Annotated in this window: 50 protein-coding genes and 2 tRNA genes (1 of these 52 running past the window's edge); 26 read left to right on the forward strand and 26 right to left on the reverse strand. The window is 45.0% G+C overall.

The annotated features are described in order from the left end of the window. Window positions 1-218 precede the first annotated feature (218 nt). Entirely contained in the window at window positions 219-638 is a 420-nt protein-coding gene (locus tag GXP69_RS11645) for a very short patch repair endonuclease (protein WP_163915255.1), read from the reverse strand. A gap of 139 nt (window positions 639-777) precedes the next feature. On the opposite strand from GXP69_RS11645, the gene dcm reads away from it, so the two are divergent. From dcm to GXP69_RS11660, 3 genes are read left to right on the forward strand one after another with little or no spacing between them, the layout of a single operon-like run. Beyond that, window positions 778-1827 carry a DNA (cytosine-5-)-methyltransferase gene (gene dcm, locus GXP69_RS11650; protein WP_163915256.1) on the forward strand — a complete coding sequence of 350 codons (1050 nt, stop codon included), beginning with the start codon at window positions 778-780 and terminating at the stop codon, window positions 1825-1827. Window positions 1828-1831: 4 nt separating this feature from the next. After that, window positions 1832-2899, forward strand: a complete 1068-nt coding sequence (locus tag GXP69_RS11655) for a DNA cytosine methyltransferase (RefSeq protein ID WP_163915257.1) — start codon at window positions 1832-1834, stop codon at window positions 2897-2899. A 1-nt stretch (window position 2900) separates the two neighbouring features. Beyond that, the gene (locus GXP69_RS11660) at window positions 2901-4418 is read left to right on the forward strand and encodes a hypothetical protein (RefSeq protein WP_204282006.1); all 1518 of its coding nucleotides are present in this window, start codon (window positions 2901-2903) and stop codon (window positions 4416-4418) included. 550 nt (window positions 4419-4968) lie between these two features. On the opposite strand, the gene GXP69_RS11665 is transcribed toward GXP69_RS11660, so the two are convergent. The 3 genes from GXP69_RS11665 to GXP69_RS11675 all read right to left on the reverse strand — a co-directional run bounded on the left by GXP69_RS11665 (window position 4969) and on the right by GXP69_RS11675 (window position 8772). Beyond that, window positions 4969-7617 (reverse strand): carboxypeptidase-like regulatory domain-containing protein, encoded by a 2649-nt coding sequence (locus GXP69_RS11665; protein WP_163915258.1) that lies wholly within the window; start codon window positions 7615-7617, stop codon window positions 4969-4971. 47 nt (window positions 7618-7664) lie between these two features. Beyond that, the gene (locus tag GXP69_RS11670) at window positions 7665-8501 is read right to left on the reverse strand and encodes a GLPGLI family protein (protein ID WP_163915259.1); all 837 of its coding nucleotides are present in this window, start codon (window positions 8499-8501) and stop codon (window positions 7665-7667) included. A gap of 61 nt (window positions 8502-8562) precedes the next feature. After that, window positions 8563-8772: a hypothetical protein gene (locus GXP69_RS11675; protein WP_163915260.1), complete on the reverse strand. Its 210-nt coding sequence runs from the start codon at window positions 8770-8772 to the stop codon at window positions 8563-8565. A gap of 511 nt (window positions 8773-9283) precedes the next feature. Here GXP69_RS11675 and GXP69_RS19365 point away from each other — a divergent pair. The 4 genes from GXP69_RS19365 (at window position 9284) to GXP69_RS11695 (ending at window position 11278) form a co-directional block, all read left to right on the forward strand. Beyond that, a complete protein-coding gene (locus tag GXP69_RS19365) occupies window positions 9284-9514 on the forward strand; it encodes a helix-turn-helix domain-containing protein (protein WP_163915261.1) in 231 nt (76 codons plus the stop codon). A gap of 194 nt (window positions 9515-9708) precedes the next feature. After that, window positions 9709-10134, forward strand: a complete 426-nt coding sequence (locus tag GXP69_RS11685) for a DoxX family protein (RefSeq protein WP_163915262.1) — start codon at window positions 9709-9711, stop codon at window positions 10132-10134. An 82-nt stretch (window positions 10135-10216) separates the two neighbouring features. Then, a tRNA-Pro gene (locus tag GXP69_RS11690) sits at window positions 10217-10290 on the forward strand. Between the two features lie 217 nt (window positions 10291-10507). Beyond that, complete coding sequence (locus GXP69_RS11695; protein ID WP_204282007.1) at window positions 10508-11278, forward strand: BRCT domain-containing protein; 771 nt, start codon at window positions 10508-10510, stop codon at window positions 11276-11278. Window positions 11279-11566: 288 nt separating this feature from the next. Here the strand turns inward: GXP69_RS11695 and GXP69_RS11700 are convergent, their stop codons facing one another. Both GXP69_RS11700 and GXP69_RS11705 read right to left on the reverse strand, forming a co-directional pair. Beyond that, a complete protein-coding gene (locus GXP69_RS11700; RefSeq protein WP_163915263.1) occupies window positions 11567-12697 on the reverse strand; it encodes a PepSY-associated TM helix domain-containing protein in 1131 nt (376 codons plus the stop codon). 73 nt (window positions 12698-12770) lie between these two features. Beyond that, window positions 12771-15059 (reverse strand): TonB-dependent receptor, encoded by a 2289-nt coding sequence (locus GXP69_RS11705; RefSeq protein ID WP_317164590.1) that lies wholly within the window; start codon window positions 15057-15059, stop codon window positions 12771-12773. A 253-nt stretch (window positions 15060-15312) separates the two neighbouring features. Between GXP69_RS11705 and GXP69_RS11710 the strand changes: the two genes are divergently transcribed. Continuing rightward, a complete protein-coding gene (locus GXP69_RS11710) occupies window positions 15313-15609 on the forward strand; it encodes a sll1863 family stress response protein (protein WP_163915265.1) in 297 nt (98 codons plus the stop codon). An 88-nt stretch (window positions 15610-15697) separates the two neighbouring features. Here the strand turns inward: GXP69_RS11710 and paaN are convergent, their stop codons facing one another. Next, the gene (gene paaN, locus GXP69_RS11715) at window positions 15698-17371 is read right to left on the reverse strand and encodes a phenylacetic acid degradation protein PaaN (RefSeq protein ID WP_163915266.1); all 1674 of its coding nucleotides are present in this window, start codon (window positions 17369-17371) and stop codon (window positions 15698-15700) included. A 183-nt stretch (window positions 17372-17554) separates the two neighbouring features. Between paaN and GXP69_RS11720 the strand changes: the two genes are divergently transcribed. Continuing rightward, on the forward strand, window positions 17555-21346 hold the full coding sequence (locus tag GXP69_RS11720; RefSeq protein WP_163915267.1) for a S8 family serine peptidase: 3792 nt from the start codon (window positions 17555-17557) through the stop codon (window positions 21344-21346). Between the two features lie 83 nt (window positions 21347-21429). Here GXP69_RS11720 and GXP69_RS11725 read toward each other — a convergent pair whose 3' ends face one another. Continuing rightward, window positions 21430-23709 carry an aconitate hydratase gene (locus tag GXP69_RS11725; protein ID WP_163915268.1) on the reverse strand — a complete coding sequence of 760 codons (2280 nt, stop codon included), beginning with the start codon at window positions 23707-23709 and terminating at the stop codon, window positions 21430-21432. Between the two features lie 171 nt (window positions 23710-23880). Between GXP69_RS11725 and GXP69_RS11730 the strand changes: the two genes are divergently transcribed. Beyond that, window positions 23881-25158, forward strand: coding sequence for a peroxiredoxin family protein (locus GXP69_RS11730; RefSeq protein WP_163915269.1), 1278 nt, complete (start codon window positions 23881-23883; stop codon window positions 25156-25158). A 274-nt stretch (window positions 25159-25432) separates the two neighbouring features. On the opposite strand, the gene GXP69_RS11735 is transcribed toward GXP69_RS11730, so the two are convergent. Together GXP69_RS11735 and GXP69_RS11740 are read right to left on the reverse strand one after the other, a co-directional pair. After that, window positions 25433-26059 (reverse strand): class I SAM-dependent methyltransferase, encoded by a 627-nt coding sequence (locus tag GXP69_RS11735; RefSeq protein ID WP_163915270.1) that lies wholly within the window; start codon window positions 26057-26059, stop codon window positions 25433-25435. Window positions 26060-26388: 329 nt separating this feature from the next. Continuing rightward, a complete protein-coding gene (locus tag GXP69_RS11740) occupies window positions 26389-27366 on the reverse strand; it encodes a polyprenyl synthetase family protein (RefSeq protein ID WP_163915271.1) in 978 nt (325 codons plus the stop codon). Between the two features lie 306 nt (window positions 27367-27672). Between GXP69_RS11740 and GXP69_RS11745 the strand changes: the two genes are divergently transcribed. Beyond that, window positions 27673-28530, forward strand: coding sequence for an alpha/beta hydrolase family protein (locus tag GXP69_RS11745; protein WP_163915272.1), 858 nt, complete (start codon window positions 27673-27675; stop codon window positions 28528-28530). Next, window positions 28523-29023 (forward strand): 2-amino-4-hydroxy-6-hydroxymethyldihydropteridine diphosphokinase, encoded by a 501-nt coding sequence (gene folK / locus GXP69_RS11750; RefSeq protein WP_163915273.1) that lies wholly within the window; start codon window positions 28523-28525, stop codon window positions 29021-29023. The genes GXP69_RS11745 and folK overlap by 8 nt, the downstream gene beginning before the upstream one ends. Before the next feature lie 5 nt (window positions 29024-29028). On the opposite strand, the gene GXP69_RS11755 is transcribed toward folK, so the two are convergent. The 4 genes from GXP69_RS11755 to arsC all read right to left on the reverse strand — a co-directional run bounded on the left by GXP69_RS11755 (window position 29029) and on the right by arsC (window position 32397). Continuing rightward, on the reverse strand, window positions 29029-29457 hold the full coding sequence (locus GXP69_RS11755) for a hypothetical protein (RefSeq protein ID WP_163915274.1): 429 nt from the start codon (window positions 29455-29457) through the stop codon (window positions 29029-29031). 49 nt (window positions 29458-29506) lie between these two features. Next, window positions 29507-30301 (reverse strand): alpha/beta fold hydrolase, encoded by a 795-nt coding sequence (locus GXP69_RS11760; RefSeq protein ID WP_163915275.1) that lies wholly within the window; start codon window positions 30299-30301, stop codon window positions 29507-29509. Window positions 30302-30490: 189 nt separating this feature from the next. Further along, window positions 30491-31267 carry a TIGR02757 family protein gene (locus GXP69_RS11765; protein ID WP_163915276.1) on the reverse strand — a complete coding sequence of 259 codons (777 nt, stop codon included), beginning with the start codon at window positions 31265-31267 and terminating at the stop codon, window positions 30491-30493. A 788-nt stretch (window positions 31268-32055) separates the two neighbouring features. After that, window positions 32056-32397 (reverse strand): arsenate reductase (glutaredoxin), encoded by a 342-nt coding sequence (gene arsC, locus GXP69_RS11770; protein WP_163915277.1) that lies wholly within the window; start codon window positions 32395-32397, stop codon window positions 32056-32058. A gap of 111 nt (window positions 32398-32508) precedes the next feature. On the opposite strand from arsC, the gene GXP69_RS11775 reads away from it, so the two are divergent. Both GXP69_RS11775 and GXP69_RS11780 read left to right on the forward strand, forming a co-directional pair. Continuing rightward, on the forward strand, window positions 32509-33330 hold the full coding sequence (locus GXP69_RS11775) for an FRG domain-containing protein (RefSeq protein ID WP_163915278.1): 822 nt from the start codon (window positions 32509-32511) through the stop codon (window positions 33328-33330). A 157-nt stretch (window positions 33331-33487) separates the two neighbouring features. Further along, a complete protein-coding gene (locus GXP69_RS11780; protein WP_163915279.1) occupies window positions 33488-34432 on the forward strand; it encodes a hypothetical protein in 945 nt (314 codons plus the stop codon). Window positions 34433-34630: 198 nt separating this feature from the next. Here the strand turns inward: GXP69_RS11780 and GXP69_RS11785 are convergent, their stop codons facing one another. After that, window positions 34631-36007, reverse strand: a complete 1377-nt coding sequence (locus GXP69_RS11785) for an alpha/beta hydrolase family protein (protein ID WP_163915280.1) — start codon at window positions 36005-36007, stop codon at window positions 34631-34633. Between the two features lie 254 nt (window positions 36008-36261). Between GXP69_RS11785 and GXP69_RS11790 the strand changes: the two genes are divergently transcribed. Beyond that, a complete protein-coding gene (locus GXP69_RS11790; protein WP_163915281.1) occupies window positions 36262-37155 on the forward strand; it encodes a transglutaminase domain-containing protein in 894 nt (297 codons plus the stop codon). 116 nt (window positions 37156-37271) lie between these two features. Beyond that, window positions 37272-38438 carry a sigma-54-dependent transcriptional regulator gene (locus GXP69_RS11795; RefSeq protein ID WP_163915282.1) on the forward strand — a complete coding sequence of 389 codons (1167 nt, stop codon included), beginning with the start codon at window positions 37272-37274 and terminating at the stop codon, window positions 38436-38438. 64 nt (window positions 38439-38502) lie between these two features. Here the strand turns inward: GXP69_RS11795 and GXP69_RS11800 are convergent, their stop codons facing one another. After that, a complete protein-coding gene (locus tag GXP69_RS11800; RefSeq protein ID WP_235925687.1) occupies window positions 38503-39441 on the reverse strand; it encodes a zinc-dependent peptidase in 939 nt (312 codons plus the stop codon). Continuing rightward, a complete protein-coding gene (locus GXP69_RS11805; protein ID WP_163915284.1) occupies window positions 39434-40426 on the reverse strand; it encodes an acyl-CoA synthetase family protein in 993 nt (330 codons plus the stop codon). The genes GXP69_RS11800 and GXP69_RS11805 overlap by 8 nt, the downstream gene beginning before the upstream one ends. Before the next feature lie 76 nt (window positions 40427-40502). Here GXP69_RS11805 and GXP69_RS11810 point away from each other — a divergent pair, with 76 nt between their 5' ends. After that, window positions 40503-41072 carry a hypothetical protein gene (locus GXP69_RS11810; protein ID WP_235925688.1) on the forward strand — a complete coding sequence of 190 codons (570 nt, stop codon included), beginning with the start codon at window positions 40503-40505 and terminating at the stop codon, window positions 41070-41072. 81 nt (window positions 41073-41153) lie between these two features. On the opposite strand, the gene GXP69_RS11815 is transcribed toward GXP69_RS11810, so the two are convergent. Continuing rightward, window positions 41154-43562, reverse strand: coding sequence for an alpha-ketoacid dehydrogenase subunit alpha/beta (locus GXP69_RS11815; RefSeq protein WP_163915285.1), 2409 nt, complete (start codon window positions 43560-43562; stop codon window positions 41154-41156). 149 nt (window positions 43563-43711) lie between these two features. Here GXP69_RS11815 and GXP69_RS11820 point away from each other — a divergent pair, with 149 nt between their 5' ends. Beyond that, on the forward strand, window positions 43712-44518 hold the full coding sequence (locus GXP69_RS11820) for a DUF1573 domain-containing protein (protein ID WP_235925689.1): 807 nt from the start codon (window positions 43712-43714) through the stop codon (window positions 44516-44518). A 239-nt stretch (window positions 44519-44757) separates the two neighbouring features. Beyond that, on the forward strand, window positions 44758-45870 hold the full coding sequence (gene ald, locus GXP69_RS11825) for an alanine dehydrogenase (protein WP_163915286.1): 1113 nt from the start codon (window positions 44758-44760) through the stop codon (window positions 45868-45870). Between the two features lie 841 nt (window positions 45871-46711). On the opposite strand, the gene GXP69_RS11830 is transcribed toward ald, so the two are convergent. Together GXP69_RS11830 and GXP69_RS11835 are read right to left on the reverse strand one after the other, a co-directional pair. After that, window positions 46712-47698: a DPBB and LysM peptidoglycan-binding domain-containing protein gene (locus GXP69_RS11830; protein ID WP_163915287.1), complete on the reverse strand. Its 987-nt coding sequence runs from the start codon at window positions 47696-47698 to the stop codon at window positions 46712-46714. 14 nt (window positions 47699-47712) lie between these two features. Beyond that, on the reverse strand, window positions 47713-48549 hold the full coding sequence (locus GXP69_RS11835) for a DUF4905 domain-containing protein (protein ID WP_163915288.1): 837 nt from the start codon (window positions 48547-48549) through the stop codon (window positions 47713-47715). 26 nt (window positions 48550-48575) lie between these two features. Here GXP69_RS11835 and GXP69_RS11840 point away from each other — a divergent pair, with 26 nt between their 5' ends. The 6 genes from GXP69_RS11840 (at window position 48576) to GXP69_RS11865 (ending at window position 52853) form a co-directional block, all read left to right on the forward strand. Further along, window positions 48576-49922, forward strand: a complete 1347-nt coding sequence (locus GXP69_RS11840) for an NfeD family protein (protein ID WP_163915289.1) — start codon at window positions 48576-48578, stop codon at window positions 49920-49922. 181 nt (window positions 49923-50103) lie between these two features. Next, complete coding sequence (locus GXP69_RS11845; RefSeq protein ID WP_163915290.1) at window positions 50104-50388, forward strand: hypothetical protein; 285 nt, start codon at window positions 50104-50106, stop codon at window positions 50386-50388. A 21-nt stretch (window positions 50389-50409) separates the two neighbouring features. Beyond that, the gene (locus tag GXP69_RS11850; protein ID WP_163915291.1) at window positions 50410-51117 is read left to right on the forward strand and encodes a DNA alkylation repair protein; all 708 of its coding nucleotides are present in this window, start codon (window positions 50410-50412) and stop codon (window positions 51115-51117) included. A gap of 56 nt (window positions 51118-51173) precedes the next feature. Next, window positions 51174-51908, forward strand: a complete 735-nt coding sequence (gene kdsB / locus GXP69_RS11855) for a 3-deoxy-manno-octulosonate cytidylyltransferase (RefSeq protein ID WP_163915292.1) — start codon at window positions 51174-51176, stop codon at window positions 51906-51908. 59 nt (window positions 51909-51967) lie between these two features. After that, window positions 51968-52384 (forward strand): hypothetical protein, encoded by a 417-nt coding sequence (locus GXP69_RS11860; protein WP_163915293.1) that lies wholly within the window; start codon window positions 51968-51970, stop codon window positions 52382-52384. A 10-nt stretch (window positions 52385-52394) separates the two neighbouring features. Continuing rightward, a complete protein-coding gene (locus GXP69_RS11865) occupies window positions 52395-52853 on the forward strand; it encodes a SecDF P1 head subdomain-containing protein (protein ID WP_163915294.1) in 459 nt (152 codons plus the stop codon). An 80-nt stretch (window positions 52854-52933) separates the two neighbouring features. Here GXP69_RS11865 and GXP69_RS11870 read toward each other — a convergent pair whose 3' ends face one another. From GXP69_RS11870 to gap, 4 genes are all read right to left on the reverse strand, one after another. Continuing rightward, window positions 52934-53281: a translation initiation factor gene (locus GXP69_RS11870; RefSeq protein ID WP_163915295.1), complete on the reverse strand. Its 348-nt coding sequence runs from the start codon at window positions 53279-53281 to the stop codon at window positions 52934-52936. A 77-nt stretch (window positions 53282-53358) separates the two neighbouring features. Next, entirely contained in the window at window positions 53359-54243 is an 885-nt protein-coding gene (locus GXP69_RS11875; RefSeq protein WP_163915296.1) for a diacylglycerol/lipid kinase family protein, read from the reverse strand. Window positions 54244-54345: 102 nt separating this feature from the next. Further along, on the reverse strand, window positions 54346-55188 hold the full coding sequence (locus GXP69_RS11880) for a universal stress protein (protein ID WP_163915297.1): 843 nt from the start codon (window positions 55186-55188) through the stop codon (window positions 54346-54348). 184 nt (window positions 55189-55372) lie between these two features. Further along, the gene (gene gap, locus GXP69_RS11885) at window positions 55373-56368 is read right to left on the reverse strand and encodes a type I glyceraldehyde-3-phosphate dehydrogenase (RefSeq protein ID WP_163915298.1); all 996 of its coding nucleotides are present in this window, start codon (window positions 56366-56368) and stop codon (window positions 55373-55375) included. A gap of 208 nt (window positions 56369-56576) precedes the next feature. Here gap and GXP69_RS11890 point away from each other — a divergent pair. Then, a tRNA-Glu gene (locus GXP69_RS11890) sits at window positions 56577-56648 on the forward strand. A gap of 194 nt (window positions 56649-56842) precedes the next feature. On the opposite strand, the gene GXP69_RS11895 is transcribed toward GXP69_RS11890, so the two are convergent. Together GXP69_RS11895 and GXP69_RS11900 are read right to left on the reverse strand one after the other, a co-directional pair. Then, window positions 56843-56995 (reverse strand): hypothetical protein, encoded by a 153-nt coding sequence (locus GXP69_RS11895; protein WP_163915299.1) that lies wholly within the window; start codon window positions 56993-56995, stop codon window positions 56843-56845. Window positions 56996-57609: 614 nt separating this feature from the next. Next, window positions 57610-57671: the 3' end of a formylglycine-generating enzyme family protein gene (locus tag GXP69_RS11900; RefSeq protein WP_204282008.1), read on the reverse strand. It continues 1060 nt past the right edge of the window; only the last 62 of its 1122 coding nucleotides appear in the window; its start codon lies beyond the right edge, outside the window; its stop codon occupies window positions 57610-57612.

Below are 57671 nucleotides of genomic sequence, written 5' to 3' on the forward strand. Positions count from 1 at the left end.
AAAGATTTCATCACTTCACCTTATGTTCAGAACTACCCGCATTATAGTAAGAGCGATATTTTCACCAGAGAAGAATATTATGATATTTGGAATAGAGCACTAAGCAAAGTGTAATGTTAGGTCTAACTGCTTATTTAAAGGTTTCTGTTCAGTCTGGTTGAAGTATATTTATATAGACCTATCAAATTAATTTCTATTAACATGCGAAGTTAAGCAGATTAGACTTCTATATTTTGCACTAACTCTTTTAGTGTTATCTCTAATTCCTTCTTCTTCAACTTACATTCCCACACAACAATTACTTTCCAACCTAAACTTGTTAAATCACTTATATTTCGCCTATCACGCTCTTTTGTACGGGTTATCTTTTTTATCCAGTAATCAGCATTTGACTTAGGGTATCTTATAGACCTACATCCAATGTTGTGGTCATGCCAAAAACATCCATTAACAAAAATGGCTATTTTATATTTTGGTAATATAACATCAGGTGTTCCTGGTAATTCCTTCTTATGCAATCTGAATCTATAGCCTTGACTAAATAAGTATTTACGAACTAGCAGTTCTGGCTTAGTATTCTTGCTCTTAACACGACTCATTATAAAGCTCCTGCTCTTCTCACTAATGTTGTCTGCCATAATATAAAAAACAGCTTAAACCTTCTATAAGTTCTCAATATTCAGGAAGCCGCCCCTTTCAAATTGCTGGACTTAGCCCGGTCTTTAGATACTTTTTTAACTATATTTGCTAATCAGAATTCATTTCTATTAATACATCATGAGAGGGGTTTCCTTATTTTCAAGCGCAGGAATAGCTGAGACATATTTAGATGAAGTTGGGATTGATATTAAAGTAGCAAATGAAATCATACCAAGTCGAGCTGCATTGTATCAGTCTATATATCCTTCCGCTACTATGATTACTGGTGATATACAGCGTGCTGATATTTTCACAAACATTATTCAAAGCTCAGAAGGAGCAATAGATTTCTTAATTGCTTCGCCTCCATGTCAAGGTCTAAGCGTTGCAGGTAAGAACAGGAACAATGAGAGCATGTTAAAAGATGAAAGAAACTACCTATTTTACAAAATTGTAGAGTTCATACATTTAAAAAAACCGGCTTACATTCTTATTGAAAACGTACCGTCTTTGCTAAAGCTTTTATTGCCCTATAAAGAAAAGCTAGTTCATATACAGGATATACTTCAAAATGAGTTTGGAGGGTTATATAATATCGAGGCTGAAATAGTGGATGCAGCAAACTATGATGTTCCTCAAAAGAGATTGCGGGCAATTATCAAAATGTACAAGAAGGGTACAACTTGGGCATGGCCTGCTAAAAAGAAAGCCATCACTGTGTTGGATGCAATAGGGCACTTACCAAGTATTGAATCTGGCGAGACCTCTAGCATTCCTTGGCACTTTGCTCGAAAGCATGTGGAAAAGCACATAACTTGGATGAAACATACACCTACTGGCAAATCTGCATTTTTTAATAAAGTTCATTACCCACAGAAAGAAGACGGTACAAGAATAAAGGGCTATGAATCAACTTATAGACGTATCAATTGGGATAAACCAGCACCTACCATTACTATAAGAAATGATGCGATTAGCTCACAAAGGAATGTACATCCTGGCAGATTAAAAGAAGACGGCACATATTCTGATGCAAGAGTCTTAACCCCGCTAGAGCTCATGATTTTATCTTCTCTACCCACAGATTGGAAAATTCCTCAGAACACCCCAGAGATTTTGATAAGGCAGTGTATAGGCGAGTCAATCCCGCCAAAAATGATTAACAATTTATTACAAGGTATTAATTAGTTTAATGAAAGCTATTTCACTTTTTTCAAGCGCAGGCATTGGAGAGTTGTTCTTAAAGAACATTGGTATTGATATTATTGCTTCGAATGAATTAATAAAAAAAAGAAGTGACTGCTATAAGTTCTTTTACCCAGAAACAGAAGTTATACAAGGAGATATTCGAGATGATAAGGTTAAAAGAGAAATTATAAAAAAAATAGACCCTTCTGTAAAGCTTTTAATTGCAACCCCCCCTTGCCAAGGGTTAAGTACGTTAGGAAAGAACAAATTGCAGAACCACTTAGTATTAGACCCAAGAAACTACTTAATCTATAATACTCTTGAAGTAATTGATGCAGGAAACTTTGACTATATCTTGATAGAAAATGTAGCTCGATTTTTAGATATGTACTTCCCTTATAAGAGCGATTTATTTGATGTTAACTTATTGACCTTAGAAGACATTTTGAATAAGAAATATGGCAATTCATATAACATTGAAGCAAAGGTACTTAATGCAAAAGACTATGGTATTAGTCAAACTCGTCCTAGGGCAATAATAAAACTTTTTAAAAAAGGCTTAAAGTGGGCCTGGCCTGAAATAGAGCCTGAAATTCCACTTAAGGACTCAATAGGTCATCTTCCCTCCTTAGAATCTGGAGAAAAAAGTGACATATTATGGCATGAAGCTAAGGAACATAATCCTAGAGCAGTATTAGCATTGAAACATACTCCTACCGGAAAGAGCGCATTAAAAAATGAGTTACATTATCCTAAAAAGGAAAATGGAGAAAGAATTAAGGGCTTTCACAATACATTCAAAAGGATGAGTTGGGATGAGCCTGCTCATGCGAGAACTACATATTGTGGCAGTATAAGTTCTCATAATAATGTTCATCCTGGTAGAAAACTTAATGACGGCACTTATTCAGATGCTAGGGTGCTTACATTATTAGAAACATTTATTGTTTCTTCAATTCCTGAAACTATAAAATTCCCAGATTGGGCAAACGAATCATTTATTAGAACAGTGATTGGTGAGTGTGTTCCCCCTCTGATGCTACAGAAAATACTATCTAAAATAGGGCAATAATATGACACATAGAGTAGAAGAGAAAAAGTGGATTTTGTATAGGCATACATCTAGCTTAAATATTATAACAGCTGTTGCCATTATTTTAAAGTCATACTCCAAAACTTTGATTTCAGAAGAAGAAAAGAAAAAGTTACTTCTGAGACTGAAAGATTTGAATTACTATAAAGAGAGAAATCCAGAACTTCCCTTAGACTCTATTAATCATAGAATTAATACTTTAGCATACTACATGTTTGGGTATAAGGCTAAGATAGATGGACAGAATAGGTTCCTTTTTAGCCCTTTGGGAAACCTATACCTTAAGCATATTGATGAGCCAGAAAAGCTTACTAAGATTTTCTTTGCAATGCTTTGGTCTTTGCAGTACCATCATCCACATGGAGGTACAGATAAAGAATTCAATCTATACCCATTCAGACTTTTATTTAAGCTCCTAAGAGATTCACGTCTTGACTTCAGGCTATATGCTTTTGAAGTTTCTGCATTAATAGTTTTTGTAAAGGATATAGATGATAATTCTTATGAATCGTTAGTTAAACAAATACTGCGATTTAGAAAGCTTTCAGATAATGAAATAACACAACACTTCAATGAAAGTAGTCATGTTTTAGTCAATTCATCTTATGAATGGGATTATTATGTAAGTACACTCTTTATAAGTGCGGGTATCATCAAAAGAACAATAGGAAATGTAATCTGTACTCTGCAGCATGGTAGGGCTAAAGAAAACACTCCACGAACTCTTAGAAAGGTTACAAGAAATTATGTAGAGTTAAGTGAAGATATTATTCCGCTTTGTGATAAATTTTTAAACACATATCCTTTTACTCAGGTCCCTCTACAATTAAATGACCCGGAAAGGTTAAGGATTGATGTTGTTAAAGAGATTTATAGTTTTTATCCAGAAGAACTTTTAGAAGAAATCGGATTATCTGATAACCTGCAAAAGTTAAGCCTTCTTAATCTACCTAAGCTCATTGAACAATACTCAAATAACAATGATGGTGCGGAAGCTTATTTATTTGAAGATGTTCTAGTAGATGGTTTTAACATGTTTTATAACATAGAAGCAAAAGGTGTGGGTGGTTCAGGTAAAACTGATATAGAATGCTTATTCACTGAAAAGAAAACCAAGTTTGCAGTGGATGCTAAGTCTACAAAAAATAAACTACATGGATTAAATGCTAGAAGATTAGATCTTCATAGGGAGCAGATAGGAGGGAAATATACTATAGTTGTAACTCCCCGTTATGCACCTGCAGTAAAGAGCGATATTGAATCCCAGCCCATTGTGATTATTAGAGCAAGTACATTTGCTGAATATCTATATAACTGTATTGAAAATGATGTAAGGGAAATTGATTATTCTGACTTCGACGAGATAATAAACAATAATTTAGGTACTGATATTAGCATACATATTTCTACCTTAACTACTAAAAAGTTTTCTTCTATTGGTCCATCAAAAACTACTTCTACATATAGTATTGTAGGAAAGCAAAGACGGTTACTTTAGTTATTTAATTAGTTATATTCATAATAAAATTCATAGATTTACTGGCCTGTAAGGATATTGCGTTAGTTCTGTTATATCCACTGATAGCATATTCTTTTAACAGAGTTTAAGTACATTTCCCAATAGGCTCAATAAAATCACTATTACAAACAAATTAGAATTATAAGTTAAAACTGGATTGCTATAGTAGTGAACTACTCAGTGAACAAAGCTTGGTTCTATTTATAAGGCATTAAGAACGAGCACCGTATGTTAGGGGTTCGAATCCTCTCGGGTGCACAAGTACAATTTCAGGCGCCAGCTACTTCAGAAGTGGCTGGCGTTTTTTATAGTCTTCATTTTTAATTCAGCGATACTCACCAAAATGCACCTGTGATCCCTAGTCAAGAGCCTTCAGGTATACTCATATTTTAACATATGCTATGAGGGTTAGATCAATGTAGCTTAATGCAGTTGTTATTACCCTTCGGTTCTGTGCGAGTACTCTAAACTTTCTGTTGCAGGCTATACGTATTGCCTATCTATTGAATATGGAATAGCAAAAGCCGGCTTATAATGCAAATTTGAGTGAAACCATTAACTGGGAAGGCCTGAGTCTGTAAAGATTCTCCACTCTTGCAAAACCGTCAGTGTATACATGAATGAACTCTGATGTATTAAATATATTGGTCCATCTGAGCTCAGTATCTATCTTTCTTTTACCAAAGGAGAATCGGTACACAGCATCGGTAAAGTAGTATTTGGGAGTACCATTATCAGCACCGCTGGTCACGTAGGCATCTGTTTTCAGACCAAAATAATGATTCTCCACAGGGTAGAAGCTCAAATCAAGGATATAATCCTGTTGGTACACCTCTCCCATATTTTTTTGCCCAACTACTCCGTCCAGCAAGGACAGGTTGGCAATGTAGTTAACGCTGAGCCATTCGAAAAGCTTTGCATTGACCTCTGTGCGCACGGAGTAATAGCGGTGCGCTACATCAACCAGACGGTCGTTCAGTAATTGCTTTCTGTTGCTGACATAAAAATTGGAGCCCAGTTTCAGCGTTGTTCTGAGCTCACTGAAATACTTACTCCCCTGCCAGGCGAGGCTGTGGTACTCCATCGGATTGCGCTGCTCGATGCCGCTAACGACAAGCGAGCCATCTTCATTCAGGGAATTCTGGTAGAGTAAGTTGCTCTCAGACGAACTATAGGTGTAGGTCAGGTTTGTAAAAAGTGATTTCAGGGCATTCCGATAAGCCAATCCAAGCATATAGTTTCGGGTTTGTCTTTCCTGCAGGGGTGCGTCGTATAGCTGCAGGGTTCTGTAATCCCTAAGCAGGTAAGCACTCGTGAACTGGTCAAGGGTTCCGTAATGATTCGTCATCCTGAAGGAAGCAGTAGCCTTCCACATGGGCGTAAGATTGAAACGTCCAGCTATCCCTGGTTCGGCTGTAACCCCGTTCAGGCGATTCCCGCTCAGATGCGGTATGTGCCCGAACTCAAAGACTCTGTAATTAACCGGCAACCTAGCATTTATACTCCAGCGTGCGGTTTTGTACTCAGCCTCGGACTCTATAAAGTACCTCATGCGCTGCCAACCCAGCTTATTCACAGCCAGGCTCTTCTGACGAGGCTCCTCCCCGTACAAAATGCTTAGCAAGTTTGATCCCAACTCCTGGTGCTCCAACTGTACACCTACCTTTTGGTTTAGTGTCCAGTTGTCTAAGGCCTTGGTCAGGCTCGCAGTATTGTATGTGTGAAAGGCCAATGACTGCAATTGCTGTTCCATCTCGTCCACCTGTTGTCTTTCTGCCATGAGTCCCCCAAACTGGCCTGGTTCTATGTTTAGTTGCTGACGCATGATGTCGAGACTCACTACAGATGAAAACTCGATTAACTGCTTCCCAAAAGGCTGGATGACACGCAATCTGTTAGCGGCAGAATAGCTTGGATTCACCAGGTCCTGCCGCAAGGAATTGCCGCTACTCAGAATACTGCCCCATTTGGAATCCCAACTCCCTTTTAGCCTTAACCGGTTCTCTAGAAATTTGTCTGCCGTGTTCCTGTACATCGTAACACCCGCTTCAGCAGCATTGGTATACAGCTTATTATTTTTGGTTTCCCTCAGTGTCACAGTGTCTCCCGGCGTAAAGAAAATGCTCCTCGTTTCACCCACCTGCCGCTGGTAGTCATTCAGGTACGACGCGCTGACCCGTACTTGCATATCCTTGCTGATTTTGCGAAGATAGTTTGCACTTACCAGGTGAGCGTTGTTTAAGAGGTAACGTTCTCCGGAAAACCGCGGCGGTGAAAGCTCCCTTAGGCGAAGCAGTTCCCCCTGGGACACACCCCACTCAGCCTGCTCCCTAAGATCTTCGGCTGTCAATGTTTTCAAGTCAGTGGAAACATCATGCCCTGCATTATTCGTCTGGTAGGATGCCAGCAGCTGATGCTTTCTAGTGAAAAGCATCGGTGTGAGATTCGCATCCCAAAGCGCAAACGGTACCCCTGTCCCAACTTTTGCAGTACCAGTAGTAGTAATGTTGTTCTTAAGTTTTATATTCAGGGAGGGGCTAAAAGAAGTAACCAGACTATCCAGTATCCTTATAGGCTGGTGATTTTCCAGTATTTGCACCGATGTCACGTCTGCAGCAGGTAGGTTGTTGCTTGCAAGATTGTAGCGCCCTTCCAGCAGATCCAGGCCCTCTATGTAGAACTTCTGAATAGGCTTCCCTTCATACAGGATCCTCCCGTTGCCTTCTACTTCGATGCCAGGCATTTTTCTCAAAACATCGGCTATTGATCTGTCCTTTATATCTGTGAAGGCAGTGACAAGGTAGCTGACCGTATCATTGCTGCTGGTTATGGGGCTTGCTTTTACTGTTACCTCCCTAAGCTCCAGCGACTGGTTAGCCAGAGTAAACCGTAACCTTTGACTCGTATTACCTATCACAAATTGTTGCCTGCCATAGCCAAGTGCCTGCGCCACTACTTTGAGCGAGTCAATAGCAACATCTACTTCAATAGAGAAAACCCCGTTCTGATCTGTCAGCCCAAAGGCTAGGGTCAGATTATCGTGTTGTGTCAGCACCACTACACTGACACCCTCAACGGCAATCCCGGCTGTATCAGACACATCTCCAGTTATTTTCACCTGCGCCTGGGCGGCACAGCTAAAAAACAAAGCGCTGAATAGAAGCAGTATTCTTATCATCCCTCATTGGACTTTGCCAGCACATTTCCTTTACTAAATTTGAATAGTTAATTTATGAGCTCTATTGGGTTGTTTTTCTTTTTTGCATTTTGCTCTGCTCTCTTCAGAGCGTCCGGATCATTTAGGGTAACCATATCGCCAAGCCTGGCTGCTATATTCTCGTTAAAATCCTTTGCGCCTTTGGCGAACTCTTTTTTGGATGTACCGATGAGCTGCTTATTTGGAAAAGCAATAGATTCGGTACTGGTTGCCTTCTTCAAGCTGCTCAATTCAAACACATAGTGGTTTCTGGTATCGTTGACCTTGACTATTAACCCGGGCAGACCGTTGAACTTGTAGGGTCCGTCACTGACAGGCACTTCGTTGGTAAACCAAGCCACGTACTGACGCCCTCCGAACACTGTTGTAGCCTTCTGGCAGGCATAGCCTGCGATAGTGGCTTTCTCGTTTGTGATTTGCCATCTGAACAGGTTCAGAGGCTCGCTATAAGCATAATCGCTTATCTCGATTTTGTCGATAACTGTAATGGAACCTTTAGGGTAGTTTTTGTAAATTTCATACTTAAAACCTGACTTAGGGAGCGTAGATGCGTTAAACCCAACCTTACTTAGATGCTTTATTCCCCCTTTACTCTCTACATCCGCAACCAATGAGTCGAACAGATAACGGTTCAGACTCTGGAACTTGGAGAAATCATCACCAATAAACAGCAACATATCCTCCTTCAAAATTTTATTACTGTCTGTTGAATCCGGTTGATAGCTTAATCTGTAGGTTAGTTTCAACTTCAGACTGCTGGTTTTTTTGGGAGTTACCTGTGTGCTTTGGGCATCAGCTACCTGGAAGATCAATAGCAGGAATAAAGAAAGGGTTACTTTAAACATGGATTATAAATTAAAGTGATGAGAAAAGCGGACACCTAATGCTTAGATGCCCGCTTTATAATTATGGGCAGGCTATCTCTTCTGTTAACAGAGTATACTCAAGCAAATCAGCTGCAGAATAAGCACATACAACACCTAGCTCGCCGCAGGAATACGTCACCGGTACGCATATAAGTTCTTCTTCAGCGGTTACTACTACAGCGTCACTGCTAAACGCAAATGAGAATGTAGTTACACACGCCAATGCAAATGACAATATAAGTTTTTTCATTCTTTTAGTTTAAAAGTTAAACAATAATTTAACCCTTGCTTGTGCAAAGAGAGTAATGTTGCCACTCAAGTAGCAGACTATTGAATGCGGCCTTAATTTAGATGTTAGCTAGCATTGCATCCATCTCAAGACCAAGTTGCTTAAGCATCTCAAACTTCTGCATTTAAAAAAGCTTACTCAAGTACTGAAAGTACTATTTTATACCCTTAGGTTCTTGAAAAAGGATCAGAGATATTTGGATGAATTTTGTGGATTCTTGTGTAATTGATATGCTTAACAGCATATCAATTACACCTTGTCGAATGCCAAATAACTGAAATCAGGATGCTCATTGTGAAAATTCACATCACCATATTTGCCCATCAATTTTTGTAAAAATGCATATTTACTAATATATTCATTCATGATTATATTACAATCTATACACTAATGACTCAATAAACATAAAAGGTTGGCAACATAAGGTAACTTATTTGCCCGAATTAGATTTTAAACTTTTATACTACTACCTATGATTACAAATGCCATTAGGCTGCATCGCCTTTCAAAAAATTATACACAAGAGTATATGGCCTTCAGGTTAGGCATCTCTCAAAAAGCTTACTCCAAGCTAGAAGCAGGCATCACTAAGCTCACTGTAGAGCGTTTGCTCGAGATAGCCTCAATACTCGAACTAAACACGGATGCAATTCTTAACTCCTCTGATCCTATCAAGTCTTATGATAGTGAACATGTTATATGATTCACCACCATCCAGTTATTCATTCTCAGATATATTAGCTATTTAAACTCTAATTCATCATAGCACATAAAACGCATCTTAAATATCTCAAAACTAATTATTTAACTAAATTATACCCCTAATTTGTATTGGTGAACGGCCAATATATAAAGCCTTGTAAGTATATGCTTGCAGATCTTTTTTAATGCATAACCATGCTATACAAACTTATCAAGACCGATAGCGCCCGCACTACTATACTTATTCGCCTGATGGTGGGTGCAGTATTTCTTTCAGAAGGTATTCAGAAGTTCCTTTTTCCGGATGTGCGCGGGGCAGGGCGCTTTGCAAAAATAGGGTTGCCGGCACCTGAGATTTTAGGGAGCTTTGTAGGCACTTTTGAGATTGCCTGTGGTACGCTTATACTGCTGGGGTTACTTACCAGGCTGGCCACTATACCGCTTATTATAATTATGCTGGTAGCCCTTGCCACAACTAAAACCGAATTATTCTCAAACGAAGGTTTTTGGGCTATGCTGCATGGCAGCCGCACCGATTGGTCGATGTTACTTGGGAGTATATTTTTACTGATTAAAGGAGCCGGTTATTATAGTGCAGATCATACACTGCAGCGCAAGTAGGTAAGCACTTGCCTTAGTCAGAATATTATAGAACAGAGTGCTTTTATAAAATCAGGCAAGTTATTATTTTACACACAAATTTCGGGGTGTAGCGTAGCCTGGTATCGCGCCAGCATGGGGTGCTGGAGGTCGTGGGTTCGAATCCCGCCACTCCGACAAAATAACGGCCTGTATATGTATTTATACAGGCCGTTATTTTTTTGTTTAAATACAATAACATATTACTATATTAGTAAATACTTAACTAGCAGGTATCACTATCTCACCTGTTCTAGTATTGCATACTTAAGTAAAGTATTTATTCTGATTGAGTTTATTCTTCTAGGTGATCGAATTACCAGGCATAAATAAAAAGACACTACAAAATTAATATATGGAACAAGCTTACGAAAATTTAGCCTTTAGACTATTTACCAGTCGTAGTGAGGCAGATAAAGCCATAAATTCTTTAAAAGGAATTCTGATAGGTATAAACTTAGATGGCACTATCAATAGTTCTGAAATTAAAGAGCTACAAAGTTGGTGCAAAAAACACAACGAACTTGTAAACAGAAATCCATTTAAGGAGCTGATGCAAGTAATCAACGAAGCACTTAGCAATGACCTTAGCGATGTTGAATGGGTAGTAGACCTATTATGGCTTTTAGAGAAGTATGAACATGATAGTATTTACTATGATGCTGCAACAGCTGATCTGCAAACTCTTCAAGGTATTTGCCACGGTATTCTATCCGACGGTGTTGTTAACGATGCTGAAGTAATGGCTCTAGATAGCTGGTTGGAGCAACATGAGCACCTGAACTCTTATTACCCTTATGATGAAATTTACAGTTTAATAACTTCTGTCTTGTCGGATGGTAAGGTTGATGAGCAGGAAAGGACAAGACTCTTAGCATACTTCAATGAATTTGTTAAACTCACAGATGAAGAACTTACAGAAAAGATCTCAACTGAGATTGCAGATGTTAAGATTAGTGGTATCTGCACTGCAAATCCTGACTTAAACTTCGATGGAAAAGTATTCTGCCTAACAGGTCTCTTTAGCAGAGGCTCTAGAAAAGAAGCAGAAGTTGCGGTCTCAAATCTTGGTGGAACTATCAGTTCAGGTATAACAAAAAAAAACAGACTACTTAATTGTTGGTGATAGTGGCAATCCGTGTTGGGCTTTTGCCTGCTACGGCAGAAAAGTCGAGAAAGCTATTACCCTGCGCAAAGAAGGTAGCACCGTTACATTAATCCACGAATTTGATTTTTGGGATGCCATTGAAGACAAAAGTATTTAACTATAATGTAAAAGCTGATATAGACCTGATCTGCGATATATTCAGACAGTGAAATGCTTAAGCTTTAGTTTAAATCCCGCCACTCCGACAATAAAAAGCCCTTTCGCTAACTATAGCGGAAGGGCTTTTCTATTTACATATCCTGATAACTATTTCAGCACACCTACCTGAGGCCTAAAGCTTGTTTTCATCTTTCCCTTTTTCCGGTTGCGCCAGATAATAATGCCACTTACCCAGAGTAAAAATGGCATTAGCCCGGCCAGGAACCAGAGGACGCGGGTAAACAGGCCACCTATCTCACCGAAATGGATCGGGACAAACCAGTTACGTGTAAGCTGCTTGCCTGCAGGAGCCTTATGTGGCTCATAGGCATAAAGTATTTTGCCTGTATACTGATCGATGTAAACTTGCGGGCGATATTCAGGACCGGCATTTATTTCAGAAGTGTTAACTACAGAAAAGTACACCCGGTCAGCGCTGTCTTTTGGCATGATTAGGTTCCGTTTATGGTAATCCGGGTACATGGTTTCCATCATCACCAATGCCTGATTTATAGTTAGCTGTGGCATATCAGCGCGATACTCCGACTTAAGCGTTGCCGGATCGGGTGTTGGTTCCTCTGCGCGGGTAACATAATCAGCCACGGTCTGTACTTCTTCCGGAAAAGCAAAGTAGACACCGGTAATACCAACCAGGAAAAGCGGCAGACTAAAGTAAAAACCGAATACTTTATGGATGTCGTAGTTGCGACGCTTAAAGCTGGCCTTTTGCTTCAGAATAAAACCATCTTTCAGCTGTTTCTTTTTGTTGGGTAACCACAGGTATAAACCCGTTGAGAGCAGAATCAGGCAAAGCAGCAAAGAACTAATTCCGGTTATAACAGAACCGATCTCCCCTACCGTTAGCTGACGGTGTATTTCCAGCACATCATCCAAAACACCTCTTCTTTTAGCTAATTCTCCCAGGTAATTGCCTGTACCGCCCTCATAGAAGATAAACTCTTTCTTACCCTCTACTTTAACAATGTAGTTCTCGAGCTCGCGCAACGGGAAGTAAAGTGTTGTAACATTGCCTCCAAACTGCTCCTGTGCCCTGGCAACTATAGTTTCGGCAGCTATAGTTTGTGTACCGGGGCTTGTGCGCTGGTATAGTTCGGAGTAAATGCTGCTGGTAAGCTCAGGCTGAAATACGTAAATCGAACCCGAAACACCTACCACGGAAAGTATAGCTCCGGCTATAAGGCCTACCCAAAGGTGCAGTTGCAGGATCAGTTTTCTCATGTGTGTTTAAGCAAAGTAGCGGCACAACCAAAGCTGTGCCGCTGTAACAATATCAAACTATAGCAACAGGTACCTAGAATCTAAAACCTATAGTTCCCTGCACGTTAATTGGTGCGCCCGGCATTATGGCTGTGGCAGATTGCGAACCGTCGTAATATTTCACATCCGTCAGGTTCTTTATATTAATAGCAGCATGGTACTTATAGTTGTCGTAGAAAATGCTGGCATCGAAGCGGGTGTAGCCCGGTAATCTGAAACTATCGGCAGCATCTACAGGTCTGTCACCGAAGCTGGTGAAGCCGCCACCGATACCCAGGCCACGCAGCGTGCCATTCTGTAGTTCGTAGGTTGCCCAAAGGCTTCCGCTATGCTTGCTCACCCCTCTGAAACGGACATCCTCCTTTTTAGCATCGGTGTCATCAATGCTGCGGGCATCTGTGTAACTATAGGTGGCAATTACATTCAGTCCACGCAGAACTTCGCCGGTTACATCAGCCTCAAAGCCTTCGCTGCGCACTTTACCAAGCTGTACACTAAAGGCGTTATCCAGCGGGTCGGTTACCAGCACGTTGCGGCGGGTAATGTTAAAGTAGGCTGCCTTAATGTTGACCTTGTCGTTTAGTAAACCAGATTTGATACCTGCTTCATACAGGTCTGAAGTTGTTGGCTCAAACGCCTCTCCTTCTCTGGTTCGGCCAGGTTCTGGCTGGAACCCTTTCGACCAGTTACCATATACCGACAGCGGACCAAAAGCTTCTACAAGCAGGCCCACACGCGGGTTAAAGGCAGTGTTGCGTTGCGTAGTAGTTACTTCCGAAAATGTATTTGTTGTTTTATTCAACACCTGGCTTACTTTTTCAAAGTTCCAGATATCGTAACGGGCTCCCAGTAACAGTTTTACACGTTGCGTTACCGATAGAAAATCCTGCACATAAAAGCCGTATAGTTTCGTATTGTCGCGGTAGTCGTCGCCGAAGTTTAATTTAGTTGGCTTAGGCAGGCGGCTGTACTGTGGGTTGTAAATATTCAGTGTATCGTAGTTGGCGCGGTTAAACCAGATGTCGAACATAGAATAGGCAACTTCAACGCCGGCCACAGTGCGATGCTCCAGGAAATTACCAGTCTTAAAAGTGGCGTATAGTTCGTTCTGAGTAGCAAAATTGCGCTCAAAGTTATATTGGTCCTGTAGTCTTCGGGTTACTTTCGATTTGGTGTCGTCGTTCTTTGGCAGGCCCAGAAACTCAACCACTTTCCTTTTTTCTGATGAGTAGGTAAAGTTTGAAGCATGACGCAAACTGAAGATCTCGTTAAAACGGTGCTGCAGGTTATATTGCACCAACCTGTTCTGGTGTTTGCCTACGTTATCAGGCTCCCCTATCGAGCGACTAGCAGGCACATCTGCAATCACTCCATTAAAGGCAACTATTCCTCTGTCAGATGCCTGATCGTGGTCCAGGTATTCGGCTTCTAGTGTTAAGGATGTACGCTCAGAGAAGTCGTAGGTGAAGGCTGGCGCCAGAAACAGGCGTTCGGTACTTACAAAGTCGCGGTAGGTATCGCCATTCTCATATACCGCATTAAACCTGTATTTCAAAGATTTATCATCATTCAGGGCACCTCCGAAATCTATAGCCGGACGGAACTGGCCGAAACTGTTTGCTGTAAGCTGAACATCGTGGAAGGTGTACGCTGTAGGCTTTTTGGTTGTAATGTTTATCATACCGCCCGGGTCGCTTACACCATACAAAACAGAAGCAGGACCTTTCATCACTTCTATCTGCTGAATGTTGGCCGTTTCGCGGAAGGTACGTACGCTGTTACGAAATCCGTTCTTAAAGATACTCTCTGTGCTGGTTCTGAAACCACGTACCTGGAAAATATCGGTGCGGCCTCCAAAGCCTGTTTCCATCGTTACACCACTTACATTGCGCATTGCATCATCGAGGCGTACTACCTGCATCTGGTCCATGGCGCGGCGCGAAATGATCTGTACCGACTGTGGCACTGATTTTAAAGGAGCATCCATTTTAGTAGCTGTAGTACCAATGGGCTGCACAAACTCCCCGTTCTTGCTGGTTGTTACCTGCACTTCGCTTAAGGCAAGCGCTGACGATGGCAGCAAAAAATAAATAGTTTTGGTTGAACCTGGCTCGACTGTTACCTCCTGCTTTATAGTTGTATAACCAATGCCAGATGCCACTAAGGTATAGTCTCCTGAAGCAACACTCTTCAGCACATACTTTCCTTCTTCGTCGGTAGTGGTTCCTATCGTTGTGCCTTGCAAAGCCACACTGATACCCAACAAAGGTTCATTTCTTTCAGATACAATTCGTCCCTCAATACGGCCTGCATTCTGCGCCACAGCCACTTGAAGGACAAATAAAGTGAGAAATATAATTAGTAGAGATCGGTACATATAATGCCTGTTATTTAGATTTATTCTAAGTAGCGGCAAATGTAGTAAGGGAAATCATAAGCACAAATTTTTATTTAGATTATTTCTAAATAAACTATAAAAAATAAGGCAAGCATAGCAATTAGCGGATAAACACATCTTTTTGGGCAATAAGCGAGTATGTAGTGGTAAATCTGATTCAGAATTAAACCTTCTAATTATGGATACATATCACCTGAAACCGGAGCACATGCGGGCACCTAACAATCTCTCGCGTGAAGAGATCCGAAAGAGCCTGGATGAACTGGATAGCAAAATAAAAACCCTGCGGGCCAAAGTAAATGCTACTACTGCTGATTCTAACCATACCTACCACGAACACATTGCGGCACTGGAGAAAAAGCGGGAACTGATAGCAGAAAAACTGAACGACAAGGAGGACACCCAGGATAAGTGGCAGAACCTGCGTACCGGCCTAGACAACCTGAAAAACGACATCGAAAATCTGTTTAAGTAAACTATAGCTATAGTTACTATAGTTCTGAAAACAAAAAGCCCGGCTACGTTGCAGCAGCCGGGCTTTTATAGTTTATAGTTTCGCTTAATTAGCCAACTACAGGCTCTCTGAAACCAACCCATGTAAACCGCTTGATCACAAACTCAGGGTTTGTAAAAGAGGCGTTACCAGCCGGGTTACCGCCCGATACGTGGAAATCTGAGAAGCTCGCATTCTGGTTCACAAAAATACCGCCTGTCAGGTTAAAGCTTACCGGAGTGCCGGCCAAAGCCATTTCATCCATTATCTTTTCCTTCACTTCCGGGTCGGTGGTATAAGCGCCGCACGAAATAGCACCATGCTCGCGTGCCATGCTGCTCGCCAGTTCAATGCTCTGGTCTGTATCTTTCGTTTTAATGATCAGCATGATCGGACCGAACAGCTCGCGGCTGTAGGCTTCTTTGTTAGCAGCATCTACTTCGTAGATCACCGGTGAGCAGGTACGGGCATTTGCAAACATCGGGTTACTGAAATCGCAGGTAGTAAGTACTGGTTTACCACCTATAGTGTCAGCCTCCTTCACTCTTGCTGATGTAGCAGGGTTCTGGATCGCACCCAGAATATGCGGGCCGGCTTTCGGGTTATTTACCAGGCCGGTTATAGCATCAGCCAGTTTTTTCACTACATCCTCGTATGGCAGGGTTTCGCCACCAGCCTTAATTCCATTCTCAGGGATGAAGAAGTTTTGCGGCGCCGTGCACATCTGGCCGGAGTATAAGCTTACCGAAAATGCCAGGTTCTGCGCCACTTTGTCCAGATCATCTACAGAATCAAGGATAATAGAGTTTACACCAGCTTTCTCAGTAAACACCGTTTTGCCCTGCAGGCTTTCGATATAGTTACCAAACTCGGTGCCACCGGTATAGTCTATCAGTTTCACTTTCGGGTTTTCAGCCAGTTCTTTCGCGATCAGGCGTTCTTCGGAGTCTACAGCCAGCTGGCAGATGTTTGGGTTCAGGCCGTTTTCCTGCAACACTTTCTGTACTTCGGCTACAACTATAGCAATTGGCAGTATGGCTTTAGGATGCGGTTTAATGATAACCGGGTTACCTGTAACCAGGCTGGCATACATGCCCGGTACTGAGTTCCAGGTCGGGAAAGTGGAGCAACCAATAACCAACGCAACACCTTTCGGTACGGCTTTCCAGGTTTTGTTCAGTTTCAGGTTATACTTGCCCATCGGCTTTTCCCAGTCAGTGCTCTCCGGGAAACGGGTCTGCTCTTCGTAACCGGCTGCAATGGCTTCCAGTGCACGGTCGGCAGCATGCGGGCCCGAGGCCTGGAACGACATCATGTAGGCCTGGCCTGTGGTGTGCATAGTGGCATAGGCGATCTCGAAAAAGCGGGTGCGCATGCGCTCCAGTGTTTCCATCAGCAGGGCTGCACGGTTAGCCGGCGACACTTTACGCCACTGGTGAAACGCTTCCTCAGCACGCGAAACCAATGTCTCTGGTGAGAAGAATGGGTAGCTGATACCTAATGCTTTTTGTTCGTAAGGCGACTCCTCCTGCCCTGTCCAGCTTTCCGGGTTTTCCTGCAGCAGTTCTTCGAACTTATTATTCAGATGTTTTGTGTAGCTTTCGCGACCTTCCTTATCTGCATTTTCTCCATAAACTTCAGGAGATGGGTTCTCCGGGAAGTGCGTGAAGAAAGTACGCTCATGTAGCGCACGTACTGCAGTATCGAGGGTTGGTTTGTGTTTGTCTGCTAAATGAGTAGCCATAGTTTTTTAGTTATACTTATTTAATGGTTTGTACAATCGGGGTGTGGTAAGTTACGTAAAAAAAAGTAAACGATTGGTTGTAATACGGTAAATCAGCTTATATTTAACAAGCATTTTATTACATTTCCTTGCGCTGGTTTATATGCCGGCTGTTGTCCCTTTAATAATTAAAATTTGATATAAATGTTTACTCTTCTGATGGCAGCTTACCGGTTTTGCTGGTGCCTGCTGGCTTTATCCACACTAGCTGTGTTGCCTGCACTCGCGCAACAGACTGGCTTTGGCGCGCAAACTCAGCCTCATACTATAGTTTACAAACTTAAAACCGGTCAGCTTAACAATGCCCGTACTGCCGCCGTACCTGGTTTGCAACAGGCTCTTAAACAGATCGGTGCGAAAGATGTTCATCAGAAGTTCCCCCAAATGCAGGCTGCAGCTAATGCACGCCGCGCCCTCCACACTGATATTTCCCGCATTTACCAGGCAAACTATAGTTCAGAGCTCAGTTTTGAACAGGTAAAACGTGCTTTGCTCTCTACCGGCCAGGTAGCATATGTAGAGCCTGTTTACCTGCGCGAGCCTTTCCATGCTGTTTCCGACCCGCACGCCGACTCCACTAAAACAACGGCATATTACCTGAAATTGATACAGGCTTACGAAGCATGGAACGTAACACACGGCGATACCAACGTCGTGATCGGTATCATTGACACGGGTTTCAGGATAGATCACCTGGACCTTAAAAATAACATCAAATACAATTATAACGACCCGATAGATGGCATTGACAACGACGGCGACGGTTATATAGACAACTTTGCCGGCTGGGATTTTGCTGATAAAGATAACAATGTACAACCTGCTCCTCGCTGGGGGGGCCATGGTATGGGCGTAGCTGGCGTAGCCGGAGCAACCCCTAATAATGGCATAGGTGTAGCCGGCGTTGGATATAAAACGAAGATCCTGCCTATAAAAGTATTTTCGTCGAGTGCAGATGGTACCTTTGGCGGTGGCTACGAAGCTATCATTTATGCCATAGATAAAGGCTGCAAGATCATTAACCTATCGTGGGGCGGCGAGGTTTACTCGCAATACGAGCAGGACATTATCAACTATGCCGTGCTGGACAGGGATGCCGTGATTGTATCGGCAGCAGGAAATTCAAAAAAACAGGCTAACCTTTACCCGGCCTCTTATGCCAATGTGCTCTCAGTGGGCGGTTCAGACAAGAACGATAACAAGTACAAAGACTATACCTGGGGTTACCACATCGACCTGCTCGCGCCAAGCTTCGATATTTACTCTACGTCCATTGCCAACACCAACTCTTACGGATACAACTGGGGAAGCTCTTTTGCATCGCCAATGGTGGCAGCTGCTGCTGCATTGGTAAGAGCACAATACCCGCACCTGAATGCCCAGCAGGTTATGGAGCGCGTCCGGGTTACAACCGACAAGGTAAGTCACATACCAGCTAACCAGCCATTCGAGGGAATGATCGGAAGCGGCAGACTGAACATAAAAAAAGCACTGAAGCAAACTAAACTGAAAGCAGCCCGCTGTACGTCTTTCGCAGTTACCGGCAACCGTTCGGCCCAATCCGGCAGTACGGTCAGTTTCCAGGCCAGTTTTCTGAACGTGCTCGATCCGGTAACTAATCTGCAGGTAAAGCTTAGCACTACTTCACCGCATATCAGTATTGAAAATCCGGCTCTGGTGCTGGGCAGCATGGGAACGATGGCCACTGCCAACAATCACCAGTCTCCTTTCCAGGTAACTATAGCTCCGGACATGCCATTTAACACCACGATAGCTTTCCGGCTTGATTTTACAGATGGCACTTACGCTGATTACCAGTATTTTGAGCTTGTAGTAAATCCGGACTTTCATACCCTGGATGCGAATAACCTACGCCTGACAGTAAACAGCAAAGGTAACCTGGGATATAACGGGCTAAACCTGTCTCAGGGTGTGGGCATGCAGTATAAAGGCAGTAGCTCTATGCTGTTTGAGGGCGGTTTAATGATCGGGGTATCTCCGGAGCGGGTATCAGATAACCTGCGTAATGCCAACTGGAAGAATGACGGTGATTTCACTCCTGTTGTTCCGGCACGTATCCATTACAACAGTACAGCTGCCACTCAGGAAATACGCGGCCTGATGCAAGATACCTACCCTTCCACCAATACCGTTGGCGTTGAGGTAAAACACCGTTCGCTGGCCTGGAATACAGAGACCCATCAGGATTACATCATCCAGGAATTCACGGTAAAGAACCTGACTGCTGATACACTAAAAAATGTTGCAACCGGCCTGTTTGCCGACTGGGACATTGGGGTATACTACCAGAACGCAGCCGACTGGGATGCTACCCGCAATTTAGGTTATGTGTACAACACAGTTGGCGCTTACCCTTTGGCAGGTATTAAACTCCTTACCCCTCAGGAGCCGACCTATTATGCCATTGATAACATGGGTGAAGCCGGAAGTATAGCTGTGGATGATGGCTTTACCAATGCCGAAAAGTATAACCTAATGGCGAATGGGGTGTCCCGTACCAAAGCAAACGGTTTCGGAAACGGCAACAACGTATCGCATGTGGTTGGTGGCAAGTTAGCCAAACTTGCCCCCGGCGAATCCAGAGTGGTATCGTTTGCTATAGTTGCCGGCGATAACCTGGAAGCACTACAACAACATGCCGACGCCGCGCAGCAGAAGTATATGCAGATAAAAAGCGGCCCTGCTCCTGTTGCGGTAGAAGAGATCGTATGCAAGGGCAGCAACTATACCTGGGAGCCAGAGGGAGGAAAGAACTATAGGTTTTATGCGGATGAGGAGAAAAAGAAGTTTTTAGGCAGTGGCGCATCCTACACACTGGAGAACATTACAGCAGACGCAACCATTTACGCGACCAACGCCGACTCAGTGTTTGAGAGCCGTGTAGTTTCCGCCCGTTTGGTGTTGCCAGCTGCTCCAACCTTAGATTTCTCGTATGACCAGCAGAAAATATATGCTGGCTTCCCGGTAACATTTACAAACCAGAGCACAGGCGGGCATAACTTAGTCTGGTCCGCTTTGGATACAGAAATTAGAAACGAAGAATTCATTACGCTTACTTTCCCGAGCCCTGGCACCTACTCTGTAAGCATAACTGCATCTGATAACTATAGCTGCACCACTTATACCTTTACCAAGCAGATCAAGGTTCTGGAGGCATTAGCAGGTCCGGCGCCGGTACCTTTTGCTCAAACAATATGCCCCGGCAGAAGTATCACCTGGGCTCCTGAAGGAGGTAGTAGGTTCCATTTTTATGCAGACAGCCAAAAGGAAAAGCTTATAGGTTCAGGCAACTCCTATACCTTTACTTCTGTAACTGAGTCAACCACTATTTACGCTGCTAATGCTGACTCTGTGATCGAGAGCAGCCTTTCTTCTGCTACCATCACCCTATTCCCGGTGCCAACTATAGATTTCGTTTTTGAGGCAGATAAAATCTACCCTGGTACTCCGGTTACTTTTGTTAGTGTATCGAAGGATGCCCTGAACCTTGCCTGGACCTTTGAGAATGCGTCGTTGAATGAATATCACGGTGAGCGATCAACAGTTAGCTTCCCTGCTCCGGGTGTTTACAGAGTAACCTTATCTGCAGATGGTCTTAACGGTTGTACTGATATTTCCATAACTAAACAGGTGAATGTGCTTGCGCTTACCCCAGATGTAATAGAGAAAGGGATAACCTTGTACCCTAACCCTGCTGATGATGTGATCAATTTAGACCTGCTGCCCGATGGCACCGAAGGCAAGTTCCCTGAAATATTTATGACGGATATGACAGGAAGAAAAATAAAACCAATCGTCCGGTTTACGAGCAATATAAGCGCTGTTATTAATTTAGAGCAAATCCCGGCCGGTATTTATCAGGCACATATAAAATACAGCAACGCTTACGTTTTAAGGCGTATTGTTGTGCTATAGTTTATAGTTTGCCTCAGAAATGCTGCAAAAGAAAAAGGCCTCACCATTTGGTGAGGCCTTTTGTTTATAGCAAGCAGCTTTACTTACGCGTTAGCGTTCTGCTTCTGCTGCAAACGGATCAGGTTAAGCGCTGAGCCAGCTTTAAACCACTCGATCTGACCTTCGTTGTAGGTATGGTTAACCATGAAAGTATCTTTAGTGCCATCGCTGTGGTTCAACACTACTTTCAGTGGCTGACCTGGCGTAAAGTTCTCCAGACCCAGGATATCAATCATATCGTTCTCTTCGATCAGGTCGTAATCTGCCTTGTCGGCAAATGTAAGTGCCAGCATGCCCTGCTTTTTCAGGTTGGTTTCGTGGATACGCGCGAAAGATTTCACGATAACCGCACGAACACCCAGGTGACGTGGCTCCATGGCAGCGTGCTCACGAGATGAACCTTCGCCATAGTTCTCGTCACCAACAACTACAGTACCGATACCAGCAGCTTTGTACGTACGGGCAGTAGCTGGAACCGCATCGTAACCACGGGTCATGTCGTTGTATACTTTGTTGGCTTCACCGTTAAATGCGTTGATCGCACCAATCAGCATGTTGTTCGAGATGTTATCCAGGTGACCACGGTACTTCAACCACGGACCTGCCATTGATATGTGGTCAGTTGTACACTTACCTTGTGCTTTGATCAGCAGCTTCAGACCTTTCAGGTCGGTGCCTTCCCAAGGCTTAAAGCCTTCCAGTAACTGTAGACGATCAGACTGTGGATTAACGGCTACATCAACCTGGCTGCCATCTTCAGCTGGCGCAACATAGCCTGCATCTTCAACAGCAAAACCATTCACCGGAAGCTCAATACCTTTTGGCTCGTCCAGTTTTACCTGCTGCCCATCTTTGGTAGTTAAAGTATCGGTAAGCGGGTTAAATGTCAGGTCACCGGCAATAGCAAACGCTGTTACAATCTCTGGCGAAGCCACGAACGCGTGTGTGTTCGGGTTACCATCGTTACGCTTGGCAAAGTTACGGTTGAATGACGTGATGATAGAGTTCTTACGGGTTGGATCGTCGGTGTGACGAGCCCACTGGCCGATGCACGGGCCGCAGGCGTTAGCAAGAACAACACCACCCATTTGTGCGAATGTATCTAACAAACCATCACGGGCAGTTGTGTAACGTACCATTTCAGAGCCCGGCGTAATAGTAAACTCAGCCTGTGCAACCAGGTTTTTCTCTACCGCCTGTGCAGCAACGGAAGCGGCACGTGTAAGGTCTTCGTAAGATGAGTTGGTGCACGATCCGATCAGACCTACTTCCAGTTTAGCTGGCCAGCCGTGCTCTTTTACTACAGCACCAAACTGAGAAATTGGCCAGGCTGCATCCGGCGTGAACGGGCCGTTTACGTGTGGTTCCAATGTGTTCAGGTCGATCTCGATCAGTTGATCATAGAAAGCACCCGGGTTAGCGTATACTTCATCATCAGCGCGCAGGTGCTCAGCAACTGCATCAGCCATCTCTACAATCTCTTCGCGGTTTGTAGCGTTCAGGTACGCACGCATGCTGTTATCGTAAGCAAATACCGAAGTAGTTGCACCAATCTCAGCACCCATGTTACAGATAGTACCTTTACCAGTACAAGACATAGACTCAGCACCTTCGCCGAAATACTCAACAATAGCACCGGTACCGCCCTTTACTGTAAGAATGCCAGCCACTTTCAGGATAACATCTTTTGGCGATGTCCAGCCGCTCATTTTGCCGGTCAGTTTCACACCGATCACTTTCGGGAACTTCAGCTCCCAGGCCATACCGGCCATTACGTCTACGGCATCAGCACCACCAACACCAATCGCGATCATACCCAGACCACCGGCATTAGGCGTATGCGAGTCAGTACCGATCATCATACCACCCGGGAATGCATAGTTTTCAAGCACTACCTGGTGAATGATACCTGCGCCCGGCTTCCAGAAACCGATACCATATTTGTTTGATACCGAGGCCAGGAAATCGTATACTTCTTTGTTTTCAGAATATGCGTCTTTCAGATCTGCGTCTGCGCCAACGCGGGCCTGGATCAGGTGGTCGCAGTGCACTGTAGACGGAACTGCCACAGTTGGTTTACCAGCCTGCATGAACTGAAGCAAGGCCATCTGCGCGGTAGCATCCTGCATTGCAACTCTGTCCGGGGCGAAATCAACGTAAGATTTTCCGCGCTCATATGCCTGCGATGCGTTCCCATTGTATAGGTGTGCGTACAGGATTTTCTCCGTCAGCGTCAGCGGTCTGCCAACTGTATTGCGGGCAGCGTTAATGCGCTCACCCATACCGGCATAAACTGCCTTGATCATTCCTAAATCAAATGCCATAGTTTTGCTATTGTTAATGTATAAAATGCTTCTTTTCCGAAGTACACAAATGTACGAAATCTGAAGGCTATTCAGCAACATTAGCCCGAATGAATATAACCTTTAGTTAATAAACAAGTTGCGGAAACTTCTTGTTTGGCATTTACAGATTCCATCACGTATTTTTACCCCATGAAACGTACCTATTCTAATACTTCTGCAAGGCTGATTTTGTTATTTGCCCTGCTGCTAACATTCGGGGTTAGCTCCTGCCAGCAAGATAAAACAGACGCTGCTACACAAACTATAAAACCAGGCACCTGGCGCGTTAGCTTAAAGCACGCCGGCAATGTAGAAATTCCCTTTATAATGGAAGCAGAAGAGCGCAACGACAGCACCCTGCTTTACCTTGTGAACGGAGAAGAACGCATTCTGGTAGACGAAATTTCGACTGTTGGCGATTCTGTAAAAATAAGACTCCACATTTTTGACGCCGACCTGATCGCTAAAGTGGACGATGGTAAAATGGCAGGCCGCTTTGTTCGAAACGACCTTTCCTATCCTTATTCAGTGCCTTTTACAGCTGAGCACGGCAACACTAACCGTTTTAAAGCCAGCCCTGCTGCTGCAAACTATAATTACGATGGCAAATGGGAAGTAGTGTTTACCGACACAACCGGCAACAGCTATAAAGCTATGGGTGTGTTTGAGCAGGATGGCAACAACCTGACAGGTACTTTCCTGACCGAGACCGGAGACTACCGTTACCTTGATGGACAAGTAGATGGCGACAAGCTGAACCTGTCGACGTTTGATGGCAACCATGCTTACCTGTTTACTGCCTCACCAACCGACGAGAATAACCTGAAAGGCGACTTTTACTCGGGCATGAACTATACCGAAACCTGGACTGCTAAACGTAACGCCAACGCCCAGCTGGCCGATGCCAACAAGCTCACTTTCCTGAAGCCGGGTTACGAAAAGCTAGAGTTCTCTTTCCCTAATATAGATGGCAATGGCAACATCTCGCTTAATGACGATAAGTATAAAGGTAAAGTGGTGATCGTGCAGCTGGTTGGCTCGTGGTGCCCTAACTGCATGGACGAAACCAAATTCCTGGCCCCATATTATGACAATAACAAAGACCGCGGCCTGGAGATTATTGGTTTAGGTTTTGAGCGCAGCCCTGAGTTTGAGAAAGCAGCCCCACGCCTGCAGAAAATGAAAGAGCGCCTGAACGTAAACTATGACCTGGTAGTAGCCGGCACATCTGATAAAGAAGCGGCTGCCAAAGCACTCCCGGCTCTTAACCATGTACTCTCCTTCCCTACTACCATTTACATCGGTCGCGATGGAAAAGTACGCAAAATACACACCGGCTTCTCAGGCCCTGGCACCGGAAAGTATTACGAAGACTGGCTGGCTGATTTTAACAAGACCATGGACGAGTTGCTGGCGGAAAAGATCTAATTGCTGGTTGTTGATTGCTGATTGTTAAATCAGTATAAAGTATAAATGGAAAGGCCGTTACTGTTATAGTAACGGCCTTTCTTGTTTTACCTCCTCTGCCCTCTCCTAAAAACAGTAGCGTCTTTTATTTGTTGTTTCTGCAGCACTTTTCGCTGGCGCGGATCTGTGATCCGTGACTTGTCTATAGTGTTGGATTTGTAATCCAACGGGTCCAGAGGCCCAGACTATAGTTCGACACGAGCGTGGACGCTCGCGCCATAGTTTCTTATTAAAACTATAGTTCTGGCTTCCTCAATCTGACTAACCTGAACGTACCATTTAATGTTGCTGGCTCATTCAGTTCTATAGTTAGTGACGTATGGCTAACTATAGCTCCGATGCTGCGGTTTATGTCGGAGAACAGCGTACCAGCAATCTGGTTAAAGAATCTGCGAACTATAGTTGGCTGTTGTCCGTCGGGCAGAAATTTATCAAACACCATGACCGTTCCGCCTGGCTTTAGCACACGTTCTACTTCTTTAATGCAGGCAACCGGGTCAGGGATTACGGCAAGTATCAAATGCGCAACTATAGCATCGAAACTGTTATCTGCAAAATCCAACTGCTGGCCATTCATAACACGGGCATTAACCGGAATGTGTAACTTCTCAGCCCGTTCCTGCAATTTAGCAATCATGCCGGGTGTAATGTCGATGGCCGTCAGATTGGTGTAGCCTTTCAGGTAAGGCAGGTCCAGGCCGGTGCCGGCGCCAAGTAACAGAATAGCATCGCCGGGTTTTGCATTCAGCAGTTCTACAGAGCGTTTCCTGTATTTCCGGAAGATGCGGTCTGCAATCAGGTCGTAGACGGGCAAATACAAGGTGTACCGCAGGCGGTTCCAGGTATTGGTATTCAAACTCATTTTTTCATAGGTTTATTTTGCACACACAAAACTACCTACTTCGCTCCTGCGCAACCTTATAGTTTTACAGCTATAGTTTACAGATTTCCAGGACCAGTGATTAATGGGGATTAGACTGATTTTATAAGATTTTTCTTTGTGAGTTTTGATTGATTATCTGATGGCTTGATTCACAACATAAAATCCTGTCAATCCATTAGTCCTCTAAATCTTGATTCAGACGAAAAATACGCAATAAAAAAGACACAACGTATTGCGCCTCTACATTCGGCAAATCCTAAAATCTCTATTATTCCGGGTTCAGACAATTAACAACCAGCAATCAACAATTACTTCTCCCGCTCTATGGTATAGGCAATGAGCTGCTCAAGTGAGCGACGGGATGGGTTGTCCGGGAAAGTGTTCAGAATTGCGAGCGCTTCAGCGTGGTAGCGGTTCATTACTTCAATGGTGTACTCTATGCCGCCGGATTGCTTAACAAAGTCTATTACCTGCTGCACGCGCTTGTTGTCGCCATTGTTGTTTTTAACGTTATAAATCACACGGCGTTTGGTCAGCCAGTCTGCGTTGCGCAGGGCATGAATCAGCGGCAGGGTCATCTTCTTCTCTTTGATGTCGATGCCTACCGGCTTACCTATCTCAGCAGTTCCATAATCAAACAGGTCGTCCTTTATCTGGAACGCAATACCAACTTTCTCACCAAACAAACGGGCTTTTTCAATATCCTCTTTAGAGGCGCCAGCCGAAGCAGCACCAACTGCACAACAAGAGGCAATCAGCGAAGCAGTTTTCTGACGGATGATCTCAAAGTAAACTGTTTCATCTATGTCGAGGCGGCGGGCTTTTTCAATCTGCAGCAGCTCCCCTTCGCTCATCTCGCGCACCGCGTTTGATACGATCTTGAGCAGTTCGAAGTCGTCGTTGTGCAGGCTCAGGAGCAGGCCTTTCGAGAGCAGGTAGTCGCCAACCAGTACGGCAATTTTGTTCTTCCAGAGCGCATTAACAGAGAAAAAGCCGCGTCTATAGTTGGCATCATCCACCACATCGTCGTGCACCAGCGTGGCCGTGTGCAGCAGCTCAATTAAGGCGGCTCCGCGGTAAGTAGAATCAGCTATAGTTTCGTGGAAGAGTTTGGCAGTGAAGAATACGAACATCGGGCGCATCTGCTTGCCTTTGCGCTTCACGATGTAGCTCATGATGCGGTCCAGCAAAAGCACTTTCGACTTCATGGAAGCTCTGAACTTTTTCTCGAAAAGCTCCATTTCGGCCGCAATCGGCGCTTGTATTTGGTTCAGGCTACTGCTCATAATAATGGGTTTGCAATATTACTGCCTCCTGATATGGTTTCCAAACGTGCTTTGGTTAATTGTTGAATTGTTGAATCGTAAAATTGCCCGCTTACTAAACTATTGGCCCAAAACCGAAATGCATTAGTTCGTTTTCATTACAATAAATGATAGTTTGCATAAAATTAACGATGGTCGTAGTTGCTTTTTGCCGGTAATGGTCAGGCAGATTAGTACAGAGTCAGTGAGTCATTACACAAACAGGCAATCAACAATCCTGAATTAATTACGTTTAACCATCCATTAATACAACCTGAATTTTCCCTTATGTCTGATACGCTTAAAGTAGATTTTATAGTTTACCCGGAACACGGGCGCCCTTTTACCGCTGATGCCGTTTATGTTCCATCCGGCGAGCCAAAACCTGTCGTAATATTTACACACGGCTTTAAAGGATTTAAAGACTGGGGCCATTTTAACCTGCTGGCTAAGTATTTTGCTGAGCAAGGTTTTATGTTCATCAAATTTAACTTTGCCTACAACGGCACAACTATAGAAGACTACTCCGACGTGCACGACCTGGAAGCGTTCGGTAACAACAATTTCTGTTTAGAGTTGGATGACCTGAAAGCGCTGATCGACCTGGTACATAATGTGGAAGAACCTCTGCCCTATAAAGAAATGAACGCGAAGCAGCTTTACCTGATTGGGCATAGCAGAGGGGGCGGCTCTGTTATCTTAAAAGCAGCAGAAGATACCCGCGTAAAGGCTGTAGCAACCTGGGCTGCCGTGAATAAATTTGATCAGCGCTGGGACGAACTTGAAGTTGACAAATGGAAGAATGAAGGCGTGCAGTGGATTACCAATGCTCGTACCGGCCAGAAAATGCCGATGTATTACCAGATCATGGAAAACTACCTGGCTAATAAACAGCGCCTGGAAATTCCGAAAGTGATCAAAGACATGAAGCAGCCTCTGCTTATTCTGCACGGCGAAGAAGACGAAACGTTGCCTGTACTGATGGCCCACGACCTGAAAAGCTGGAAGCCCGATGCCGAAATGCACCTGCTGCCCGGCGCCGACCATTCCTTTGGCGGAAAGCACCCATACGAAGCAAATGAATTACCCGAAGCAGCACGTAGAGCCGCCGATTTGAGCATAGAATTTTTCAGGAAGCATGCCTAAACTATACCTGTTGCTGGGCGGCAATCTCGGCAACCGTACCTTATATTTACAGCAGGCCCGCGAAACTATAGCTACGCAGGTCGGACCTATCGTTCAGGCTTCCGGTATTTACGAGACCGCAGCCTGGGGCAAAACCGACCAGCCCAGTTTCCTGAATCAGGTGCTGGAAGTTGAAACACAGCTTGGCCCTGAACAGGTCCTGCAAACTATAAACCTGATAGAGCATGAGCTGGGTCGCGAGCGCCTTGAGCACTGGGGATCCCGTGTGATAGATATCGACATCCTGTTTTATGATGACTTGGTGCAGCAAACCCAGCGCCTGACTATACCGCACCCGCAATTGCACCTGCGCCGTTTTACATTGCAACCGTTACAGGAAATAGCGCCCAACCTGGTGCACCCTATGCTGCAGCAAACTATAAGCGAGCTGCTAATTCGTTGCCCTGACGATCTGGAAGTAAATCCCTATAGTTATAGTTCGGGTGAACTATAGCATCCCTATAATTGTGCCTGCCCCCTTAGCTTTTCGTAGATCCAGTTCCGGGCAAGGCCTTCATCCTCAAAAACTTCAACTTCAAATAATTGCTCGAGTTGGGGCTGGAGCGTGCTAAACGAATTTTGCCCATAAATGCCATACGACATGATATGGGCAAAATACTTAACACCTAAGGCCTTTGCCTGGGGTGCCCATCGGTGCGCTATCCAATCGGCTCCTGTATCCCAGGGCCCGACAATCTCGTGATTGTTGTTCAGAATAGCATAGCAGGCTTCTTTACGGAGCATGTGCAACAGGTGATTACCGCCCATGATGATGCTCTCCAAAGACTGCCTTCCAATCCAGTTTACATAAATATAGGAGTTATCAGCAAGGCGCCTAGCTTCGAAAAAGATATCACCGTTTGCTTTTCTTAACTCCGTTCTACTCATTTATGTAAGGCCTTTCCTTCTGTAAGTATGCAGCCTTTACAGGCCTTGTTTATACTTTTAAAAATTCTTTGATCGCGGTTATGGTCTCATCAGGGGCGCTCAGGTTCGGGCAATGTCCGACTGCTTCCATTTTAACAAGCCGGCTTCCCGGAATCTGCTGATGTACGTACTGACCCACTACCTCAGGCGCAATTACGTCTTCCGAGCACTGAAGGATTAGTGTGTCGGTTGTTACTTTCTGCAGGTCTGCCCTGTTATCTGAAAGGAATGTGATACGTGCAAAATCCTTGGCGATGTCGATGTTGCTGCTGCAGAAGCTCTTTGCCAGTTCCTGCCCCAGTTCCGGCTTTTCAGGGTTGCCCATAATAACCGGTGCCATTGTGTTCGACCAGTTCAGGTAATCACTTTCCAGCGAGTCGATCAGTCCTTTAATATTCTCTTCGGTAAAGCCACCGGTATAGTTGCCATCATTAACATAACACGGAGAAGGGCCAATCAGAACCAGTTTTGAGAAGCGTTCTGGTTGTTTATTCGCTGCCAGCACACCGATCATAGCGCTCACAGAATGTCCTATAAATATTACATCATGCAGGTCAAGTTCTTCGCAAATTGCCAGCACATCGTCGGCATATGCACTCAGGCTGTGATACTTGCTGATAGAATATGTTGAAGTATCAGATTTGCCGAAGCCAATATGGTCGAACAGGACGATCTTATACTCGTTTTCGAAAGCGGGCGTAATGAAACGCCACATTTTCTGATCGCAACCATAGCCGTGAGCAAAAAGGATAGGTTTTACTCCCTTCCCAAATACATTTACATTGTGTTTCTGAATAGCAGTCATTGATAAATGTTTAATTGAAAATGAAAGAGCGGTTTTAACAAAGGTATACTATATATGAGTATTACCAACAAATTGTATAAAAACTGTAAGGCTACGCTTTTATTATACTGCGATGTATAGCCTGCAAAATTACCGTTTTGATGGTTCTATGCTATAGTTTCAATCGGCCACCATTGCAGCAACTATGGTTTAAAACTTCTCTTCTATGCCAAGTCCGAAAAGTGCATAATCGTATTTTACCGGGTCGGCAGGATCGAAAACGCGCAGGTGCCCGGTTAATTCCTCGGCTGTCTGCCAGTCCATTCCTTTGCGTGTGATCAGGCCCAGCCGGCGTGCTACGCGCTCTACGTGCACATCGCAGGGGCAAACCAGATCGGCAGGTTTCATTTTTTGCCATATTCCGAAATCAACTCCATTTTCATCCTTCCGCACCATCCACCGCAGGTACATATTTATGCGTTTACAAGCCGATTTCCGGGCAGGTGTTGAGATGTGTTTTTTAGTGCGATGTGGTGCCTCTTCCAAGCTAAATACCAGATCATGAAAGTACATTAACCGGTCCTTCTGCGCTGTTATTTCGTTGTGTACACCTGTAAAAGCCGTCTCGAGGCTCTCATGCTGGCTGTAATACCAGTTAAAAAAATGAATCAGGTAAAGTAGGTCAGTGTCGTTGAAAGTGCGGTGTTTAAAGCCGAGCAAACGCTGCAGGTCCTGTTCCTGATGGTGCAGCACAAAATCATGTGGGGCATTATCCATCAGGCTCATTAGTTTCAGGCAGTTGTTAATGATGGTTTTGCGCTGCCCCCAAGCCAGAATAGAAGCAAAAAAGCCGCTTATCTCAATATCCTGCTTTTTAGTAAAAAGGTGCGGAATAGAAACCGGATCGTTAGGAATAAAGTCAGGTTGATTATACTTCTCCACACGGTCGTCGAGCAGGGCTTTAATGGCAGCTAAATCTTGTTTCATGGTTGCGTAGTTAGTTCACTGTGTGAAGATACAAGGTCAGGTTGAATTGGGTTGTAATTTATAGTATGCTTCCGGACCAGTGATTAGAGAGACTTTTGGAGATTATTAGGATTAGGTGGTATGTTATGGTTAGAGTTTTATAGTTAAGATTTGGTCCAATTTACCTCACCCCGGCCCTCTCCTTTTATCTAGGACCCCTACCCCCAAAATAGGAGAGGGAGCTTTTATGCTTTTGCTATAGTTGGAGCTAGAGTTTTATAGCTGGTGTTTGTCATCCCCCTTCCCCCTTCAAAGGGGAACTGTCTTTTCTATAGTTGGAGCTATAGTTCTATAGTTTGCAATTAACCTGCCCCTCCCAAGAGGGGAATTTCGGCTATAGTTGCTTCTTTAGTTTTATAGTTACAGGCCACGAACAGGCAGGCGCAGCCTGACACAAGAAACTATAACCACGGAAAGGCTCGAGCTATAGTTGATCAATTAAACTATAGCTTAGCTATCGATTGATTTCAGTCTTTGGGTTGAGCGCCTTTGACTTGTTGCGGTGGCGCAGCCAACCCGAGGCACGAGGGTAGCAAGAAGGCAACAGCGCGATGCCCGAAGACGGGGCCCCGCGGCCGTGAGCGCACCAAAGCCCGATTGAAACGATAGGTGAGTAGAGCTCCCAGGATAAAAGGTTGAAATGAAACGAACTGCTTGTAGCAAATGGCAACTATAGTTTGCTACGGGACATATAAGATGTCTCGACTAACGCTCAGGATAACAAAAGAGAAACTATAGGTTACGCTTAACTATAGCAGTTCCAACACATTCTCCGGTGGACGCCCGATAACGGCTTTATCACCTTTTACTACAATTGGCCTTTCTATCAGTACAGGATTTTCAACCATTGCCTGAATCCAGTCCGCATCACTCAAGTTCTTACCGGCATACAGCTCCTTATACACGGCTTCGCCCTTGCGCACAAGTTGTTCGGGTTTCATTCCTAACTTGTTCAGCACCTCGCGCAGCTCATCAGCGGTAGGAGTCTGCTTCAGGTACTCCACCACTTCTACTTCCTGGTTATGGCTCTGGAGCAGTTCCAGCGTCTGGCGGCTTTTGCTGCAGCGGTTGTTATGGTAAATTCTGATCATCGCTATCTGGATTGTTCACTGTAAAAATAGAAAATTCCGTTATCTTACCCATAGCATCTAACCTGAAACCCGGGTACATTATTTCAGTAAGAAACTTCAAACACCAACTTTATGACGCACGCTGGTACTGACATTACTGTAACCTCATGGCTCGAGCTGCAGGCTGCCCTCTTCGACCACAGCTGGGACCCCCAGCTTGGCCGTTTTCGTTCGTCTTATGTATACCGGGGCAGCTGGAACAAATCTTACGACCTGAGCACCAGCATCACACGCCTCGGCCCGCAATACGAAAAACTGGAGCCGCATATTCTCCGCAACTTCCGTAAATATGCCCATAGCACTGCTCCCCAGGGCGATACTATTTGGAACTGGCTGGCACTGGCACAACACCACGGCCTGCCAACCCGCCTGCTAGACTGGACTTATTCGCCATACGTTGCCCTGCACTTTGTAACGGACCTACTCGATAAATACGAAGAAGATGGCGCAGTTTGGTGCATGGACTATGTAAAATCGAAGCAGTTCCTGCCTCCTGCCCTGCTGGATGCTGTAAACGATGAAGGAGCCAGCGTATTTACCCCTGAAATTCTTGCGCCCGTTAGCCCGACACTGAAAAAACTTGGCAGTTTTCAGAAAGAGGAGTTTGTGCTTTTCCTGGAGCCGCCATCACTCGACGCCCGCATTATTCAGCAGTATGCTTTATTTTCGATGATGTCTGATGTAAAATCGGAGCTTAGCTCCTGGCTGCAGCAGCATCCGGAACTGTATTTCAGGGTAATCATACCAGCAGAGCTGAAATGGGAAATACGCGACAAACTGGACCAGGCCAATATTACAGAACGTGTACTTTTTCCGGGGCTTGCCGGTTTAAGCAAGTGGCTGAAGCGACATTACACGCATTCTAAATCTGGCCCGGAAGATTCACTAAATTAGTGACGAAAAGTATGGGATGAACATATAAATTCCTTAATTTTAGCTACGATCACACCCTTATTTTTTATTTATGTTTTCCCGCTTACTTGCGGCTGTAGCGCCCGCCAAATCCCGCTTACCCCTTATTCTTAGCTCTACTCTACTTGTTACCAGCTGCATGCAGGAACGAGAAGCCCAACAGGCTGTACAGGTTACAGAGCCGGCCTTACCCCAACCTATAGTTACTCAGGACACAGTAGCTCAAGACAAACTGGATACGACAACTATAGCCCTGCAGCCAGATACCTCCTGGATCTATCCTGGCCCTAGGCCCCTACCGGGTGCCATTCTTCCTGAGAAACGGATATTGGCTTTTTACGGCAACCCGCTCTCTAAACGCATGGGAATTTTAGGTGAATTGCCGCCCGAGCAAATGCTACAAAAGCTTGATGAAGAAGTAGCTAACTGGCAGGCTGCCGACCCTACAATTCCGGTTCAACCTGCACTGCATGCCATTGTGGTTACAGCGCAAGGCCATCCCGGGCGTGGCAGTAAGTACAGACTGCGTATGACGGATAAGATGATTGAAGATGTACTGGAAATGGCAAGGCAGCGCGACGCAATCGTGTTTCTGGATGTGCAGGTAGGCCAGAGCACCCTGCAGGAAGAATTGCCCCGCCTGGTTAAATACCTGCAGTTGCCCAATGTACATTTAGGGATAGATGCCGAATTTGCCATGAAAGAGGGTGGTGTGCCCGGCAAAAGAATCGGCTCCTTTGATGCCGAGGATATTAACTATGCCACCGGTTTACTGGCAGACCTGGTTACGGAACATAGCATTCCGCCAAAGTTGCTGATTGTGCACCGCTTTACCCAACGCATGATCACGAATTCCCATAACATTAAACTGGACCCACGCTACCAGGTAGTAATGCACATGGACGGCTGGGGCGGCCCTGCATTGAAGAAAGATACCTATCGCCGCTACATCAAAAATGAACCGGTGCAGTTTACAGGCTTCAAGATCTTCTATAAAAATGATACCCGAAATGGTCACCGCTTAATGACACCGGAAGAAGTACTGGCACTTACGCCAAAGCCCATGTATATCCAGTATCAGTAGGTTTAATTTTGAATAACAGAATTTTGAATGTGTGAATGATTGGCAACATCTATAGTTGCAGCTATAGTAAGAGCCAGATGCAAAATACTATAGTTCTCCTGGTTTCTACCTGCACTCGAAACTGCAAGGAATATAAAGACCAACTATCACAGAAGGGCAGCTACAACTATAGCTGCCCTTTCTGTTATAAATACATAATTATCTTCCACGCTTGTCTTTCATCCAGGCATCCAGTATATCAACCAGTTCATAATTAAAATTATCAGCCATAAACGTGTCGTAAGTGCCGTCGTTTTGCATGCGGGAGTAAGCTTTCTGGCTACCGGATTTTACAAATGTGTGGTCGGTTGCGGGAATGAACTTGTATTCGGCTTTGCCTGGATGGTAGCTGTTTACAACGTCTGCAATTATTTTGGCACCGTCAGCATCAATGGCCTGCACATCGGCTTCTCCAAACATCGAAAGCACATAGGCATCTGCCTCTTTCCAGGATTTATTCACAGGTACATCGTATAGCTCCTGCAGGTAAGTATAGTGCCTGCCGAAAATGCGTTCATCGCCCTGCCATCCAAAGTAGGTTTGCATGTAGTCTTTGTACTTTTCGTTCTGGGCAAGTAGAGCTGGGGTTTTCTTCTGCACCATAAACTCATACAACAATGGTATCGCTATTTTCTGGTCTTCATCAATCTGCACGTAATCAACACCTATAATTGGGTGCTGCTCGCGGCCCAGCTCTATCATGTATTCCAGCCATGGTTTACCTGTAGCGCCATAAGTCATAATGCCTTTTACTTTGTTATCCATAGCAATAAGCGGTGCTGTAGTTGCTCCCAGCGAGTGGCCGAACAGGAACACGTTATTCTGATCTACAAAATCGTAAGACTTCAGCTTTTTAAGGCCGGCAGCGAAGGCAGCAAGTTCTTCGTTGTAGCCAATGTCCTGGCAGGGTTTGGTGCCCATACTATCGCCCATGCCCGGCTTCTCCATCCTGAATACCGCATACCCTTTCTGAACCAGCCCATCTATCAGGCGGCGCTGCGTGTCGTGCTCCGGCATGTTATCCAGGGAGTAGCAGGTAAATCCTTGTATGAAGAACACAGCTGGAAAAATGCCTTTGCCTTTTGGTTTCTTCATGATGGCGCGGGAATAGCCGTTATTGGCCAAGGCTACTTCATCGTAAATTACTTCTGCCTTTGGGTCAGTTTCATAAGGCATCGGCTTAACTTTTCCCTTTAACTGCGTTTTTTCACCGTTCCGATACAAGTTTATAGTTACGTTCTCACCTACACTAAAGGCCCGGGCAGTGGCTACAACATCCTGTGTACTGGCTATAGTTTTGCCATTTATGCTTATGATCACATCCTGTGGCTGTAGTTTAAGCGCGGCTGCCGTGCTGTTTGGGATTACGGACACAACTATAGCGCCTTTGCCGTCCGGTACTTTTTTAGCCGTAGCCAGCGAGTCTGTTAATGGCGCAACCTGCACGCCCAGAAAAGGCCGGCGCTTCAGATGTTGAGAATGGCCAGGTAACGCATAAAACGTTAGCGTCATGAATAGTAAGATCAGATTCTTCATAGTTATAGTTTAGTATCAGGTATAAAAATATTCTCCCAAAAGTATAAATTTTTACCCTTCACTAAAATTCTCTTTTCTAACTACAAAAAATTGCTTAACTTCAGAAATGAGCAGTTGCTCAATGCTTTCAGAAAAAAAATTACACTTGCCGGGAGTAATAAGGCCCGGAAATTGCGTTAGGAGAATACAAATGAACAGGTGCGTAGTCAACAGGTTTTGAATACTGCATCAACTTTTAGCGAGAGGGGAGATATATGGCGCAGTTCTTACAACCTAAATTGGCAAAAGGGTTTGCCGTACGGTTCATCCAGATCATCATCGTTTTTCCGATGGCGGTGCTACTCAGCTTTTACATTCCGCCTTACAAATCTATGGACTATGAGCTGCACTTCCTGCTCTGGTTTATGGTATCGGCGGCTCTGTCGGTTATAGTTACCCGCATCAGCCCTAAACTTACCGTACTTTCTTTTTTCACCATTATGGGTGTCTTCTTTTACAACAGTAAATTCCCGAACCATACGTTCAGCGACATTTACTCGGAGTATAACGCTGCCCTAGTGAATATGACCAGCAACCCGCATAAGGTATCGTACTTTAAGCCGGTAAAAGGTACCTATTTTCAGCAGGAGCGCGTGAAAAACGCTATGCAGCCTACGCACCCTAAAGTGCGGAACTTCGCCGTAGAAAACTCAACGCGCTACTTCCACGATGAGTATTACCGCAAGTATGGCAAGCTGGTTCGCTATTTTTCCCTGTTCAAGCATATCCGAAGCAACTGGAAATACGTGAACGACCCGGTAAACATGGATTACTATTCACCGCCAGTGGAAAGCATGGAGCTATTAGCCGGCGATTGCGACGATTATGCGATCCTGATGGCGTCATCTATCATGGCGATTGGCGGTGAAGCGCGTGTCGTGATCTCGGAGAGCCATATGTACACCGAAGTGAAAGTTGGCAAATCAGATGATATCGACAACGTGAGCCATGTGGTAAGAACCTTGTTTCCGGATGAAGTGAACAACGGCAAGATCCACTTTCACCAGACTAACGACGAACTATGGATCAACTTCGATTATACAGCACGCCACCCGGGCGGATATTTCCTGGAGCCGGAACTATACAGCGTGATCACATTTAATAAATAAGCACATACTATAAGTATAGCTAAATCAGTTTTATAAACGTACAAGTGCAGCAGCCACCCTTGCCGGTGGCTGTTTTATTATTTAATTTAGCCTGATAACCTAAACTGAATCTACCTATGCCCAAAATTCTGATCATAGATGATGAGCGGGCCATCCGTAGCACCCTGAAGGAAATTCTGGAATTTGAGAGTTATACCGTTGACGAAGCCGAAGACGGTGAGAAGGGGCTGCAGCTTTTTGGCAAATCTAAATACGATGTAGTGCTTTGCGACATTAAAATGCCCGGCATGGATGGCATTGAGGTGTTGGAGAAAGCGATGGAAATTGCGCCGGATGTGCCTTTTATCATGATATCGGCACACGGAACAATTGATACTGCCGTGGAAGCCACCAAAAAAGGCGCCTACGATTTTCTGCAGAAACCACCGGACCTAAACCGCCTGCTGGTAACCGTACGCAACGCCTTGGATAAAGCCACCCTGGTAACCGAAACCAAGATCCTGAAGAAGAAGATCTCAAAGACCTATGAAATGGTTGGAGCTTCGGAAGCACTTGGCCGGGTAAAGCAAGCAATAGAAAAAGTTGCCCCTACTGATGCGCGCGTGCTGATTACCGGACCTAACGGATCGGGCAAGGAACTGGTAGCACGTTCTATACACGAGCACAGCAACCGCGCCCACGGACCTTTGGTGGAAGTAAACTGCGCCGCCATACCAAGTGAACTGATCGAGAGTGAATTGTTTGGCCACGAGAAAGGCTCGTTTACATCGGCAGTGAAGCAGCGCATTGGCAAGTTTGAACAGGCAAATGGCGGTACCTTATTCCTGGATGAGGTGGGTGATATGAGCTTATCGGCGCAGGCCAAAGTGCTTCGGGCCTTACAGGAGCATAGAATTACCCGCGTGGGCGGCGATAAAGACATACAGGTAGATGTGCGCGTAATTGCGGCTACTAACAAAAACCTGCTGGAAGAGATTGAAGCCAGAAACTTCCGTGAGGACTTATACCACCGCCTGGGTGTAATCCTGATTCATGTGCCGCCCCTGAACGAGCGCCGCGAGGATATTCCGGACCTGGTAAGCAAGTTCTTGAACGACATCGCCAACGACTATGGCAACAAGCCTAAAGCTATAGCTGCTGATGCCATGGAGTATTTGCAGGAACTGGATTGGCGAGGCAATGTGCGTGAATTGCGCAACGTAGTAGAGCGCCTAGTAATTATGAGCGGAAGCGAAATTACTTTAGAAGATGCCAGATCTTATGCCCGCCCGGTTGTAGCGTAAGCTATAGTTTATAAACTATAAACCCGCAGATTTGAAGTTGTACAGCTTCTGATCTGCGGGTTTTTTATGCTGCTGACTTTTTAAGCAGGCAACAGTTCTTATACTTTTCGCCGCTGCCGCATGGGCACGCCTCGTTTCGTCCTAATCGCTTGCCATAGGGGTTTAAAAGCTCCCTGAAATTCAGGTTAAACCTCCGCTTTGGGTTCTGATGAAATACCTTAGTAAGCAGTGCATACAACTTAGGGTGATTCTCAGCGAGCTTGTCCGGTTTCTCAAAAAAGTACTCTGTAACTACAGCAAAAAACTCGGCTTCGTTGGTGGCCCCATAAGCATCAATGTCAGACTCTCCGCGCCTGATGCTTTTTATTTTGCTGTACATCAACTCTTTCCACGGCTTCACCAATTCATCAGGCATGTACGCTCCCGGCACGCCATCAATTTCGCCATCAGCCTGGTCTACCATATGGGCAAACTCATGTATTCCTACATTTTTCTTATCAGCCATATCGTTAAAACCACGTTCTAAAGCCGGCTTTGATAAGGTAACATAATGGTCGTTCTGAAACGGATTTACGCGCCCCAGCACTTCGGCAACAGCACCGCTCTTCTCGTCCTTATATTTGTGAATGCTTTCGGGGAAAACCAGAATTTCGCCAAGATTACTATACTCCCAGTCTCTGAACCCGAAAATGGGAATAATAGCGCTGGATGCTACTAACACTTTGGTCAGGTCGTCGATTTGTACGTCGATGCCGGTTATCTTCTTCTCAGCCAGGAAGAGCTGCAACATCTTCTCAAAGCGCTGTTTCTCTTCGTCCGATTTCAACGTGTGGTAAAAGCCTACCCTATCGCTTAATATTTTACGCCACTCCACCGGAAAATCCGTAGCAAGTACCTTTTTCCGTTGCCTGGATTTACGCGTTGCCCAGCGCAGGAAAATGAACAGCGCAACACTTACAAAAACTATAAAAGCCAGATACCCCATGGAAGATGCTTTAAGCAATTAACAAGTTACAACCCCTGATATCCGAATTATCAAAACGGCCCAGTACCTCGAAACCGCCATCCGCGTGCATTTTGCCAATGTCTTTGGTTTCTATAAAAGCACAGGAATCCACATTAGCAAGGTCAATAACATTTATGCCTCCGGAGCGGTGGTGGTTGCCCTTGTCAAACGGATCGTTCAGGTCGCGGAGCAGGATCTGCATGGTTTGGCCAGGGTAAAAGATGCCATTGCCTTTGGAATACCCCTGCGAGAGCAGTTCTGTCATACCATATTCTGAGTGAATGGTTTCTACACCAAAACCTTTTATAAGGTAACTATGCAGCTCTTCACGTATCATTTCGCGGTGGCGCCCTTTCATGCCACCTGTTTCCATAATGGTTACGCCACTAAAATCATGATTGCCCTGCAGCTCTTCAGCCCAATCCAGCAGCGCATAGCTTACGCCTATCAGCAATATTTTTTTGCCGCGCGTTTTAGCCATAGTTATAGTTTGCAAAAGCTGGTCGCGGTTATGCAGGTAAAAACCTTCTTCGTGCTGACCGGTTTGTTGTGTAAAATAATCTACCATTGCCACCAGGCTTGAACCACCCTGCTCCAGGTAAGACGGTAACAGGGCAAGTACGATATATTCCTGCAGCGGGCCGTAAAAGCGCTCGAAAATATGTTTGGTAACCTGGTTATACCATTGCAGGTCGGCCACATAATGTTTGCTGCGGTTTTGCTGTGTAGTTCCGCTGCTCAGGAATGTTACTTCCGGCTCGAAGCTGCCAGTTGCAACCTTTTGCTGTTTAAAGAACTCTATAGGTAAGAAAGGGATTTGTTTTATATCTGTCACCTGGTCGGGGTGGATGTTCAGGTGCTGCAGAAATGAACTATAAACCGGGTTATGCACGGCCTGGTACCTGAAGAGCGACAGCGCCATCCGGGTAAAATCTATAGTTTGCTCAAGTAACTGTTGCCTGTACTGCGCCTTAAAATCCATCAAATAAACTTATAACAAATCCTATATCTAATCGTTTGATTTAGTAAATTTAGCTTCATTTTTTCGATTTCCCCTTATGAACAATATGCTAAAGTACAGCCTTGCCTGCCTCCTGATGCTGCTGGCCTTTACGTCCTGCCGCAAGGAACCGAACTACCCTATAGAGCCTGAAATTGAGTTTAAACGCATAGAGAAGTTTACGCATGAGCCGAACGGTATAAAAACAGATACCCTGACGTTTGTAATTGGTTACAAAGATGGCGATGGCAACCTGGGTCTCAGACCATACGACTCTAGAGCTGGTGCTACAGACCCGGACAGCCAGGCCCCCTTCAACTTTGGCTCTCCCTTCTATAATAACTTCCATCTCAAGTTTTATGAACAGGTTCGTCAGCCCGACGGCAGCCTGACATTCGAGCCATTCAGAGGCGGTTTTGAATTGCAGCAGCGTTTCCCCAGAATTTCGACAGATGAGCGTGTAGAACCGCTGGAAGGTGAGATCAGGTTTAAATATGTAATTACAGCACTTGAAGTTGACCCGGGAACTGTACTCCGGTTCGAGGCCTTTATTTACGACCGCCAATTGCCTGTACCCAACAAAAGCAACGTAGTGGTTTCGGAGCCGGTAACTTTGCTTGTTGAGTAACTATAGAGAACTGAAACTATAACACAAAAAAGGCCCTGCAACTATAGCTGCAGGGCCTTTTTATTGTACTGTATTTTAAACTTAGTAGATCGTCGGGTATTTAGCCGGATCCGCTTCGTGCAGGATGTCATAAACGGCTTCAAATACATCCTCAGTATTCGGCTTCGAGAAATAATCACCATCGGAGCCATAAGGAGGACGATGCGCCTGTGCTGCCAGGCACTGCGGCTTCGAATCCAGCCATCTCCAGGCTCCCTGCTCATCCACTACCTGCTGCATCATAAAGGCAGTTGCACCACCCGGCACATCTTCGTCAGTAAATAACACACGACCCGTTTTGCGGATAGAGTCTGTAATTACATGGTCGATATCGAAAGGTAACAGCGTTTGTACGTCGATCACTTCAGCTGAAATGCCAAACTCCTCCAGCTGTCGGGCTGCTTCCATTACAATGCGACACATAGAGCCATAGGTAACTATAGTTACATCGTCGCCTGCCTTCAGAATCTCCGGTTTGCCAAGCGGCACAGTAAATTCTGCAATGTTATTCGGGATGCGCTCTTTCAGTCTGTAACCGTTCAGGCACTCTATTATAAGCGCTGGCTCATCAGACTTCAACATGGTATTGTAGAAACCTGCGGCCTGTGTCATGTCGCGCGGTACAAGCACGTGCATACCACGGATGCTGTTCAGGATCATACCGATAGGAGACCCAGAGTGCCAGATACCTTCCAGGCGGTGGCCACGGGTACGAACAATAAGCGGCGCTTTCTGCCCACCTTTAGTACGGTACTGCAGGCAAGCCACATCGTCGCTCAGGATCTGGATAGCATACAGCAGGTAATCCAGGTACTGAATTTCAGTGATCGGGCGAAGGCCGCGTAATGCCGCACCAATTCCCTGACCAACTATAGTACACTCCCGGATGCCAGTATCTGTAACGCGCAATTCGCCATATTTTTCCTGTAAACCGGCAAAGGCCTGGTTCACGTCCCCAATCTTTCCAACGTCTTCACCGATGGCAAATACACGCGGGTCGCGGGCAAGAATGGCATCAAAGGCAGCCTGCAGTACTTCACGGCCATCTACAACCGGAGAGTTCTCATCAAACTCAGCCTTTACTTCTTCTACAAGCAGAGCAGACTCTTCAGACTGGCTATATAAGTATGAGTTAAAGCGATCAGCGTTTTCGCCTATAGTTTGCTCCAGCCAACCTACCAGCTCGCGTTTTGCCTGGCTGCGCTCATCACGCACATAGCGCAGGGCTTTACGCACTGCTCTAACTGCATCGCTGCGGATCGGTACAGTAACCTTGCGCAGTTCCTCGGTAATAGTTGCTATTTCAGTAATATGATCGCTGTCAGCCGCCAGGTTATCCAGTAACTGGAGTGCTGTAGCATGGTCGTCTTTAATTCCTGAATCGAAAGCATTCCAGGCGTTGGTACGCGCAACACGTACGGCTTCCTTCGCTTCGTTCTCTATCTGGTCTAAGTGCTCAGTTGTGGCAATGCCGTTGGCCAGAATCCACTCGCGCATTTTCTTTAAGCAGTCGAATTCAGCTTCCCACTCCAGGCGCTCTTTTGACTTGTAGCGCTCATGAGAGCCTGATGTCGAGTGGCCCTGTGGCTGGGTTACTTCTTCAACGTGTATCAGTACCGGCACATGCTGCTCGCGGCAAACACGCACTGCGGCTTCGTAAGTCTCGCAAAGGGCTGCGTAATCCCAGCCTTTTACTTTAAATATTTCGTAGCCTTGCTCCCCTTCTGCTGTGCGCTGGAAACCGGCCAGAATTTCAGAAATGCTTCCTTTGGTAGTCTGGTACTCAGCTGGTACCGAAATACCGTAACCATCGTCCCAAACCGACACCAGCATCGGTACCTGCAGTACCCCACCAGCGTTAATAGCTTCAAAGAACATTCCTTCAGAGGTAGAGGCGTTACCTATAGTTCCGAAGGCAACTTCGTTACCGTTTACCGAAAACTGTGTCAGGTTTTGCAGTTCCGGGTTCTGGCGGTATAGTTTAGATGCATAAGCCAGACCAACTAAACGCGGCATCTGAGAGGCTGTAGGCGAAATATCGGAGCTGGAGTTTTTCTGCTCCATGATGTTTTTCCAGTTGCCTTCATCATCCAGCAGGCGCGTTCCAAAGTGTCCGTTCATGGCACGGCCGGCAGTAGATGGCTCGGCCTCTACATCGGTGTGGGCATAAAGCTGGGCAAAATACTGTTGCAGTGTAAGTTCGCCAATCGCAAACATAAAAGTCTGGTCGCGGTAGTAACCAGAGCGAAAATCACCGTTCTGGAAGAACTTTGCCATGGCCAGTTGGGCTACTTCTTTTCCATCTCCGAAAATTCCGAATTTGGCTTTGCCCATGAACACTTCCTTGCGGCCTGCAAGGCTAGCCTGGCGGCTTTCCCAGCCCAACCGGTAGTCCTGAAGTATTTCTTCAGCTGTTAGTTTTTGAGTTATAGATACTTCAGCAGTCTGCATGATAAATCGGGGTTATACTTTTGGTATAATTTAATTCAAAATTACAGAAGATTAGCCTAAACTTCAAATTAAGGCCAGCCTTCACTAAATTTGGCATGATAGTGGGATTCGTTAAGTAAAAGATGATTAACTTTGCTTAGCCCTGATATATGGCCTTACTTTTACGATTAATTGCTTCTCCGTTTGTTGAAATGAGAAAAAACTTTTACTTTATTGCATCGGTTTTCCTTTTGCTGATTAGTTTTGGAGCAAATGCCCAGGGCGAGCTCAGCTTTGAAAAGGAAACCCATGATTTTGGCACGATGCCTGAAGGAACACAGGCAGCTTACGAGTTCAGGGTAAAAAACGTAGGCGACCAGCCGGTAATTATTGCCAACGTGCAGCCATCTTGTGGATGCACCACCCCCGACTGGACGAAAACACCAATATTACCTGGTAAAACAGGTGTTATAAAAGCAGTTTATAACAGTACAGGCCGTCCGGGCGCGTTTCACAGGTCTATTGCAGTAACTTCTAATGGTAAAACAACCAACCATATCCTGTATATTAAGGGGGAAGTTGGACCAAAAGAGGAGAAAAACAGTTATACGCAGGAACAAAAACTAATGTCGCCGCGTTTGGCTGTTGGTAACACTAGCTACAATTTTGGAAAACTTGAAAAAGGACAAAAAGCTGTAGCGCAGTTCATCATCAAAAACACAGGTCGGCAGGACCTGGTTGTGCAGGGAGTTCAAAGCAAATGCAAATGCGTGAGCTATAAAGTTTCGAAGCCAGCTCTTAAAGCAGGAGAACAGGCAGTTTTGGAACTTACCTACATCCCGCTGATGTTAAAAGAGCAAAATGAGCAGATAACTGTTCTTTCAAACGATATTGTAATGCCTAATCTTAGGTTGACGCTTAAAGCAGATGTAATTGAGAAGCAGGCTTCTAAAGATATGTTAAGGGAAGGCAAATAGCCGACACCTTTCAGATAGTTTTTTTCATAGTTTTATTTTGTACTAACGGCAGTGATTTTATCGCTGCCTTTTTTCATTTTATACCCTTCCGTTTCCTTGCCATCTATAGTTTCAGTACAATTCTATAGCTCTCCCTGAGCTTGATATTTTCTATAAAAAATGTAGTTTTTATTACTTTCATAACTTGAAGTTAATGGTATATTTGTGCAGCTTATACTACAACTTAATAATAGAACGACATGATTATTGGTGTTCCAAAGGAAATTAAGAATAACGAAAACCGCGTAGGTGCAACCCCTGCTGGTGTAAATGAACTGGTGCGCAACGGCCACACCGTATACGTACAGGCAACTGCCGGCGAAGGCAGCGGTTTTGCTGATGAGGATTATGTAAATGCAGGCGCTACCATACTTCGAACTATAGATGAAGTGTATGGTATCGCCGAAATGATCATCAAAGTAAAAGAGCCGATTGAATCTGAATACAACCTGATCAAAGAGAATCAGTTACTGTTCACATACTTCCACTTTGCATCTTACGAGCCCCTTACGCACGCCATGATCGAGCGCAAAGCAGTTTGCCTTGCTTACGAAACTGTAGAGCGCCCTGACAGAAGCCTGCCTTTGCTGGTACCTATGTCTGAGGTTGCTGGCCGTATGTCCATTCAGGAAGGCGCCAAGTACCTTGAGAAGCCACTAAAAGGCCGTGGTATATTGTTAGGTGGTGTACCGGGCGTTCGCCCTGCCAAAGTATTGATATTGGGTGGTGGTGTAGTTGGTACCAACGCTGCTAAAATGGCTGCCGGTATGGGTGCCGATGTTACCATCCTGGACACTAACCTGGCGCGCCTGCGTTACCTGGATGATGTGCTTCCTGCCAATGTAACAACGCAGATGTCTAACAGCTATGTGATCCGTGAGCTGGTGCAAACACACGACCTGATTATTGGTGCGGTATTAATACCTGGTGCAAAAGCTCCAAACCTGATTACCCGCGACATGCTGAAGACAATGAAGCCGGGCACTGTACTGGTTGACGTTGCTGTAGACCAGGGTGGTTGCATCGAGACATGTAAGCCAACTACGCACCAGGATCCGACTTTCATTATTGATGATGTGGTGCATTACTGCGTGGCTAACATGCCGGGTGCGGTTCCTTTCACATCTACACAGGCGCTTACCAACGCTACCTTGCCTTATGCCGTGCAACTGGCCAACAAAGGCTGGAAACAAGCCTGCACTGAGAGCAATGAACTGAAGCTGGGCTTGAATGTGGTGAACGGTAAAGTTGTGTACAAAGGTGTGGCTGAAGCTTTCGGCCTGGAATACACAGATGTAGCTGCAGTGCTGTAATTAAACTATAGAAATATAAGAAACGCCTTCTGTGAGATTCGCAGGAGGCGTTTTTTGTTTGGACCAGTGATTAAAGGGATTTTTCTTATTAACAGGATTTTTGTCTGAACCGGGATTAAGGGAGAATTGATGGAATTTTGGGATTGGGGCTTTGCTATAGTTTGGTTATAGTTCTATAGTTAGCGTGATCAAAACACCCCTGCCCCTCAGAGCTACGCTCGCTACCTTCGAAATCGCTTCTCGGTAGTCCAAGGAGGGGAGCTCTTTCTTCTATAGTTTGAACTATAGTTCTATAGTCGGCAATTAACCCACCCCTGCCCCTCCCAAGAGGGGAATCTACCTACAGTTACAAACTACGAACAGGACAGGTTTACCTGTCCCCTTGGAACACTACCACGAAAAGCCACAGTACTATAGCTACTCAAACAAACTATTGATTAACTATCGAAGGATTTCAGTCTTTGGGTTGAGCGCCTTGTAGATTTCTGGTGCCGGTAGGCATTGTGAGGAACGAACAAAAGAAATGTACACCGCGCGATGCCCGAAGACGGGGCCTCGCGGCCGTGAGCGCACCAAAGCGGGATTGAAACGATAGGTAAGTAAAGCTCCCAGGATCAGAAGTAACAATGAAAGAAGCAGCTTGTAGCAACTATAGTTAACTATAAAACGATAGTCTGAGATAGATTTCTCGCTTTGCTCGAAATGACAGGAGTTGAAACTACAGGACATATAAGATGTCTCGACTACACTCGACATGACAAAAGAAGAGAAACACAGACACATATAACGCAAAAGAGCCTGAACATTACTGCTCAGGCTCTTTTGCGTTATTATCTTAAAATTAAGGCATATACGACACCTCTACTCTGAAGCGCTGATCAACAGCTCCGAGCTTCTGATAAGCCTTTTTAGATAAACGGACAATTACGTTATTATTGGCGCCAGTATCAGGTAGTTTACCTATTACCCGCACATATACTACTTGCCCATTCATGCCGTTTTTCACTTGCATAATAGTGCCTACAGGGGCGCTCTTGTGCAGGGCCAGGTACTTATTTGTATCAGCTTTCGGATCGATCATTTCGGCCATACCGCTTTCGATCACTTTCTTTACGCCAGCTTCAGTTTCGGTAGTTCCAGCCTCCTCTTCGCGCTCACTCACAACTGTAGCAGACTCAGTAGTAGCAGTTTCAAATCTGGTCGAAGTAGTTGCCTGATTCGTACTCTTATCGGTAGACGCAACTGGCTTTACAGCGACTTCATCATCTGTTTCAGGTACATAAACCGGCTTACTGGCTGTTGGTACGGCGCCTTTGCCAACTATAAGCTCTGCTCCTATTTCAATGTTGTTATCAGCCAGTTTATTCCAGGCTTTCAGGTTATCAACTGTAATACCGTGCATGCGCGAAATACTATATAGCGTTTGTTTAGGCTCTACTTTGTGTATTTTTTCACCTTTCTGGTTTACAGTAAACGTGCGGTTGCTGGCTGCAGGAGCAGCAGGTTTTGCTGCTGTGCTGGCAGGTGTGGAGGTAGCAGCATTTACAGCTGCTGAAAGCGGGGCTTTGCTCGGGATCAGTACTACCTGGCCTATTTTAATGCTGGCCTCTACGCTTGGGTTCGACTCAACGATCTGGGCAACCGGGACACCATACTTGCGCGACAGGGCATACAAGGTTTCTTTAGGTTCAACCTTGTGCTTGATAAAGAACCTGCCATTGCGGCGCTCCACTCCTACCGAGTCGCGTGGTGCAGAAAGGTCAAAAGCAGCAGCCGAAAACGAAAGTACAGGCGATAACAGTAGGGCAAGTAGAAAGATGCGTACCATGGCTAAAAGGTAAACTATAAAAGGCTATAAACAGTTAGTATATTCCTATCCTGAATAAAGTATAATTTTTTGTTAAAGATAATAAAAGTATCCGAACCTATCCCACTAATCCCGAGGGCAATACGGGTATTTAATTGCAGCTCCCCACTCAGGTCAAACACACTCAGCACATTATCCAATTTACCGTCGGGTGTGCTGATGTAAAAACTTATAACGATGCAGGTATCGGTTTCAGCATACTCTATGCCCCGCACTGCCTGCAGTTGTAATTGTTGTTCCAGAAAGTCAGCTACTTCTGCAAAATATGTTTCTCCCTCCAGGTACAACATGGGTGTTATGCAGTTCTGAAAACGGGTATTGCTATAGTTTGCAACAGCTGCTGCGCCGCTTTCCAGCGACACATTTTGCATGGTTATAGTTCCGGTATCTGACTGCAATTGCAGCAAATTTTTCTGCTTTAAATCAAGCGCCAGCACACCGTCTGAATTGATGCCGTAATAGGCCAGCTCCGGCTGCTCCCAAACCAGTTTACCGCCGGCTGCATCATAAGCAAAAATGCCTTTGTGCTCGCCTATTTGCCTATCGCCGTAACCATGTAAAAACAACAAACCATCGTGCGCATCTTCCAGGCCAAGCCACCAGTTCTTTGTAGCTGACAAAGGTAATTTATGCAATACATGCTGTTCAGCACATAGTGTGTAAAAATCGGTCAGCAACAGATCGGCATCACGCACTTCCACCCCCAGCCTGTCAGCCGTGGTATCGGGGCGAAGGCGCCACACCGGAGCCCCGAAATCGTATGTATAAAGTAGTGGAAGAATAACGTTTATTTTTTTACTATATTCAGGCAAAATAGCACCCTGTTACCTGCAAAATTATGAAATCTGACGCAAACTATAGGCACCGAGTTTTAGCTTTCCTGCTTCCCCTGTTTTTCCTGTTACCGTTGGCAGTGCAGGCACAAAATCAGAAAGTGCTGCTGATGGAAATAAAGTCAGAGATTGACCCACGCACCAACCGCTATACCGAGCTGGCACTGGAGCAGGCCACAGCCATAAAAGCCGACCATGTGCTGCTGGTGCTCGACACTTTTGGCGGAGCACTGAACGATGCCGATCAGATTCGCAAACGCATTCTGGAATATCCAAAGCCAGTGTATGTGTTCATCAATAAAAATGCAGCATCGGCGGGGGCACTTATTTCACTTGCCTGCGACAGCATTTACATGGCGCCTGGTGCCAACATTGGGGCTGCAACCGTAGTGGGGGCCAATGGAGAGCCTGCTCCGGGAAAATACCAGAGCTATATGCGCTCCATTATGCGCTCTACAGCAGAAGCCCAGGGCCGCAACCCTAATCTTGCCGAAGCAATGGTTGAGTCCAGTGTAGATACTACTCTTGCGGCAGGCCAGGTACTGACTTTAACTACCACAGAAGCAATAAAATATGGCTTCAGTGATGGCGTAGCAGCTAACGTGGAGCAGGTGCTGGCGCAACTTAATTTGCAACATGCAGATGTTGTAAAGTATGAGCTAAGCACTACTAATAAGATCATTTCCTTTTTCCTGAACCCGGTTGTGAGCGGTATTCTGCTGCTGCTGATTATGGGCGGCTTGTATTTTGAGCTACAGTCGCCGGGCGTTGGTTTTCCGCTGGCTGCAGCTATAGTTGCCGGTATCTTATATCTAACGCCGTATTACCTGAATGGCCTTGCCGAGAACTGGGAGATCCTGCTGTTTGTGGTCGGGCTTATACTTATCGGTGTGGAGGTGCTGGTCATACCGGGGTTTGGCGTAACGGGCATCAGTGGCATTATCCTCGTGTTTGTATCGTTGGTGTTGATCATGGTAAACAACCAGGCGTTCGACTTTACGTTCGTGCCATCTGATACCCTGATGCAAAGTATGATCTCGGTGCTGATCGGGATGGTGGGCGCTGTAATACTGGTGGCACTAACCTGGAGCCGTTTTGCAGCCAGTCGTACCATGCAGCGCGTTATCCTGCATAACTCTTTCCAGGGCTCCGAAGGCTACCGCTCTTCAGCCGATGCCTCGCACCTGATCGGTAAAACAGGCATTGCCCACACCCGCATGAGCCCAAGCGGCCGCGTTCTGATTGATGATACACTCTACGATGCGCAGGCCCGAGAAGGCTACATCGAAAAAGGCGAAACCGTAGAAGTTGTAGACCACAGCACTTTCTCCCTAAAGGTAAAAAAGGTTTAATGGTTTGATTGTTGATTGTTGATTGTTGATCAGCTATAGTTTAAGGCACAACGTATAGCATTTCTACAACTTTCTAACTTCCAAACTTTCTAACTTACAAACTCTCAAACTGATGAAAAACCTGTTACTTGCTGTTATACTTTCAGCTTCGGCTTTACTGGCATCCTGCACTCAACAAACTATGGATACAGAAGAAAAAAATAATACTATAACCAAAGAAGCCACCCTGGACTGGTCTGGAGAATACATGGTAGATGGCTGTGGATTTAAACTGATCATAGACGGGAAAGAATATAAACCGGAAGACGAGGCTGCTATAGATGAGTCGTTTAAGGCTGAAGAAGGCGCAACACCAGTGCGCGTTACCTACACAGAAACCGGAGAAACGATAGACCGCCGTTGCGGGCTTTCTACCCAAGACAGGTCTATGCCCGGCATCCGGATTATCTCAATAGAACGACTATAAACTATAGTTAGCTAACCGCTGATGACAACTAAAGAAGTAATGCAGCAACTGGCTGCATTAGGTAGCCCCACCATTAAAAATATCTACCTGAAACATGGAGCGCAGGAACCGTTTTTCGGCGTAAAGATTGGCGACCTGAAACCGATCCAGAAAAAGATTAAGAAGAACTATAGTTTAGCAAAAGAGCTATACCAAACCCGAAACTCGGACGCCATGTACCTGGCCGGCCTTATTGCCGACGAAAAAGCCATGACCAAAGCAGACCTGCAGCAGTGGGTGGAAAATACAGTCTGGTACATGCACAGCGAATATACCGTGGCCTGGGTTGCCGCCGAAAGTGCACACGGCCTGGAGTTAGCCAAAGAGTGGGTTAAATCTGATAACGAAATGATCGCCATAGCCGGCTGGTCTACGCTAGCGAGCCTTGTTGCCGTAAAAGCGGATCATGATTTAGAACTGGAATACCTGAGCCAGCAACTCGACCACGTAGCAGAAGTTATACACGTAAGCCCCAACCGCGTGCGCTACTCCATGAATGGTTTTGTAATTGCGACCGGTACTTATGTGCCTGCACTTAGCGGAAAAGCAAAGGAAGTAGCTAAGAGAATAGGCAAAGTAAGTGTTTATATGGGCGACACCGCCTGCAAAACTCCGGAAGCGCTGCTTTACATAGAGAAGGCCGAAAAAATGGGCCGCCTGGGCAAAAAGAAGAAGTCGGCGCGCTGCTAACTGTAAATTAACGTCCGGTGTTCCGTATATTTGGGCTGCATTTTAAACTATAGACTATGGACGTACTCGGCATTATTCCGGCCCGTTATGCATCAACCCGTTTTCCGGGCAAACCACTCACCGACATAAATGGCAAAACCATGATTCGGCGAGTTTATGAACAGGCTTCGGCAGCCGGACTAGCAGAAGTTATAGTTGCCACTGACGATGAGCGTATTCTGAGCCACGTACTGGACTTTGGCGGCAAAGCAGTAATGACTGGTGAGCACCACCAGAGCGGCACCGACCGTTGCTTTGAAGCCTACAAACTCAACAACAAGCCGTACGAGTACATTATAAACATACAGGGCGACGAACCTTTTATAAAACCAGAGCAGATAGACCTGGTGGCCAGCTGCTTTAAGCGTCCGAACACGCAACTGGCAACGCTGGTAAAAAAGATAACTACCGAAGAAGAGCTGTTTAATGTAAATGCCCCTAAGGTAGTGCTTAGCACTTCAGGTGATGCCCTGTATTTTAGCCGCCAGCCTATCCCCTATTGCCGCAACGTGCCGCAGGATATTTGGCACAAACAGCATGCCTACTATAAGCACATCGGCATTTATGGTTACCGCGCCGACATACTGGAGCAGATCACTCAGTTACCACCATCGGCGCTGGAACTGGCGGAATCGCTTGAGCAGTTGCGCTGGCTGGAAAACGGCTTTAAAATAACCACCGCCCTTACCGAATTTGAAACGATAGGCATCGACTCTCCGGAAGACCTGCAGCGGGTAATGAATAATTTGTAATGCCTAATTATTAATTGGTTTAATCAGCCATTCATCATTATTAATTATTCATTAAAAACATGCGTTACTATAGTTTGCTGCGGTTCCTGAAACTGAGTTTGTACTTCTTTCTGATGTATACTTTACTGACCGCTGTATGGTATGGTATAACCGGGAAGTTTAAAGAAGACACAGCTGCAACTATAACTGAGATTCTGGTCACGGCAGCTCTATTCTCCCTTCTGTTTAGTGTAACTATAGTTATATGGTACCGCCGCGAGGAGCGCCGAATTCCGCTTAAAAGTATAACGGCAAAAGAGCTTGATAAGAAACTGGAAACGATAGGCTTTACCCGCACGCAGCATAAAGAGAAACATACCCGCATTTATAAACCAGTTCCGCCTAAAGCAGCAGCGCTGGCAGGCCGTATTTTTGTGCAACAGTCTGCAAACTTTTACCACCTGCACGGGCCGACCAGGTATCTAACTAAACTATAGATTTAGGCTTATGAAGTCGGTGCTAACTATAGTTTTGTTTCTGTTGAGCTATTCAGAAACTATAGCCCAGGAAAAACTGCAAACGGGCCAGTATCTGTTCTCTGAAACCGGGACAGCTATAGTTAGATTAAAAGGTACTGATGAGGTTTTCAGCGTAAATCCGGAACCGGTTCTCACCATCCAGGATTTTGAAGAAGCTATAGTTGGATACGCTCAAGCTCCAAAAGGCAGATCGAGAGTCTTATTGATCAAACTCAGCCCCGAAGGCCAGCGAAAGTTCAGAGAGTTTACACTACAGAATATCGGTAAAATGTCAGGCACTGTTATAAGCGGGGAGCTTTATACAGCCATCGAGATCATGACAATGGTTGATATCCAGTACTTAGAGATCCGTATGCCTGGAACAAAAAGAAGTACTAAGCAACTTGTAAACGACCTGAATGCTGAGATAGCGCGAAATAATAAATAAACTTAAGTCAGAACTTGAAGAAATGTAGAAGGAATCAACAACTTTCTAACTTCCCAAATTTATAACTTTCTAACTTTCCCTCACCCTCCTACTCTCTTGGCCTTGTAGCCAGCTGCCTGTAAGGTTTGCAGCACTTTATCCCGGAAATCGCCCTGTATCAGGATTTCGCCGTCTTTAGCTGAGCCGCCTACGCCGCATTTATTCTTTAGCATTTTTCCCAGTTCTTTCAGATCGTCTTCGGTACCCACAAAGCCCTCCACAAGCGTTACCTGCTTGCCTCCGCGCGATTTTTTATCCAGCATTACTTTCAGGTTCTGCTGTTGCGGCGGCAGGGTTTCGGCTTCGTGCTCCTGATCGTACTGGTACTCAAAATCAGAGCTGGTAGAGTAAACTACGCCACTTCGGCCTTTCTTATTTTTATCTTTCACGATTCTAAAACTAATTGAAAATGATGAATGAGTAATGATCGAAAACTAATTAATCATTACTTATTATTAAAAACTAATTACGAAGGAATAAGCACTTTCAGAGCAAGCGGGTTCAGCTTTACATCAAACTGGCTTGCTTTGCCTTTATATTCACCGTCGGCATGGAACATCATAGGCTGCTCTGTTTCTACGCGCACCTGTGTGGTTTTAAAATACTCAGCACTCTGAGCATTTGCAAGCTGTTTGGTCAGCATACAATAGCTTAAGTTCAGGGCTTTTACTACATCCAGCTGCCGGATCAGGCATATATCCAAAAGACCATCCCTGATATCGGCAAGGGGCGCAATGTAAGCGTTGTTCCCATATTGAGCTGCATTAGCAAAGGCCATTACAAAACAATCAGTAACCAGCTCTTTATCGTTTATCCAGACTTTTACGGGCAGGTGCCTATAGTTGCGAACTTCTTTTACAATAAGCTCTACGTAAGTCTTTAACCCGCGGCTTTTACTCCCCGCAAACACCGACGAGATGTAAGCATCAAAACCAATACCTGCTGTGGTAAAAAAAGGCATGTCGTTTATAGTTCCGCTATCAATCTGCGAGATCTGCCCTGTATTCAGCATCTTAATGGCATTGTTTAGCTGAAGCGGGATCTGCAGGTGACGCGCCAGCCCGTTTCCGGAACCTTTCGGAAGAATGGCCAGGGCGGTATTGGTGTACTGCAGGCTTCGGGCAACTTCGTTTACGGTTCCATCGCCACCAACAGCTACTACAGCATAGTAGTTATCGGCTGCAGCTGCAGCTGCCAGCTCGGTGGCATGGCCCGCATAATCTGTATAAACTATATCGTGATCCAGCTTTTTGTGGTCCAGGTATAGTTTAATGCGTGCAGCCACATCCACCTTACTCCTTGTGCCGGAAACAGGGTTTATAATGAATCGGATGCGGGGTAAGTTACTCATGCTGCACGTGTTTGTATAGCTGCAAAAGTAAACTATACAAGTGTAAACAAAAAGCCCGGCCATATAACTATAGCCGGGCTTTGCATACTATAAGGATTGGCTCTATAGTTGGTATGTAAGAACCGGGCGGCTGGTATGGTTTACCAGATCCTCGGCAATACTGCCACTCAGCAGGTGCGACAGACCAGTTCGACCATGCGTCGCCATCATGATCATATCCGCATTAATATCCTCGGCAAAATGCAGAATGCCGTCTTCTTCCACTACATCATTGTAAATGTTGATTGTATAGTTTTGAAGGGCGTATTTTTCGGCAGCGTGTGCCAGCTTGCTTCTTAAATTAGAGCTCGACTCAAATGCTCCTGGCGTGTTGATATATACTAGGTGAATACGTGCATCAAACAGCTGCTGAAATGATTTGAACACCTCCATGGCTTTGCCAACCTCGCGGCGGAAGTTAGATGCCAGCACAATCTCTCTCGGATGAAAATCAGTTTGGCGCTGCTTCACGGTTATTACAGGGCACTCGGCTGTGCGCACAACTTTCTCGGTGTTGGATCCTATCAGGAACTCGTCTAACCCGCTAGAACCTTTTGAGCCCATTACCACCAGGTCTATTTTATCGTCTGCAATTACCTGTCTTATTTTACCGACAATTCTCGCCACATCCACTTCCTGCACCACTTCCACACCTCTATGCTCCACTGTACCTATCAGTTTGTGCATATCTGTCTTTGTAGTTTCGAGCAGGCGCATCATATAGAGTTGTTCCATGTTATCATTGAAGATAACATCGCCTGTAGCGCTAAAGCTGGTACCACGTGGGGCATCAATAACATGTAGTAATTTAATAGCGGCGCCTGTTCTGCGGGCAATGCTTACGGCTACTTCAAAAGCGTATTGAGCCTGTTCCGAAAAGTCTGTTGGTACAAGTATGCGTCTCATGGTGTCTGTGGTTTTATAGTGTTTGTTTATGCAAAAGTATATTACACCTATTGATATAAGTATGATATATATCAATTTAACAATTTATTTAAATCATTACTATATATACGGTTATAAAAAACGAAAGCCCGCTGTTCAGCGGGCTTCCTTGTAAGATACTATAGTTTAACTATAGTTATAATAATTACTGTCCGATCTTAGCGATCAGGTCAGCTGCGCGGTTAGAGTAACCGGCTTCGTTATCGTACCAGCCTACTACTTTTACAAGCGTTTCGTTAGCTGATGTCATCTCTGCATCAAAGATACAAGAGTGCGTGTTACCTACGATATCGATAGAAACGATCGGATCTTCTGTATACTCCAGAATACCTTTCATTTCACCTTCAGCAGCTTTCTTCATTGCCGCGTTAATTTCTTCTTTGGTAGCTGGTCTCTTCAGTACGCAAGTCAGGTCAGTCAGAGAGCCATCCGGAATTGGAACGCGCATTGCAACGCCATCCAGTTTACCTTTCAGGTGTGGCAGTACAAGACCAACAGCCTTAGCTGCACCTGTGGATGTAGGGATAATAGAATAAGCAGCTGCACGTGCTCTTCTCAGGTCGCTGTGTGGAGAATCCTGCAGGCTCTGATCAGAAGTATAAGCGTGAACTGTAGTGATATAACCTTTCTCGATACCGAATGTATCATCAAGCACTTTCGCCATTGGTGCAAGGCAGTTTGTAGTGCACGATGCGTTAGAAACTATAGTTTCCTCACCTTTCAGGATGTCTTCGTTAACACCCAGTACTACAGTTGGGATGTTGCCTTTTGCAGGAGCTGAAATAACTACTTTTTTAGCACCGGCTTCCAGGTGACCACCAGCGCCCTGCTCGTCCACGAAACGACCTGTCGACTCCAGAACCACATCTACGCCAAGCTGTCCCCAAGGAAGGTTCTTAGGCTCACGCTCCGCTGTAATTCTGATCTCACGACCGTTTACGATAATGCCATTATCAGAAGCTTCTACAGTACCGTCGAATTTACCGTGTACAGAGTCGTACTTCAGCAGGTGGGCAAGGGTTTTAGTATTTGTTAGGTCATTGATGGCCACTACTTCCACATTCTCTTTAGCAAGCAGTGCCTTAAAAGTAAGTCTACCGATACGACCAAAGCCGTTAATTGCAACTTTTATTTTAGACATGATATAAGTATTTGGTAAGATGTATGATTTCGATAGTATAACACGAATTATGCTGCGAAGTTACAATTAGCATTAAGGAAAACCAATATATTTTTTGTATACTGATAAAGAAGGTCTTACAATAATTTACGTTTTTTTTAGCCGTAAATGTTTTGCAAAATACTTTTGTACCCTATATTTGCATCGTCAAACGACAAAAACACATGTTGGTCCGTTCGTCTAGGGGTTAGGACTCCAGATTTTCATTCTGGCAACAGGGGTTCGATTCCCCTACGGACTACTGAAAGGGAAAAGTGATTATTTTGATCGCTTTTCCCTTTTTCTTTTTCTACTAAAATCTACTGTATTCGGCTGTTACGTGCGAAAAGCCCTTAACACTTGCTATACGATTATCCTATCCCCGTTTCAGATCCGACATGCAAGTCAACAACTTTTAAGCACAGCGTATCGGTGTCCGCTAATGCCCTAATTATCCTAACTTACACAATCCAGAAAGTACACCTTAAACTCTGCGCCTTCGTTCCAGGTTTCAATAATGCCATCCGGATTCATGGCAAAAATGGCGTACTCTTTTACCTGCTCGATGAAAGTAGAAGTGATGCTCTCAATAAAATGTTTTGTTTTCATGCACATTATAGGTTGCAGCACTTCCATAGTTACAGATCACTGACCCTGAACCAAATTGTGGTGCTGTAGGCAACCTAACGTGAAAGCGGATTTGAAGTTAAAGCTTGGCTATAAGTCAACAATATAACTATAGCTTCAGGCATCAAACAGGTAAACTATAGCTAAACACAAAATAATACTTTGCTTTAATTGCTACCTGCTGAGAATTACATCGAGTAAATAAAATAGAAGCTGGGATCTTGGCTCTTACTTCCGCAAATGCAATGTAAGGTTTTAGCCCAAGTTCAGTTATGAATTATAGATTTTACACAAGCCTGCCAGACTCCTGGTTTATTAAATTTATAGTTCTAGCATATAGCAACCCAACTGGAGATCTGCAAGGCTAATGGTTTGGGTTTCGATCAATCTTCCTAAAGTTTGACTTATCGACCTATTCAAGACTCAGAAAACACTGCTCGATAAAAGAGCAACATGCTTACTTATAATGACTCTTCGATCAAACAGCATTTATACTAAAACTCATATCCGGGCCCTACTCAGCTATAGTTTCCATAATAATCTGTAAATTGAAAACACAGCGCTATGGTGTTATCTTCAATACATTCTCTTCCTAATTACAGGGAGCTAACACATCGGAAACCAGTATGCTCCAATCCTGTATCAGGTGAAGATTTCA

The organism is Pontibacter burrus (genome assembly GCF_010686685.1).
Classification (GTDB): domain Bacteria; phylum Bacteroidota; class Bacteroidia; order Cytophagales; family Hymenobacteraceae; genus Pontibacter; species Pontibacter burrus.

Bases quoted from the DNA above. Each gene is read 5' to 3' on its own strand.
- GXP69_RS11645 (WP_163915255.1), bottom strand. From the start codon at position 638: ATGGCAGACAACATTAGTGAGAAGAGCAGGAGCTTTATAATGAGTCGT.
- dcm (WP_163915256.1), top strand. From the start codon at position 778: ATGAGAGGGGTTTCCTTATTTTCAAGCGCAGGAATAGCTGAGACATAT.
- GXP69_RS11655 (WP_163915257.1), top strand. From the start codon at position 1,832: ATGAAAGCTATTTCACTTTTTTCAAGCGCAGGCATTGGAGAGTTGTTC.
- GXP69_RS11660 (WP_204282006.1), top strand. From the start codon at position 2,901: ATGACACATAGAGTAGAAGAGAAAAAGTGGATTTTGTATAGGCATACA.
- GXP69_RS11665 (WP_163915258.1), bottom strand. From the start codon at position 7,617: ATGATAAGAATACTGCTTCTATTCAGCGCTTTGTTTTTTAGCTGTGCC.
- GXP69_RS11670 (WP_163915259.1), bottom strand. From the start codon at position 8,501: ATGTTTAAAGTAACCCTTTCTTTATTCCTGCTATTGATCTTCCAGGTA.
- GXP69_RS11675 (WP_163915260.1), bottom strand. From the start codon at position 8,772: ATGAAAAAACTTATATTGTCATTTGCATTGGCGTGTGTAACTACATTC.
- GXP69_RS19365 (WP_163915261.1), top strand. From the start codon at position 9,284: ATGATTACAAATGCCATTAGGCTGCATCGCCTTTCAAAAAATTATACA.
- GXP69_RS11685 (WP_163915262.1), top strand. From the start codon at position 9,709: ATGCTATACAAACTTATCAAGACCGATAGCGCCCGCACTACTATACTT.
- GXP69_RS11695 (WP_204282007.1), top strand. From the start codon at position 10,508: ATGGAACAAGCTTACGAAAATTTAGCCTTTAGACTATTTACCAGTCGT.
- GXP69_RS11700 (WP_163915263.1), bottom strand. From the start codon at position 12,697: ATGAGAAAACTGATCCTGCAACTGCACCTTTGGGTAGGCCTTATAGCC.
- GXP69_RS11710 (WP_163915265.1), top strand. From the start codon at position 15,313: ATGGATACATATCACCTGAAACCGGAGCACATGCGGGCACCTAACAAT.
- paaN (WP_163915266.1), bottom strand. From the start codon at position 17,371: ATGGCTACTCATTTAGCAGACAAACACAAACCAACCCTCGATACTGCA.
- GXP69_RS11720 (WP_163915267.1), top strand. From the start codon at position 17,555: ATGTTTACTCTTCTGATGGCAGCTTACCGGTTTTGCTGGTGCCTGCTG.
- GXP69_RS11725 (WP_163915268.1), bottom strand. From the start codon at position 23,709: ATGGCATTTGATTTAGGAATGATCAAGGCAGTTTATGCCGGTATGGGT.
- GXP69_RS11730 (WP_163915269.1), top strand. From the start codon at position 23,881: ATGAAACGTACCTATTCTAATACTTCTGCAAGGCTGATTTTGTTATTT.
- GXP69_RS11735 (WP_163915270.1), bottom strand. From the start codon at position 26,059: ATGAGTTTGAATACCAATACCTGGAACCGCCTGCGGTACACCTTGTAT.
- GXP69_RS11740 (WP_163915271.1), bottom strand. From the start codon at position 27,366: ATGAGCAGTAGCCTGAACCAAATACAAGCGCCGATTGCGGCCGAAATG.
- GXP69_RS11745 (WP_163915272.1), top strand. From the start codon at position 27,673: ATGTCTGATACGCTTAAAGTAGATTTTATAGTTTACCCGGAACACGGG.
- folK (WP_163915273.1), top strand. From the start codon at position 28,523: ATGCCTAAACTATACCTGTTGCTGGGCGGCAATCTCGGCAACCGTACC.
- GXP69_RS11755 (WP_163915274.1), bottom strand. From the start codon at position 29,457: ATGAGTAGAACGGAGTTAAGAAAAGCAAACGGTGATATCTTTTTCGAA.
- GXP69_RS11760 (WP_163915275.1), bottom strand. From the start codon at position 30,301: ATGACTGCTATTCAGAAACACAATGTAAATGTATTTGGGAAGGGAGTA.
- GXP69_RS11765 (WP_163915276.1), bottom strand. From the start codon at position 31,267: ATGAAACAAGATTTAGCTGCCATTAAAGCCCTGCTCGACGACCGTGTG.
- arsC (WP_163915277.1), bottom strand. From the start codon at position 32,397: ATGATCAGAATTTACCATAACAACCGCTGCAGCAAAAGCCGCCAGACG.
- GXP69_RS11775 (WP_163915278.1), top strand. From the start codon at position 32,509: ATGACGCACGCTGGTACTGACATTACTGTAACCTCATGGCTCGAGCTG.
- GXP69_RS11780 (WP_163915279.1), top strand. From the start codon at position 33,488: ATGCAGGAACGAGAAGCCCAACAGGCTGTACAGGTTACAGAGCCGGCC.
- GXP69_RS11785 (WP_163915280.1), bottom strand. From the start codon at position 36,007: ATGAAGAATCTGATCTTACTATTCATGACGCTAACGTTTTATGCGTTA.
- GXP69_RS11790 (WP_163915281.1), top strand. From the start codon at position 36,262: ATGGCGCAGTTCTTACAACCTAAATTGGCAAAAGGGTTTGCCGTACGG.
- GXP69_RS11795 (WP_163915282.1), top strand. From the start codon at position 37,272: ATGCCCAAAATTCTGATCATAGATGATGAGCGGGCCATCCGTAGCACC.
- GXP69_RS11805 (WP_163915284.1), bottom strand. From the start codon at position 40,426: ATGGATTTTAAGGCGCAGTACAGGCAACAGTTACTTGAGCAAACTATA.
- GXP69_RS11810 (WP_235925688.1), top strand. From the start codon at position 40,503: ATGAACAATATGCTAAAGTACAGCCTTGCCTGCCTCCTGATGCTGCTG.
- GXP69_RS11815 (WP_163915285.1), bottom strand. From the start codon at position 43,562: ATGCAGACTGCTGAAGTATCTATAACTCAAAAACTAACAGCTGAAGAA.
- GXP69_RS11820 (WP_235925689.1), top strand. From the start codon at position 43,712: ATGGCCTTACTTTTACGATTAATTGCTTCTCCGTTTGTTGAAATGAGA.
- ald (WP_163915286.1), top strand. From the start codon at position 44,758: ATGATTATTGGTGTTCCAAAGGAAATTAAGAATAACGAAAACCGCGTA.
- GXP69_RS11830 (WP_163915287.1), bottom strand. From the start codon at position 47,698: ATGGTACGCATCTTTCTACTTGCCCTACTGTTATCGCCTGTACTTTCG.
- GXP69_RS11840 (WP_163915289.1), top strand. From the start codon at position 48,576: ATGAAATCTGACGCAAACTATAGGCACCGAGTTTTAGCTTTCCTGCTT.
- GXP69_RS11845 (WP_163915290.1), top strand. From the start codon at position 50,104: ATGGATACAGAAGAAAAAAATAATACTATAACCAAAGAAGCCACCCTG.
- GXP69_RS11850 (WP_163915291.1), top strand. From the start codon at position 50,410: ATGACAACTAAAGAAGTAATGCAGCAACTGGCTGCATTAGGTAGCCCC.
- kdsB (WP_163915292.1), top strand. From the start codon at position 51,174: ATGGACGTACTCGGCATTATTCCGGCCCGTTATGCATCAACCCGTTTT.
- GXP69_RS11860 (WP_163915293.1), top strand. From the start codon at position 51,968: ATGCGTTACTATAGTTTGCTGCGGTTCCTGAAACTGAGTTTGTACTTC.
- GXP69_RS11865 (WP_163915294.1), top strand. From the start codon at position 52,395: ATGAAGTCGGTGCTAACTATAGTTTTGTTTCTGTTGAGCTATTCAGAA.
- GXP69_RS11875 (WP_163915296.1), bottom strand. From the start codon at position 54,243: ATGAGTAACTTACCCCGCATCCGATTCATTATAAACCCTGTTTCCGGC.
- GXP69_RS11880 (WP_163915297.1), bottom strand. From the start codon at position 55,188: ATGAGACGCATACTTGTACCAACAGACTTTTCGGAACAGGCTCAATAC.
- gap (WP_163915298.1), bottom strand. From the start codon at position 56,368: ATGTCTAAAATAAAAGTTGCAATTAACGGCTTTGGTCGTATCGGTAGA.
- GXP69_RS11895 (WP_163915299.1), bottom strand. From the start codon at position 56,995: ATGAAAACAAAACATTTTATTGAGAGCATCACTTCTACTTTCATCGAG.